The sequence below is a fragment of the Coleofasciculus sp. B1-GNL1-01 genome (genome assembly GCF_040220235.1).
Taxonomy (GTDB): domain Bacteria; phylum Cyanobacteriota; class Cyanobacteriia; order Cyanobacteriales; family Coleofasciculaceae; genus Coleofasciculus.
The window spans coordinates 1-57,671 of record NZ_JAVJTO010000077.1; the positions used below are offsets into that span (position 1 = coordinate 1).

Genomic DNA, 57,671 nt, shown 5'->3' on the forward strand with positions numbered 1-57,671 from the left:
CATCTTGCTCGCTACATTAAGCATCTTGCTCGCTACATTAAGCATCTTGCTCGCTACATTAAGCATCTTGCTCGCTACATTAAGCATCTTGCTCGCTACATTAAGCATCTTGCTCGCTACATTAAGCATCTTGCTCACTACATTAAGCATCTTGCTCGCTACAGTTGAGTCTTGACAACTGCTATCAGGGAAAATGTATCATTGCTTCCCCTACTCCCCCAGCTTCCCCAGCTCCCCCTGCTCCCTACCTCCCCACAAGACTGATTCAACCCTAAGTATTAGCGACTCAACGAAGGAAGAAAACTGACTAACTCCGGAAACACGATAATTAAGACAACAATTAGCGCCTGAAGCAAAATAAATGGAATTGCACCCCAATAAATCTCTGTCGTCTTCACCTCCGGTGGGGCGACACCCCGTAAGTAAAACAGGGCAAAGCCAAAGGGCGGTGTGAGAAAGGACGTTTGTAGATTCGCCCCCAAAATAACCCCATACCAGATAAGATTCACATCGAGAGATTCCGCCACAGGAGTAAATAAAGGAACGATAATAAAGGCGATTTCAAAAAAGTCAATAAAAAAGCCTAAAATAAAAACAGTTACCATACTCACTGCCAGAAAGCCAATCTGACCTCCAGGTAAATTGGCGAGAATATCAAACATAAACTGATCGCCATTTAACCCGCGAAAGACTAAACTAAACGCCGTAGAACCCAGTAAGATAAAAATCACCATGCTGGTAATTCGTAGCGTGGCATCACAGGCTTGGCGTAACGATAACCAGCTTAACTGACGATTAGCCGCCGCAAGTACCATCGCACCCACACACCCCACCGCCCCGGCTTCTGTTGGTGTAGCAAAGCCAAAAAAGATACTGCCTAAGACTAACAGAATTAATAATAACGGTGGAACCATGGCAAATAGAACTCGACGTCCTAAAGCTTTCCCGCCAATGTCACGAACCTCGGCGGGTAAAGCAGGTGCAGCACTGGGTTTTAACCATGCCACAATCAGTACATGTACCGCAAAAGCTGTGGTCATTAATAAGCCGGGAATCAGAGAACCAATAAATAAGTCGCCAACCGAAATTCCTAATTGATCCGCTAATACAACTAAAACCACACTCGGCGGGATAATCTGTCCCAATGTCCCCGATGCCGCAATTACCCCCGTTGCCAACCGTTTATCATAGCCGTAGCGCAGCATAATCGGTAAAGAAATCAGTCCCATTGCCACCACCGTTGCAGCGACAACCCCAGTAGTTGCAGCTAATAGCGCCCCCACCAAAACCACAGCTAAGGCAAGTCCCCCCCGTAATCGCCCAAACAGAATCCCCATGGTTTCTAACAAGCGTTCAGCAATGCCAGATTTTTCCAGCATGGAACCCAAGAAAATAAAATAAGGGATTGCTAACAGGGTATAATTCGCCATGATCCCAAAAATGCGCTGGGGCATGGCAGTCAGGAAGATAGGGTCAAAGACACCCAAACTCACACCAATAATCGCAAACGCGATCGCAACGCCTCCCAGAGAGAATGCCACAGGATAACCCAGGGACAGAAATACCAGCGCCCCGACAAACATCAAAGGACCTAACCATTCATAGTCGAGCATCATGATGTTCCTCCTGGGGTGTAAGATAGCCTGTGAAAATTGCCCAGTTTTTTATCGCTTGGGAAATCCCTTGCAGAATCAAGAGGACAAAGCTGACAATAATCATGGATTTGATCGGATAGCGGGGTAATCCCCCCGGATCAGGAGACATTTCCCGAATTGCCCAGGAATTGAGAATGGTTCCCCAGGAGAAATAAATCACCATTAAACAAAAGGGAATCAAGAATAACAGCGTACCGATTAAATCAGCTAAGGCTTTCCATTTCGGTGACCAACCTTTATGGAACACATCCACCCGCACATGTTCATCATGGCGCAGGGCGTAGGCGGCACCCAAGAGGAATACCAAGTCAAATAAATACCATTGACCTTCGATAAAGGCATTGGAACTGAGGTTTTGACCGACGAAATAGCCAATATAGCGTCCGGCAACATTCCAGGTACCGATCGCGATCATTAATAATACTAGCCAGTAGGTTAGGCGACCAACCCATTCGTTGAAGGCATCGATGAGTCGGGAAATCTGTAATAATTGCTGCAAGGCTTACGGCGTCTCCTGAAGCTACACCAGATGTGTATTTTACCCCCACTGTTGCTAGGAATATAGCACCAAGCCAGGAACTTTTGCCTTTTTCCGAGGAATGGGGGAGATGAGGGAGATAGGGGAGATGAGGGAGATGAGGGAGATGGGGGAGATGAGGGAGATGGGGAAGATTGTGTAGGGGCGGGTTTCACGACTATCTTTTCGGTTGCACCCAGATGTAAATAAACCCGCCCCGACTAAATGACCAATGACCAATGACCAATGACCAATGACAAATCAATGCTCGGTGTAATTCGGAAAGTTAGTAAAATTAGACGCTGGTTGCCCATAAATGAAAAGTGGTGGGTCAAATTTGACCTACTGCGGACATTAGTGCGTCGAGATTTGGAGGCACGCTATAAGGGTTCGGTATTGGGGAATTTGTGGCCCCTGCTCAATCAACTGTCTCAGTTGCTGATTTATACCTACGTGTTTTCCATTGTCCTAAAGGTGAAACTTAGTCTTAAGGGATTACCTGCGGATAACAATATTGCCTTTGGTTTATGGTTATTTGCTGGGTTATTACCATGGATTGCTTTTACTGGCGGGTTAACCCAATCGGCAGGTTCGGTAGTCGGACAACCCAATTTGGTGAAAAAGGTGGTGTTTCCCTTGGCACTGTTGCCACTGGTCCCCGTCTTATCCACATTTATTGAAAGTGCCTTGGGGTTAGCCGCATTGATTGTGTTAGTGGCGATATCCTCAGGAACATTACATCCCACGTTAGCGTTATTGCCTTTAGTGTGGTTAACCCAGTTGTTATTAACCGCCGGATTAGGGTATTTAGCAGCCGGGTTAACCGTATTTTTGCGAGATATTCCCCAGACATTAGGGGTGATTTTAAATCTTTGGTTTTATATGACACCGATTGTCTATCCCGCTTCAGTGATTCCAGAACGCTTCCGAGATTGGGTGTTTTGGTTGAATCCCCTGGCGGTGATTGCTCAAGTTTATCGGGATTTGGTATTGGTTGGGTCAGTGGAACATGGGTTAGAATGGGCAGTCGCGTTTGCTGTTTCTGGGGTAGTGTTTGGTGTAGGGCTTTGGTGTTATCAGAAATTGCGTCCCGCGTTTGCAGATGTATTATAGAGCGTTCAATCTGGCAAGTCGCCCCTACCGTATTTTGGGGTAGGCAATTATTCTTGAGCAATTTGTAAAATTCGTTGGTAAAGATTATTAGTCATCCAAAAACCCGCTTCATTGATTAAAGCATCTAAAAAAGGACGCACGACTGGAATCAATCCTTGGTTTTTTGCCCGAAGTAGCACACCTAAAATACCTTGTACCTGTAAGCCATAACGCCTAGCAACCTGTACTCCCCGACGTTCATCTAACATGATTAAAGTCGCTTGTTGTTCGACAGCAAGTGCAATAGCTGCCGCTTCACCCGGATCGAGTTCCGATTGTAATTGAACGACAAATTCCTGATTGACTACCGTAACCGTTTCTATCCAATTAAGCGTTTGAACTTCTACAGTTCCTGGTACATTAAACCTTGTCAGTTCTGCGTAAACAGCTTGTGAAATCAGAATTGTGCCGTAGAGTTGGTAGAGTAGATCAAGCTGTGCGATCGCGGCTAAATTGGTAATCGGTGAGGTATTACTAACAATAGTCAAAGATAACCCATCTCCCGCATCATTGCCACCTCAGCATCCAATTCCGGCACATCATAATGCACAGGAATCTGACGACTTGCGAGCAGCTTTTGAAAGTGCAAACGGGGCAAATTTGCCAATCGACTGGCTTGCGCTAATGTCAAGCGTTCCTGCTGAAACAACAGAATGGCAATTTCTTGTAACATCTCTACATCCGAGAGTTGGGCAATGTTCAGAACTTCATCGGGAATAACAACAGCCATCGCGTAAACTTTAGATTCATTCAATCCTATTGTAAAGACAAGGGGTTTGGAAACCAAATCCCTACGGTTTGGGTTTGTCTGTCAATTTTGATAGAATCAGCGCGATCGCATTCCTCCTAAACCACGACAAAATCGGCGATACTGACTTGATTGGCTTGTACGCCGATTAACAGGGCTAAGACTTCCCCACTCTGCTGCATCTGAATTACAGCAGTTTTCAAGTTAGTAGACTACAGACAATCATTGCGCTGAAAAGCAAGCCGATACAATTTTGTATTCCATAAACGTGAAAAGCGCTGTAAGGTGGTACTTCCCATACCCATCAGATTAAGCTGATTGAAACTTAACCCTCCGGCTAACCCTAAGACATCTTCCCCAGGGTTAAAGTCAAACAGGGTATCGCTTCCCTCACCGACTCGTAAAATAAACTGATCCGCCCCGTTATTTCCATAGAGTTTATCCGCGCCAGCGCCGCCATCGAGGGTATCATCGCCGTCTCCGCCAACCAGGATATCGGCGTCACCTTCTCCGAGGAGAAAATCATTTCCCGTATCACCAAATAAGCGATCGCGATCGCCTCCGCCATAGAGGATATCATTATCCTCGTCACCGCGTATGATATCTTCCCCGCTATTGCCGAAGAGGATATCATCACCGGAATTGCCGAATAGTTGGTCATTACCGTCGCCGCCTTCTACCGTATCATGTCCGACTCCCCCTTCCATGCGATCGCGTCCAGCTAAAAGAAATTGCAGTATCTTCGTTACCAATTTTATTAATAGTGCTGAGAATCGGCGCATCATTCACCCCAGTAATCGTTACGGTGACAGTGGCGGTATCAGTTCCCTGGTGTAGGGGCTGTAGGGGCGAGTCGCTACATTAATGTTCGGTGTGAGAATTAACCTATACCGACTCGCCCCTGTACCAATGTTGTGTTAGTTTTTACCAATACCCGGCGGCGGGCGACCCGATTAAATTAAAGGTTAGGTGATGTTAATTGAATCCGGCGGGTCGCCCCTACGAGAATACCAACGGTTTCGGGGTTTACTGCGTGATTGTCAGGATGATTGGGATTATTGGAATTGGCGGAATTATTGCGGTTGTCGGGGGTAAAGGGTAGGGGCTGTAGGGGCGAGTCGCTGCATCAATGTTGGGTGTAAGAATTAACCTATATCGACTCGCCCTTTTCTCAATTCGGTGTCACATCGATACCGGGCGGCGGGCGACCCGATATCATTAAAGGTTGGGTGATGTTGATTGAATCCGGCGGGTCGCCCCTACAATTGTTTTTATGTACGCGATGCACAATTAAACAATTTCTCAACTGGCACAATAATAAACGAATAGTTGATACGATTTTCCGACTCTTTGGGTCATACAATACCTGTGCAATTCCACAAACTGTCCCGTTGTCCCTAAATTATCAGCGAAGCGATTCCTATTCTTGAATAAATTGAATTCACCGATTCTTGATGAAGAAAGGAACTATGGAATCACCGTTTAACAATCAAATCCACAGTAACGCTTGGGTATTTCAAACCTGGGCTTCTTTTATTATTTCCGTCTCGGCTATGAGTATCGGGATTTTATATCTACCTGTCGATAGTTGGACAAAAGGTTTTATGGGAATGGGGTTAGCCTTCTCCGTTGGTTCAACCATTAGCCTTGCCAAAACCACCCGTGATATTCACGAATCGAAACGCATTATCTCCAGAGTAGATGAAGCGAGAATCGAAAAATTACTCAACGAAAATCATCCGCTGAAATAAGGAGGAGATGTAGATTATTCCCAGTTCCAAATTGCCCCGTATCGTTTGTAGGGGCGCAAGGCTTGCGCCCTTCAATCTGTGCGCCTTGTGAACTACGTACTATACCGAATCCGTCATACATAACCCTTTTATGTCCAGATTGTTCCAGACGTTGTATGCAACGTCTCTACAGGGTTTTGGCGATTTCATCTAAAATTATTGCCGATGGGCGCACGCCGTGCGCCCCTACAAACATAATAAAAAACCTCAATGGCAATAACCATCGAGGATTTATCGACTAAAGACTGTAATAAACACCCTATTGTTTTGGGCTTGACTTTGACTTATATTGCTTAATCGCTTTCTTGCGCCGCATTTTGGTCGCCACGACAGCCGACTCAATCGGAAATCCCGCCACGGGAATAACCTGAAACTGTCGCTCGTCTTCTAGCTGCTTAAGTTCGGTGTAGTCTACCCAGTGGATACAATTGACTGGACAGGTGTCAATCGCTTCTTGGATTAAGTCTTCTGGGTCACCATCTTGGCGAAAGGCACGCGCTCGCCCATGATCTGGCTCGATGTAAAATGTATTGTGAGCTGTATGGGCACAATGCTTACAGCCAATACAGGTAATTTCATCGACATAAACACCTTTCTGCCGCAGCTCACCACCGAGTTCAGGTTCTAAACCTGACCGTTCCGGTGCATCTCGGAAGACGCCGCCGAGTTCGGGTTCTAACCCTGAACGCTCTGGTGTCGGGGAGAAATCAGACATTACGCACTCCAGCGTTGGACAACTAAACGGATAGAACCGTCTTGATTATTTTCCTGTTGAGCAACTTGAAACCCTTGCTTGGCAGTTTCACTCATTACGGTATGAAACGCATACCGCTGGGTGATGCGGTTGAGGAAACCCTCTACGGATAACGGCTGTTGCCAGTATTGGAGGTCAGCAACTAGCTCGTATTCTTTACCATTCCAAGCAAAACCAACATCGTAGTTATTGTCTTGTTCGATAACCACTTCGGCGGTTCTGGTTTGACCCTGATACCCACGCACTTGACTCGGACCAGCTTTCCAATCGACGCCAAGGTCTGTTAATGCTGATTGTAAAGAGGTCAGATTGCGGATTTGAGTTTTTATGTTGCTGAAATGTGACATTTTGGTTAAATTCGCTAATTGAACAAAAAAACTTACCAAGCGCTATAGGTCGCTTGAGCGGTTGCTGTTGCCGACTGCTGAGTCGGTTGGGTAAAGTATTCTGATGTTTGCTCCATCGAGACGACTTGCCCCAACTGAGCTTCAATGGCAGCAGTCACTTCTGCACAAGAGGCACCAACGATACCCGTGACTTTCTCTTGCACTCGACCATCTGGATAAATGACAAATTCTAAGGTTTCCATCTGTTTGTTAACGGTTGGGTCAGTCCTCCAGTTCTGGGCTGTAACACCAATTAAGCGACAGCCTCTGAGACTACACGACAAGCTATCTCGCCAGTTGAGCAGTCTCTCGTTATTATTCGCATCATAGCGAATTAAACCTTAACAGAAATTAATACTTGATTAGTATTTTACACTAATCTTTTGTTAAGTTTCGCGTATCTTGCTCTCCCAGTCAAGCGGCAGGATTGCCCAAATCGCGTTCTTAACAAAAATATACATGGGGATGAGGCACAGGGAAGATGGGGGAGATGGGGAAGCAGAGGAAGCTGGGGAAGCAGAGGAAGCTGGGGGAGCGGGGGAAGCGGTGAGAGATAATAAAGGTTTGTGTGATTCAAGGTGTATCGCTATGAGTGAGACGCATAAGGCGAATTTGATGGATTCTACGGAAAACAAACCTGTTCGAGTCGGTATTTTAGGCTTTGGCGGATTAGGACAAGCGGCGGCTAGAGTGCTGGCTGGTAAACAGGAAATGATTTGGGTTGCTGCTGCTGATAAACAAGGCTGGGCTTATGATGCAACTGGGCTAGATCCCGATCGCGCGATCGCCACCTATCATAATCAAGGGTCACTGGGGTATCTCGAACCCTCCGGCACTCTCAGCAATAACACGATTGCCGACTTAATCGAAAATGCGGCAGTGGATGGATATTTCCTTGCCCTACCTAATTTGCCGAATACATTTATGGCATCGGTTGCCCGCCAGTTTATCCAATCAGGATGGCGGGGGGTACTGGTAGACGCCCTCAAGCGTACCAGCGCCGTAGAACAGTTACTCGCCATGAAAGACGAACTCCAAGAAGCGGGAATCACCTACATGGCGGGATGTGGTGCCACACCCGGACTGTTAACGGCGGCGGCAGCGATCGCGGCTCAAAGCTATGCTGAAATACACAGCGTTAAAATTACCTTTGGTGTCGGTATTGCCAATTGGGAAGCCTATCGTGCCACGATTCGAGAAGATATTGCCCATCTTCCCGGCTACGATGTGGAACAGGCACGTCAGATGAGTGATGCGGATGTAGAAGCGCTCTTGGATCAAACCAACGGCATCCTCACCTTAGAGAATATGGAACATGCCGATGATATCATGTTGGAATTAGCCGGGATATGTTCACGCGATCGCGTCACCGTCGGCGGTGTTGTTGATACTCGCAATCCTAAAAAACCCTTAAGTACCAATGTCCAGATAACCGGACGTACCTTTGAGGGCAAAATCTCCACCCATACCTTTACCCTCGGTGACGAAACCAGTATGGCGGCTAATGTCTGTGGTCCAGCCTTTGGCTACCTGAAGACCGGGATATCATTACATCAACGAGGTCTTGACGGTTTATTTACAGCGGCTGAAGTGATGCCCCACTTTGTTCGATAGTCATTGGTCATTGGTCATTTGTCCTTTGTCATTCGTTGATTGAGAAATTCCTCCCCCATCTCCCCCATTTCCCCAATCTCCCCTGTACTAAGCAGGTGGACGTTCAGTCGAGAAGCTTTCTGATTTTTCCTCTTCCATCACATAATCTGGACTCTGCATGACAAAAGGTAAATTAGCCCCCAGTAAACCCCGTTGAATCCGTTGGGGTGTTTCCGGGAAGATTACAAACAACGGATAAATCCGGTCAACACCTTCACTAAGAATATGTTGATGGCGGGGGGGCATCAACCATTCATAATCTTTGTCTAGCAACACTTGTGTCTGACGCCAGCGACTCAATAAATGAGAAAAATCCTCATGGGGGCGATGAATGAAAATGAGAATTTCCACCCCCATTTTTATTTTCCATTCCGGGTCACACATCAACATGGCAACATCACAAGGTAAGCCAACCGTTCCATTCAAGCTGTTTAGATTAGCATGTCCTGTTGATGATTGGAGATGGCGCAGGCGCACAATAGGTAGAGGAATCGTGATCACACTTTCTGAGGGGCGGCGCATACTCGGAATCATTTCCAAGTAAGGTCGATGTTGCTTCAGAAGCGCCAACGCCCCCTCATGGTGGCTATATTCGGCTAAACTTGTTTCGTAATTAGATGGCTTAACTGGCATTTGTAAATAAGTAGCGATTTACTAACGTCTTATGGACTCGTTTAAATACTCTTCACGAACCGTAGTGGAGGATCAGTAGAGGTTGCTCAGGTTGCTAGTACCGTTCCCTGGGAATTCACGCATTCAAAATGCTTTCCTTATCGGCGTTTCAGTAATGCGTGAAGGATAAGTTTTTTTTCGTCATGCTGTACGAGTAGCTGAATCAACACGGCAAATCCTCTACCATCAAAAGGTTGTAGGAATGGACACCCCATATCCTGGAAATGCTGCCCAATTTAACCCAACGTTTCAAACACTTTAAACATGGGCAGATACATAGAAACCAGAATTGTACCCACCATTCCCCCGATGACAATAATCATCACAGGCTCTAAGATACTGGTCAAAGCTTTTACCGTTTGCTCAACTTCATCTTCATAGAAATCGGCAACCTTCATCAGCATTGAATCCAATTCCCCAGTTTCTTCACCAACACTAATCATCTGAATAGCTAGACCGGGGAAAACTTGCTCATTTTGCATGGCAACACTGATCAAACCCCCTTGCTGAATTTCCTGCTTGGTCGCTTCCACAGCGTTAGCAATTACTTGGTTTCCTGAGGTATCCCGAACAATATCTAACGCATTAAGAATGGGAACTCCGGAACGAGTCAACGTACCGAAGACGCGGCAAAACCGGGCGACTGATGATTTTTCATTCAGTTCACCCAACAGGGGTAGTTTCAATAGGAGTGCATCAATTTGCAAGCGACCGGGTGGGGTTTTGTAGTACTGCTTGATGACAACTGTAGTAATGATGATCACCGCAACTGGAATCAGAGCGTACCAGCTTCTGAGAACACCACTCAACCAGAGCATAAAAGCAGTCAGGGCTGGTAATGTTCCGCCGATTTCTTCAAAAATCCCGGCAAAGATGGGGATGAGAAAAATGGTCATTCCCAAAAACACCAGTACAGCAAAGCCACCAACCACCAGAGGATAAGTCATTGCCGACTTAATCTGGTTTTGCAGCCGCGCCATATCTTCCAGCAGCTTGGCTAATCGGTTGAGAACTTCATCGAGGACACCCCCAACCTCTCCTGCTTGCACCATACTGACATAGAGTTGGTCGAAACAGGCGGGATGTTCACGCATGGCATCTGAGAGACTGGTTCCCTGCTGAACTTCACTACTGATTACTGTCAGTGATTTTTTCAGCTTAGGATTGTCACATTGATCCGATAAGATACCCAGACAACGCACAATGGCGACCCCAGCATTAACCATTACCGCAAATTGCCGGGAAAAAACGGCTCGGTCTTTAACGGTAACACTCGTCATTTTTTCCTGGAGTGCGTCTAAATTTAGGTCTTCCAGGCTAAACGCTTTCTGAATACTGCCGACAATGGGATATTGATTTTTCAAGTGGGCGCGGGCTTGATCCGTAGAAAGAGCTTGAACTTTCTCTTTTTTGGCATTTCCTTTGGAATCCCGAACCTCAGCAATGAAGGTAGGCATAGCTTGCGTCTGAATGAAGAAAGGATTGAAGGAAAGGGTTAGTTGTCCGGTGATATTTTTTCCAGTTCACGAGAGAACTAACCCCGATGACTTAGCGAGTCTTAGCACCAACTTTTCCGCCTTTAGCGCCAGCACCAGCCATTCCAGCAGCACCGCCGAGAATACGCTGTAACTCGTCAGGCTTGGAACTCTTGGATATAGCTGCCTCAAAGGAAATCGTTCCTTGTTTGACTAAATTTGCCAAGGTCTGTTCCATGGTGATCATGCCCATTTTCATTCCGGTTTGAATAGCGGAATACATTTGGGACACTTTCCCTTCACGAATTAGGTTAGAGATAGCCGGGGTGACAATCATAATTTCCTGTGCCATTGCCCGACCAAACTCACCAGGTTTCGGGTTTTTCTTAGGTACCAAAGTTTGACTGAAGACGGCGACCAAGGAGTTCGAGAGTTGAGCTTGGACTTGAGCTTGTTGTTCAGGAGGAAACACGTCCAGCATCCGGTTCACGGTTTGAGAGGCGGAACTGGTGTGCAAGGTTCCCATGACCAAGTGACCCGTTTCTGCGGCTGAAATCGCCAGTGAAATGGTTTCCAAGTCCCGCATCTCGCCGACCAGAATCACATCCGGGTCTTCCCGTAAGGCGGCTTTGAGCGCATTGGCAAAGCTTTTGGTATCTTCACCTTTTTGACGTTGGTGAACTAAGCTTTTAATGTTGGGAAAAACGTATTCAACCGGGTCTTCGACGGTGAGAATATGTTCGGGTCGGGTCCGATTAATTAAATCAATCATTGCCGCCAGTGTGGTGGTCTTTCCTGAACCTGTTGGTCCGGTCACCAGTACTAATCCCCGAGGACGTTCGCTCATTTCCCGGACAATATCAGGCAGACCTAATTGATCAAAGTTGGGAATCTTGGAGGACAACGCTCGCAAGCAAGCGGCGTAGTAGCCGCGCTCCTTATATACATTGACCCGGAAGCGAGCCAGTCCCTTCACCCCATAAGAGCAATCCAATTCCCAGTTCTGCTCCAATTCTTTACGCTGACTATTATTGAGCATACTGAAAATCAGCTTCTGACATTCTTGGGGATTTAGGGGATCTTCCCCAAAGGGTTGGAGTTTACCACTAATGCGGAAATAGACCGGTGCCCCGGCTTGAATATGCATATCTGAGCCACCCATTTCAATGAGTTGCTCCATCAAGTCTTCAATCATTAAATCCATTGGCATGGCATTGTCTCCCAATCAGAATCAGTTGTTGCTTTTTAGTGTTTTTGGCGTAATCAATTGTTGTTGGGGGTTGAAGCCAACAACAATTCAGGAATACCGCAGCAGTTAGTCACGGAAACGTGGGGTCATACAGTACGGACAATCTAACCACTCCTGTTCTAACCCAGCGCCGCAAGTGCTACAGGAGAGGGATTGTTTACGTTTGGCTTTCAGTTCTGCCTCCAGACCGGAATCGGTAAACGTGACCCGTTCAACTTCTTCCAATGTGGTATGACCCTCCTGCACCAGGTTTAAACTGTAGGATAATAGGGTTTTCATCCCTTCTTCAACCGCTGCTTCTTTGATCCGTTCGGTAGGCGCTCCTTCATTGATTAGGAGTTGCAGTCGTTCGGTGTTCCGCATGACTTCATAAACGCCCACTCGTCCTTTGTACCCAACCCCATTACATTTTGGGCAGAGTGTTCCTTTGGAGCGAGCGTCGGTAATTTCTTCGGGTTGTAGAGTATTGGCTTTATAGAACGTGATTTCCCCTTCGCTGGAAGCGGTTAAACCAAATCGAGCCAGTTCAGCAGCAGTAGGCTGGTAAGGTGTACGACACTCCGTACAAACCCGCCGCATCAGGCGCTGGGCTAAAACTCCCAGAAGCGCACCCGACACCATGAATGGTTCAACCCCCATTTCATCCAAGCGAGGGATAGCGCCAGCCGCGTCGTTGGTATGGAGAGTCGTTAAAACTAAGTGTCCTGTGAGGGCGGCTTCAATTGCTGTTTTCGCGGTTTCCTTATCTCGCGTCTCACCCACCAGAATCACATCTGGGTCTTGCCGTAGAAATGAGCGTAGAATCGAGGCGAAGTCCATGCCTTTTTCCCGCAGTACCTGTACCTGGGTAATACCGGGTAAGGAATATTCAATTGGATCTTCTGCGGTACTGATATTGACACCTGGGTCATTGCGCTCAGCCAGCATAGAATAGAGGGTTGTGGATTTCCCGGAACCCGTCGGACCCGTGACCAAGATCAGCCCAAAGGGTCGTGCTGTCATTTCCCTGACCATTTCTAAGCTTTCTGGGTCAGTGATCAAAATATCCAAACCGAGTTGGGTGCTAGAGTTATCCAAAATCCGCAGGACAATCTTCTCACCATAGCGGCTGGGTAGGGTACTGACTCGGAAGTCAACCTTGCGCCCTTGGAACATGCGCCGAATTCTGCCATCTTGGGGCAATCGGCGTTCAGCGATGTCCAAATCTGCCATAATTTTGAAGCGAGCAGCAACGGCATTTTTGATTGTTTTAGGTAAGGGATCGAAGGCTTGCCGCAGTACGCCGTCTTTGCGGAAGCGAACCCGCAAGTATTCTTCTTGGGGTTCGATGTGAATGTCAGAAACGTCTTCTTGTAGGGCTTTGGCGAGGATTTTATTCACCAAGTTAATTACCGGGGCACCACCGGCTTCACCCGCGACTTTCGATATGTCTTCTTCCGTCGTTTCTTCTGGTGCATCAGACAGGGTTAAATTATCAATATCCTGAGTGATGTTTGTCTGCTTGGCAGCTTCCTGTTCCTTCTCCTGTGCCAGTTTTTGATCCCGATATTGATTAATCAGATGCTGATAATCTTCTTGGGTAATCACCATCCGCCGTAACCCGATCCCTTGAGGGCGCAGAATCCGGTTTAGATCATCTTGGGCGTCGAGATTATCCGGGTCAACCATTGCCACCAGAACCGATGGGGGTTGACCATCATTTTTGGATAACGGCACCAAGCGATAGCGACTACAGATGTCAATGGGAATTAGGCTTTCGATGAGTTCCTTGACTTGGTGACCGGAAATTTCACTAAGTTCCGGATCAAGAGATTCAACACCGTAAAGTATTTTGAGTTCAAACAGTTGCTGTTTCTTGTACTGACGGATTAAGTCAGGTGGCAACTGACGCCCGGTAATTGATTCAACGACATCGGTCAGAGGTCGTCCTGACTTCCGGCTTTCCGCCAATGCCTGCCGCATTTGACCGTCATCAACGTAACCCGATTGAACGAGTTTATTTCCAAAGGGCGAAAAATCGTTTTTGACAACAAGGGCACGTCTTGCTGATGATGATGGGGATTGAGTCATAGTGGGTGAGACTATCTCCTTGATTACAGAATTTCTAAAAGTTTTAGCGTTTGTCGTACTGGAGGAAGCGACAACGGTAACCCCATTGCCTTGCCGCCAATTTGAATAAAAGGGCTTGACGGATCTCAGAATGGCTCCTTTCTCACTGGGTTTAGATCAGAGTACCCATGCTGGGAAACACGTTGAGGCGTGAATAGGGTTGGATGCCAACATGCTGGAGTTACCAATATCCTGGCAAGGGTGAAATGCAAGTCTTCAGATAATCTAAATGTGATAGAATTCTGACTGAATTCAAAATTAGTCCTCTATAACCCTGATAGAATAATCTATTCCTTATTATAGATGGGGATACCGCCTCAAGTTTTATCTTAACCGTTACCTAGTGCAGCGCGGCAAAAATACTTGAGCAGCTTCGTAGATACGATGAGCAGAGGGAGCTGGGAGAGCAGAGGGAGCTGGGAGAGCAGGGGAAGCTGGGAGAGCAGAGGGAGCAGAGGGAGCAGAGGGAGATGAGATGTTATCAACCGCTACAATTTCCTCGGAATTCTAGAGTGCCTCCGCCACCAAATCCTCGACGGAACAGGCTATGTCTCTACGGCGAGAACTTCTGTTTAGCGGTGATTGAATCAATAGACACATTAACAACAGACAATTTTCCCCAGTATGTACTAGGATTTGAGGAGGTAGCAATCCGGACTTGATGCCTTGGGCTTTAGCCTACCCCAAATCTTGCCGTTAATCTGGGCAAGGTAAATGTTGCCATCCCTTGAAGGAGCAGGAGATTGATTGAGTTTTTAGTACGAGTGAATTATGAGTGACGAAGACAAACAACCAAATACTACGTTGCAACAAACAGATGAGCAGAAGGCAGTGAATTCAGATAACCCCGATTTAAATGAGGCAACTTCCGAGGAGGAGGTTGGCGCACAACCCGATGTCGAGTCACCATCAACGACAGAAGCGGCAACCGCTGAAGTGACAATGGAAGCGGCAGAAACTTCGACAGGGCAAGGTGTGGAGAGTGAGTCTGCGGAATCGGACTCTGCCGGATTGCCCGGTCAGCAGGAGGATGTCGCGGTTATCGAAACCTTGCAGCAGGAAAATGAACTCCTCAAAGCTCAACTGGAGGAAGTTAATCAGCAATTTGAAGCCTTTAAGACCCAATCCATGCGGATGGCTGCCGATTTTGATAACTTCCGCAAGCGGACGGCTAAAGAAAAAGAAGATTTAGAACATCAAGTAAAGCGTAATACTCTGGGCGAGTTATTATCCGTGGTTGATAACTTTGAGCGGGCGCGATCGCAAATCAAACCTCAAAATGATGGGGAGATGGCGGTGCATAAGAGTTATCAGGGGATCTACAAACAACTGGTGGAATCCTTCAAACGCCTTGGGGTTTCGCCGATGCGTCCAGAAGGAACAGAGTTTGATCCCAATTTCCATGAAGCAGTGATGCGACAGCCGAGTGAGGAACATGACGAAGGAATCGTCATCGAACAACTGATGCGTGGCTATTTCTTAGGCGATCGCGTATTGCGCCATGCGATGGTTAAAGTTGCTGCGGCTCCAGAGCCCGTGGTAACCTCAGAGGAAGAAACCTCGACAGAACCAGAAAGTTAAGCGGCACGGGGATACTCCCCCTTGGGTGTCTGTCTTAAAACAATCAACCCCAAACAACGGTTGAGCGCACGTCAGGTGAGTTCTGTAGCCACAGATTACCACCTTAAAAAGAAAACCTTACCGATCAGATAGGCCGAAGCGCTATGGGAAAAGTCATTGGCATCGACCTGGGCACAACAAATAGTTGCGTGGCTGTCCTCGAAGGAGGTCAGCCCCTCGTCATTTCCAATACGGAAGGCGGACGAACCACACCGAGTATTGTGGGATTTGGTAAATCGAATGAGCGCTTGGTTGGTCAACTAGCGAAGCGTCAGGCAGTTCCCAATGCTGAAAATACTGTCCATAGTATTAAACGGTTTATTGGTCGCCGATGGGATGACACGGTAGAGGAGCGATCGCGGGTTCCCTACAATTGTGTTAAGGGTCGCGACGATACAGTCGATGTCCAGATCCGCTCCCATCAATATACCCCGCAGGAAATCTCTGCCATGATCCTGCAAAAGCTGAAAGCCGATGCCGAAAACTTTCTCGGTGAACCCGTAGAACAAGCGGTGATTACAGTACCTGCCTATTTTACCGATGCTCAACGGCAAGCGACCAAAGATTCCGGAACCATCGCAGGTTTAGAAGTGTTGCGGATCATCAACGAACCAACCGCCGCAGCATTGGCGTATGGGCTGGACAAGCAAGACGAAGAACACCAAGTTCTCGTCTTTGACTTAGGCGGCGGTACGTTTGATGTCTCGGTGATGCAATTGGGCGACGGCGTATTTGAAGTCAAAGCCACGTCTGGCAACAACCATTTAGGGGGAGATGACTTCGATAACGTGATCGTGCGCTGGATGATCCAGGAGTTCAAGGAACAAGAAGGCATCGACATCGGCGCAGATAAAATGGCGCTACAGCGTTTGCGAGAAGCCGCAGAAAAGGCAAAAATTGAACTCTCTAGCATGTTGAACACCTCGATCAACCTGCCGTTTATTACCGCAGATGAAACGGGTCCTAAACATCTAGAGATGGAATTGTCGCGAGCGAAGTTTGAAGAACTGGCGAGTGACTTGATCAAAGGCACAGTTGAACCCGTAAAACAGGCACTTAAAGATTGCGAACTTAAGCCCGATGATATTGACCGGATTCTGCTGGTTGGGGGTTCGACTCGCATCCCCGCCGTCCAGAAAGCGATTAGTAAGTTTTTCGGCGGTCGCCAGCCCGATAAATCGGTCAACCCCGATGAAGCGGTTGCCCTAGGCGCAGCCATTCAAGGGGGCGTCTTGGGCGGTGAAGTTGAAGACTTGTTGCTGCTCGACGTAACTCCATTGTCACTGGGGATTGAAACCTTAGGCGAAGTGTTCACCAAAATTATCGAGCGTAACACCACGATCCCCACCAGTAAATCGCAAATCTTTTCCACGGCGACGGACGGACAAACCTCTGTGGAAATTCATGTCCTCCAGGGTGAACGAGCGATGGCTCGTGATAACAAGAGCCTGGGTAAGTTTCTACTGACAGGCATTCCTCCGGCTCCCAGGGGTGTGCCTCAAATTGAGGTATCCTTTGATATTGATGTTAATGGAATTCTTAACGTCTCAGCGGCGGATAAAGGCACAGGACGAGAGCAAAGCATCCGGATTACCAACACTGGTGGATTAAATAGTGGTGAAGTGGAACGGATGCGCCAAGAAGCCGAGCAATTTGCCGAAGAAGACCGCCGTCGGATGCAACTGGTGGAACTGAAAAATCAAGCCGAAAGCCTCTTCTACAGTTACGAATCGACCCTAAAAGACAATGCCGATTTGGTACGCGAGGACTTGAAGGCGCAGGGAGAGAAGAAAAAGCAACAGCTACAAGCTGCACTCAAAGACCCCTCGATTGCAGTGGAGGACGTTAAACAGCAACTAGAAGATTTCCAACAAACCCTGTTTACCATTGGTGCAGCCGTCTACCAAGAGAGTGCGCCCGATTTGGAACCCGATGAGATTAGCGAAAGCGAGGAGGAACTTGCCTCACCTGTAGAAGTTAGCGAACCCTCGGAATCGGAACCCGAAGAAGAAGAGTTAATTCTGAACTTTGATGATGAAACGGTAAATAATACTGACTATGAAACAGTTGACTAAGGCAATGCCTACCTAAATGATAAGTAGCAATTCGCTGGTTTTTTATCCAAAATGGATAAGACGTGCAGGTGATCCGGATATCAGCCCTCGGTGGCGATAAAGCTGATTCTCTGTACAAACTATCCCGATTAACCCACCTCCATAACGTAATCCAACCCTCCCGCATTGCTCTATGCCTGACTACTATGACACTCTCGGCGTCTCTCGCGACGCTGACAAAGAAGAAATAAAGCGGGCTTACCGTCGCCTTGCCCGAAAGTACCATCCCGACGTTAACAAGGAACAAGGAGCGGAAGAGCGATTTAAAGAAATTAATCGAGCTTACGAAATCCTTTCCGAACCCGAAATGAAGGCACGATACGACCGCTTTGGTGAGGCGGGTGTATCCTCAGGTGCTGCTGGAGCCGGCTATCCCGATTTTGGGGATATGGGTTTTGCTGATATTTTTGAAAGCTTCTTCAGCGGTTTTGCTGGGGGTATGGGTCAGCAAACGGGACGTCGGCGTGGTGGACCGACGCGAGGGGATGACCTGCGCCTAGACTTGAAGCTAGAATTTCGGGAAGCTGTATTCGGTGGGGAAAAGGAAATTCGCATTCCTCACCTAGAAAACTGTAATACCTGTAACGGTACGGGAGCTAAACCGGGAACGCGACCGCGTACCTGTTCGACCTGTAGCGGCTCAGGACAAGTGCGTCGCGCGACTCGTACCCCCTTTGGCAGTTTCACTCAAGTGTCAGTCTGTCCAACCTGTAACGGCGAAGGACAGGTGATTGAGGATAAGTGTGAAACCTGTGGGGGAGCAGGTCGCAAACAAGAAACCAAAAAGCTAAAAATTACGATTCCGCCCGGTGTGGATAATGGAACCCGGCTACGGGTTTCTAAGGAAGGGGATGCTGGATTACGCAGTGGTCCTCCAGGAGATTTATATGTCTACCTATTTGTTGAGGAAGATGCGGAATTTCAGCGAGATGGAATTAATGTTCTGTCGGATCTGAAAATTAGCTATTTACAAGCGATTTTAGGTTGTCGTCTCCAGGTTAATACCGTTGATGGTCCGGTGGAGTTGAAGATTCCCCCAGGAACCCAACCGAATACGGTGTTGACATTAGAAAATCATGGTGTGCCAAAATTAGGGAATCCGGTGAGTCGGGGCGATCATTTGATTACAACTCAAATCGACATTCCCACCCGAATCACAGCGGAGGAACGGGAGTTGCTGGAGAAGCTGGCAAAAATTAAAGGCGATCGCACGGGTCAAGGGGGTATAGAAGGATTTTTGGGAGGACTGTTTCGCGGATGAGTAAGCCCACGGGATCGACAATTAATCAGACACCTGATGCTCAACTGGATTTGCGAGGAACACCTTGCCCAATTAACTTTGTGCGGACTAAGCTACGTCTAGAACAAATGACGCCCGGATCTTTACTAGAAGTGTGGCTTGATCCGGGGGAACCGATTGAACAGGTTCCCGATAGTCTGACGATGGAAGGGTATCCGATTGAGGCACTCGACGATCGCAAAGACTACTTTGCCCTAAGAGTGCGGCGTCCGCAAGCTTCTGCATGAGCGAGGGAGTCGATAGTCCAGCGTCTGAGTTATCTGCCCCCTTATTGGGGACAGTTCTGGCAGTTCAGGCGAATTTCTACCAGGTTCGATTAGAGTCAAAACTCAGCCAGGACGGGTTTGGTACAAACGTTACCATCAATAACCAGCAGCAAATCCCTAAACCCGCCCCTACAAATCAGGTTCCCGATCACCCTAGCTTTGGGTCAACACTCAACACTCAACACTCAACACTCAAAACTTTACTGTGTACCCGTCGTTCCCGATTGAAAAAAATTGGTCAACGGGTCATGGTTGGCGATCGCGTGGTCATTGAGGAACCAGACTGGACGGGTAACCGAGGTGCGATCGCAGAAGTTCTCCCCCGGAAAACTCAACTGGATCGTCCTCCTGTGGCTAATGCTGAGCAAATTCTGTTGGTTTTTGCGTTAGCAGAACCTACCCTGGATGCGTATCAACTGAGTCGCTTTTTAGTCAAGGCAGAATCGACAGGTTTCCAGGTGTGTTTGTGTCTCAATAAAAGTGATTTAGTCACACCAGAAGAACAACAGCAGTGGCAGCAGCGCTTGAACGCCTGGGGATACCAACCCCTATTTATCAGCGTTTACAATAATATCGGTTTAGCCGAACTCCGCGATCGCTTAAACCAGAAAATTACCGTCTTAGCTGGATTGTCTGGAGTGGGAAAATCCAGTTTAATTAACCAACTTGCCCCCGAAGCCAACCTGCGCGTGGGAGAAGTAACTGGAAAATTAGGACGGGGACGCCACACTACCCGCCATGTAGAATTGTTTGAATTACCCCAAGGGGGTTTATTGGCAGATACGCCGGGATTTAATCAGCCTGACTTGGATTGCACGCCAGCCGATTTAATCCATCATTTTCCCGAAGCGCGACAACGGTTAACGGTAGCCAGTTGTCAATTTAGTGATTGCTTACATCGAGATGAACCTAACTGTGTGGTACAGGGAGACTGGGAACGCTACGATCATTATCTGGGTTTCTTAGAGGAAGCGATCGCGCGTCAGGAACGCTTAAACCAACAAGCTGAGCCAGAGTCCACCCTTAAGGAGAAAATAAAAGGCAAGGGACAAACCCAATACGAACCCAAGTTAAACACTAAGAAATATCGGCGGCGTTCTCGGCGGACTCAACAGCAGGATTTAGAGGAACTCTATCAGGAAATGGAAGATTTATAACTGAGTATTTGCCTCTGACTCATTCTCGACTGATGGTTGACCGAGAAGAGGAATTTGATTGGATGGTGTATTGCCGTATTAATTTTGAGCCAAAAATTGCCGAACCTGTACCATTAAGTTAGTATTATGCTGAGGATATTCTTGGTAGTTAGGTGAAGGACTAGAATAAGAACCCAGGAATATTAATGCTGGGAAAATCATGAAAAGACTTGTATAAGCAACTCCCATAGGGCTAAGTAATTTTTTAAGGTGATTCAAATTATTTTTTAGCATATCAGTTATCTTTATTGTTGATAAAAGTCACTTTTTTGGGCTATATGCTCTGCCTAGTCTCCATATATTAACCCTAATTCTCTATTCATAGCGTCTACCCCAAGTTTCAAGTTTAAATTAAATATTTATATCTATAGACAGATGGAATATTTCTTTAACTCTGAATGGATTAAATGACATTACAGCGGTTTTCAATTTAGTTGATGACAGAACCTGATTTAGAAAGCAATGGGATAAAAATTTTTATTCTCTAAACGCGAAAAGTGCTGTAAAGTGATGAAAAAACTGTTCCTGTTCTCTGTTTCCCTTTCCTTAAGCTGTTCGGCATTTAAACCTTAATATCAATAACGGCGAAAGCCTTGTAGTGCGAGCATCTTGCTCGCTACTAATACCCAATTTAAATGCATGACAGCTTACTTCACTTATAGCGCTACGCGCTAGGCAATGGGCAATAGTGAAGAAAAACACTGACTCATCAAGGGATTGAGCGATTTAAATTTTTCTTCTTTTGTCCTAACCTGTGTGCGTAGTGCTATATATCATGTCCTGATGATTGCCCATAATTGCAATGCTTTAAAAATAAGGGTTTCAGGCATTTTTATTCAGGGGGGTTTGACCGGACATGATATTATTCAGCAGTCCCTAACTTAGTCCCACAAATTTTGCAAAACTGAGCATCAGAATCATGAAAAGGTAAACCACACCCGCCACAGACTTTTTCCACTTGGTTAGCCGTTTTAAGTAAGTGCTTGACTAAATCGCCCAATTGCCAAGGAATCAAAGCAATGCCTGTCAAAATCATCAGCACTGTTAGTAATCGACCCCCTTCTGAAATTGGCGTGAGGTCACCAAATCCAACGGTGGTCATCGTTACTACAGCGAAATAGAAGGCATCTAAAAATGTCTTGAATTTTTGAGGATTTATTCCATGTTCAACTTGATAAATTAATCCTGAGTAAACAAATATTATGGTAAACAATGTAAATAATATTCGAGCTAAGATAATGGCATCTTGATTGCTAAGCCTAAAAACATAAATTTTTAGAGTAAGGAAGCGAATTAACCGTAAGATACGAAACCAACGGAAAATTAAAATAAATCGGATATCCGTCACGCCAATAAAGAAAGGCACGATCGCGATTAGATCGATAAGCGAAACCGGGCTAAAAAAGAAATTAACTTTAGAGTCAGCAACCCAAAAGCGTAGTAAATACTCGGCAACAAAAATAATTAAGATAATTCGATCAATAATATCCAGACTTAGGCGAAGCAGCGACGGTATGGGATAAGTCTCGCACACGAAAATTGCTGAAGATAAGAGGATTAACCCCATAATCAGCAAATTAATCCGCCTACCCACAGGCGATTCAATATCTTCTACGTAAAGAGCAATAGTTTGTCGCAAATTATCGGGCATTAATCTGGCACTAGCAAAGGAAAGTTAAAGACGAATGGCACTGACTTATAGGCTGGTGGGCAATGCCCACCCTACGGTAGATCAAGGGTTTTGGTGTTCCAAAAATGCTTATTTCAGTGCTATTTAACTTAAAGACTGGAGTTGAGGTATTTACCAAGATGCCCTCAATCAAACCCAACCGATTCAGCACTAACTTAAATTGTAAGATAGACCACTATCTGTATGAGGCTCGAATTGCGTCCGCCCGACAATCTCGCAACCAGAGCTGCACAGCTCGACCCATAATACCATTGCTACTCTCTCGCGGCGGCGTTGGTGGGCGTTCTGGTGAAGGTGAACCTAGGCGCGTAAACATCAGAGCCAAACGCCATCCACTATCGGTATTGGTTAAAAATAGCCAGTGAAAACTCTCTCGTTCGATCGCACCTCCCTCGACATATTGGCGTTCGAGAGTGGTAAAAAACACTTGCTGTGGGGGTTCTACGTTTGCAGTCGTCACAGAATTATAGGAACCGGGACCCAGAGTCAGGGGTTGAAATTCCGCTCGCCCTGCCACAATGATATATAGATCGATGTCAATGTCCTCATTTACAGGTCGCGATCGCTGAATCACCCGATTCGCGTAGTCAGGTAAATCCCGCAGCATTAGAGACGTTAAAGTTTCTACATCTGAGGGACAAGTTGCCGATTGAGCTAGAAGTGTGGGTTTAGGAAGACAGGAGTGCAGGAGTGCAGGCGTACAGGGGAGGACTCTGAGCTTTGTTGGTTTCGTCTGCAGCGTTTGTGAGCCGAGGGTAAAATTGGGGTTAAATGCCCCACTATCCATCTGAAATCCCAGCCAACAGGCAACTGTTAAGCATTGGAGCAACTTAAGATTCATAAGGAGTGACAAGAGACTTTGACAAGAAACTATTTCAACCCAAAAAATAGAATAGTGCGATCGCTAAACTATCAGGAAATTTACTAATAATTAAGCTACCCTAGGAGGATAAAAACAATGAAAATTGACACAGACGGTAAAATTACTATTCCTCCAAACATTCAAAGCCAGCTTGGGTTTCGACCAGGAACAGAAGTTCAACTTGAAGTAGTAGGAAATACCTTACGCATTCGCAAGCCTCAAGGTTTCAGCCGAGGAAGACAAATGATTGCTGCCATTCGTGGTAAAGCAACGAACCGCCTGACAACTAACGACATTATCCAACTAACTCGCGGAGACCGATGAGCGAAATTCTGGTAGATAGCAATGTCGTCTTGGATATTCTCACCGAAGATCCTCAATGGTTTGACTGGTCATCGCAAATGCTAACTGACTACGCCAATCAGGGAGATTTGGTGATTAACCCGATCATTTACGCCGAAATATCGATTGGGTTTAATCAACCCGAAGAAGTAGAAGACGCTTTACCAGAAGATTTTTTTCGTCGAGACCCCTTACCCTATTCAGCCGCTTTCCTAGCAGGACAAAGCTTTTTGGCATATCGCCGACATGGAGGTGAACGGCGATCGCCACTTCCTGACTTTTATATCGGCGCTCATGCTGTCATAGCAAATATGCCTCTGCTTACCCGTGATGTCAATCGTTATCTTACATATTTTCCATCCGTTCAACTCATTACACCATAGGTATCTAGCTGATGATTATAACTATATCAGCGCTAAGCGCTATAACTCCTCACAAATTCTTTCCCACGCTGCAACGGGGTCAGGCGCAGCCGTGATCGGGCGTCCAATTACCAGGTAATCAGCCCCCGCTTTCAGAGCATCTGCTGGCGTCATCGATCGCCGTTGATCGCCCTGTTCCGACCAACTGGGACGGACGCCGGGACAAACCAAGAGAAAGTCATCGCCACACACTTGTCGAATCTGGGACACTTCTTGGGGCGAACAAACTGCGCCATTTAATCCAGCTTCCTGCGCTAAAAGTGCCATCTGTAGGGCGTATTCGGGTAACTCAATCGGAACTTTTAAATCAAAGGCTAAATCTCGTGAGTTCAAACTGGTGAGTAGGGAAATAGCAATTAACTTCGGGGGTGAACAAGCGGCGGCTTCTGCTCCTTCCTTCGCTGCTGCTACCGCTCCTTTGAGTGCCATGCGACCTGCTACGGCATGAATTGTCAATAAATCTACCCCGTATCGAGCAGCTGCCCGTGTTGCCCCAGCTACCGTATTGGGAATATCGTGAAACTTGAGATCTAAAAATATCCGTCTTTGCCGATCTTTGAGAACCTGAAGAATCGCGGGTCCACTACTGACAAATAGCTCCAGTCCGACTTTCCAGAACCTCACCTGCGGTAATTGTTCCACGAGGGCGATCGCTTGGGCTTCGGTTGGTACATCTAAGGGGACGATAATCCGCTCTGCTACTGACATGGAAAATGCTTGTTGATAAGTAGCCACAGATTATCCCATTTTTCTTTAACCGCGCAACTTATGCAATCCCAGAAGGCGTTCTGATACTCAATTTGGGTTGACCTCGCCCCTACACTTGAATAAGGGCGGGTTTAGTCAAGTTATTGGTTTTTGTCAAAGGTTATCTGTAAAACCCGCCCCTACAATTTACATTTCTCAAACCTATAGAAAGTTTAAGGGGAAAGAAATTTCTTTCCCCTTTTTTGGTAGTTATATGCGTGAAGTGTCTCTCCCTAATAGGGAAAAGACTTCTCCCGACCCACAGGCATATAGCCTGTTTTGTACGAAACTATTGAGGAACGATACTCAGTTCCGAGGCACCGCTTTACAGGAATCCGACTCCCTCGGACGTTCGTTCTTTTCTCAGTATAGCAAAGCTAGTTGTATCTATGCTTTTTGCTGTTCTTTCTATGTTTTTTAGCGCTAAGTAATGGCTCTGCCTTCTGCATAGATGCTAGATAAAAAAGCCATTCCTAGAAAAACCCATAGCAGTATTAGCGGCAATAATGGTGACATGAGCGAACCTCCTCTGGAACACACAGTCTGATTATCTTTATAATACCACTTGCCCCACGGATTTCATTGACAAATTTGTCAATTTGCGCTAATTCCCAGCTTCTCCTGATCCCCCTGCTTGCACGCCCGGTAGTCAAAAACTTTTGCTGACATGCACTAGCTGCTTAGGATGTCAACCGTACAGATTTCTTTTTCCCCACCTGTAACACCTTACCCGCTAAAGCTTCTGGGGAATCAAAAGTGCAGTCTACATCTGTAATGCGATCGCCCTCTAGTTTCACACCGCCACCTTTAATCTGTCGCCGCCCTTCGCCACTACTACTACACAACCCACTGGCATTAAGGATATAAAACAACTTGGCGGGAAACTCGACTTGGGAGAGGGAAAATTCCGGGATAGCCCCCCCACCTTTTGCCTCATCTGCTTCCTTTTGACCGTGATATTGGGTGACAATTGTCCAAGCCAGGAGTTGTTGGCGATCGCGAGGATTGATTGGCAGTTCCTCTAAGGGTAAGTCGGTGAGTAGCTCAAAATAGTCCTCTAACAGATTATCTTTCGTCCCTTCCAGCTTCTGATACATGGGTTGAGCCGCTTCCCGCAATCCCACATAATTGTTCAGGGACTTCGACATTTTCAGCACGCCATCTGTACCAATTAAAATCGGCAGAAGCAGTCCAAACTGGGGGGGTTGACCAAAATGCCGCTGTAAGTCTCGCCCCACCGCAATATTAAATTTTTGATCCGTTCCGCCTAACTCCACATCTGCCTGAACTGCCACCGAATCATACCCTTGCATCAAGGGATAGAGAAACTCATGCAGGTAAATGGGGTTTTCCTGTTTAAATCGTTCCGCAAACCCCTCCTTCGCTAGCATCTGCCCCACCGTCATCGTGGCTAACAAATCGAGAATCTCTGCCAAATCCAACTTACTTAGCCATTCCGAGTTATAGCGAATTTCCAGGCGTCCGGGTGTTTCAAAATCTAAAATCGGACGCACCTGATCCAAGTAGGTGTGGGCATTTTGCTGCACCTGTTCGTCAGAAAGATGCTTCCGTACTTCCGATTTACCACTTGGATCACCGATTCTTGCGGTAAAATCGCCAATAATTAGGACAGCCGTATGACCCGCATTCTGAAACGCCCGTAATTTCCGTACAGGAATACTATGACCCAAGTGGATATCTGTCCCCGTCGGGTCAATTCCCAACTTGATCCGCAAGGGACGTTCAGTTTGGAGAATCCGTTGCTCTAGGTTCTCACTCGGGTCTTGAGAATCCGGTTGGTTGGGAAAAATGTCACTAACACCTCGGTATAACCAAGATAATGACTGAGACATTGTGTTTAAAGAATTTGACATTCGTCTGGGAAATCTTTCAAGATTAACGTGCAGGAGAATGGCAGATGTTTAACTGCTGAGGGGTTTGGGGAGCGATAAGTCCCACGATTAGCGTTGGGATGCTTCGACAAGCTCAGCAACACCATGGATTCCCCAAGTCAATTGAGTGGGATTCAATATCCCCGAAATTGACATTTACCACTTCAATGATAATGTGGTAGAACCTACCTATGATTCTAAACCACACCTACCGCCTATATCCTGATAACCAACAAGCCCAACTTCTAGATGAGTGGTTGGAAACATTGCGGGTGTCCTACAACTATGCGTTGCGGGAAATCAAAGACTGGATTGCTTCTCGCAAGTGTCCAATGGATAGGTGTAGTTTGGAGTTTGAGTATATCATGAGTGCCGATTATCCCTTTCCTAGCTACCACCAACAACAAAACAATCTACCTAAAGCTAAGAAGGAATTTCCACGACTCAAATCTGTTCCCTCCCAAGTCTTGCAGACTAACATTAGAAGGTTACATGATGCTTGGGACTTCTTTAGGGAGAGGGGTTATGGATTCCCCCGCTTCAAGAAAGTGGGACAAATGAAGTCGATGTTATTCCCACAATTCAAGACCAACCCAGTTACAGGTTGGCACATCCAACTGCCCAAATTAGGGAAAGTGGAAATCAACTTGCATCGACCTATCCCTGACGGATTTGTGGTTAGGCAAGTACGGGTAGTCAAAAAGGCAATGGGATGGTTTGCAGTAATTACTCTGTACTCAGATCTGGAAATTCCAGATCCTTCACCTCATGGTCACGCCATTGGGGTAGATGTGGGTTTGCTTTCCTATCTGGCGACCAGTGATGGATTTGTCGAACCTGGACGTAAATTCTTCAAAACCGAACAAAGGCGGCTGAAAGTGCTACAGCGTCGGTTAGCGAAGAAAAAAAAGCGTTCCAAGAATTACGAGAAAGCCAGGAAGAAGGTAGAGAAGCAGCACAATCACATCGCACTCCAGCGGAAGGATTACCAGTATAAACTTGCCCATAAGCTTTGTGACATGGCGGATACTATATTTGTTGAAGACATAGATTTCCGAATCATGGCAAAGGGTTTTCTGGGTAAGCAGACGATTGATGCTGGTTTTGGGCAGTTTCGCTCTATCCTTAAGTGGGTCGGTAAGAAGCGAGGAGTATTTGTGGGCGAAGTAGATTGCCGAGGTACTTCCCAGACTTGCCCGAATTGCCGAATCACGGTCAGGAAAGAACTCTCTGAGAGAATACATTCTTGTCCTGAATGCAAATACGAGGTAGATCGGGACATTGCTTCAGCTCAAGAAATCTGTAATCGAGGTATAGAAACGTATCCAGGGACTCTGGAAAAGCAAGAAATTGGCTCTCAAGTTGAGGTGTCGGGGGCTATGTGCCTAGATAACTGGCGTAGGGGAGCAATGCCCAATCGTGAGGTTGGGAAGCCCACAGCCTAATCTCCGATTTGGTGTGGGAGGATGTCACGATTTACCGTTTTTTATGCCAATCCAGAACGGCAATGTTACCATTTTTGCAGCCAAAAGCCAAAATATTTCGGTTTGTTATCATGAACGATTATCTCAGGCTTAATATTAAGATCTAAGGGAGAACCCGTCCACTGATTCAACGCTGGGAGCAACGTCTACAGGGGTCAAGAATCGCCCAAACCGAATTGATCGCTAATCCTGACTTTGCCATAAATTTCTGTAATCATCTATAGAAGGTATAGAACGTATCCCCCCTAAGGTTGCCTCCCACACAGCCATTCAGTATTTTTTTCTTGAGTGAGGAAGTGAAATCACAGTGTCGTCTAGTACCATCCAACAAAAACAACAAAGAGATAGTAAAAACGGATTGCCACCCGCTTTCCGATTCGTGCAAGGAGTCGCTCAGGTAACAGGCGGAACCATTCTCGGCATTACAATGCTAACTAGCTCGGTTGTGGCTGGTGGGCTGGTGGGCTTGGCGACAAGCTTCCGCAATCTTCCCGATGTGAGAGTCCTCAGGGGCTATGTTCCCACCGAAACGACCTACGTCTACGATGTCAAGGGGAAGCACCTGGCTAGCCTGCATGGTGAAGCCAACCGAGAGGTGGTTAAGTTAGAAAACATTAACCCCAATCTCAAGCGAGCAGTGATTGCCATGGAAGATAGCCACTTCTATATCCACCATGGCGTTAACCCCAACAGTGTGGGTCGAGCCTTTTTAGCCAACTGGGAGAAGGGGGCTGTGGTTGAAGGCGGTTCTACCTTGACTATGCAGCTGGTGAAAAACTTGTTTCTGTCGCGGGAGAAAAAGTTCTCGCGTAAAATTGCCGAGGCAGTCATGGCAATTCGGCTGGAGCAAATCTTCACCAAAGATCAGATATTGGAAATGTATCTGAATCAGATCTATTGGGGTCATAACAATTATGGCATTCAAACAGCCTCGGAGAGCTACTTTGCCAAGCCCGCCACCGACTTAACCTTGGCAGAATCAGCCATGCTGGCTGGATTGATTCAGTCTCCCGAAGAATATAGCCCTTTTGTCAACTATCCCTTAGCCAAACAGCGGCAAGCAATTGTCCTGGAACGGATGCGGGAACTGGGATGGATTACAACTCAAGAGAAAAAAGAGGCATTAGCTCAACCATTGGGCGTGGGTAAGCCCACTTCCTGGCAAACCAGCCAGCTTCCCTACATCACAGAAGCCGTTGTCGCGGAGTTGAATGAGCGATTTGGTCGCGATGCGGTTCTCAAAGGCGGGATGCGCGTCCAAACCACGGTGGATTACAATTTCCAGCGCATGGCGGAAAACACCATCGCTCGCGCTCACCGGAACTTGCGCCGTCGAGGGCTATATGCTGACCAAGTCGCACTAGCAGCGGTTGATCCGCGCACCCATTATGTCAAAGCTTTGGTGGGGGGTATCGGTTACGAAAAGAGCCAGTTCAACCGAGCGATTCAATCCCGACGCCAACCTGGTTCAGCGTTTAAACCCTTTGTTTACTACACAGCTTTTGCCAGTGGTAAATATACGCCTTATTCTACGGTTATGGATACCCCAGTCAGTTACCGGGATGGGAGTGGTTGGTATTCGCCGAGAAACTATGGCGGCGGTTTCGGTGGGGCGATGAGTATTCGTAGTGCGTTGGTGCAGTCACGAAATGTGCCAGCGGTTAAGCTGGGCAGAGCCGTTGGTTTAGATAAAGTGATTGAAGTATGCCGCACCCTAGGGATAAAAAGCCCCATGGAACCCGTCACCTCCTTACCCCTGGGTGCGATTGGGGTGACACCGTTGGAAATGGCGGGGGCTTATGCCACGTTTGCTAATACAGGTTGGCATTCTGATCCGACGATCATTGTCCGGGTAACCGATAGTATGGGCAATGTGTTATTAGACAATACCCCGAAACCCCGTCTCGTGCTTGATCCCTGGGCAACGGCTTCACTGAATGCGGTTCTCCAAGGGGTGATTCAAGGTGGAACCGGAACCTCTGCTCAAATTGGACGCCCAGCGGCTGGAAAGACAGGAACAACCAGTTCAGAACGGGATGTCTGGTTCGTCGGATATGTGCCACAATTAGCGGCGGCGGTGTGGATTGGTAATGATAACTACAGACCGTTAGGCGGTGGGGCGACAGGGGGCGGATTTGCAGCACCGATTTGGCGAGACTTTATGAGTCAGGCGTTGAAGGGTGAGCAAGTGCGCTACTTTGAACCTGCGTCTAAGTATCCGCGTCCTTAGTCATTTGTCATTGGTCATTTGTCCTTTGTCATCTGCCCTTAGAATTATTGGACTCCGTTGGGGCGGGTTTAGTAACATCTGGGTGAACATTAAATGTTAATGGTAAAACCCGCCCCTACAACAGACATTCCACCGGAACGTCTCTACAACCCCATCTCCCTTGTAGGATCAAGGAAATCTCAGTAACAAATGTCCCATGACGCTAACACAGGTTTGGGGTGCTTTACTCATTTTTGTCCTCTGTCCCCTACTGGGTGGACTTCCCCTGATTTCCTGGATTACCTACCTATTCACTAAACGCCAACTCTCTCAAGTCGGTACAGGTAACGTATCTGTCTCCGCCGCGTTCTACCACGGTGGACGTTGGGTGGGTATCTTAGCCGTATTATCAGAAGCTTTGAAGGGAATGGCGGCTGTCTTGCTGGCGCGTTATTTCTTCCCCACAGAACCCGCCTGGGAAATCATTGCTCTGATTATGCTGGTAATGGGGCGCTACTGGATGGGTAAAGGTGCTGGAACCACAAATGTGGTTTGGGGATTTGTGGTACATGACTGGCACGTCGCGTTGTTGGTCTTTTTAATTGGGGGGATTGGCTTTACGATTATCCGCGATCGCACGACGGGACGCTATGGTGTTTTAGTCCTATTTCCCCTAATTCTGGCGCTGTTACATCCCCATGACTTCGCTAGAATTATCAGTGCGATCGCATTGGGTCTGATTATCGGTTGGATTTATCAGAAAATTCCCGATGACTTAGACCTTTCCCCAGACCAAGCTAAATCAGAATCTCAATCCGTGTTTCGTTTTTTCCGAGGCGATAAAGCTATTATTCCGTTGGAACGTGAACTTGATCCCCAACAGGTTGGCTCAAAAGCCGCTACCTTGTCCCAGCTTAAACGCTGGGGTTATGCTGTACCTCAAGGATGGGTCTTACCCCCAGGGGATGATATGGACCCTTTGGTTAAATATCTTCCGGTTTCCGAATCAGAACCCCTGGTTGTCCGTTCCTCGGCGATTGGAGAAGATGCGGAACTCTCGTCGGCGGCTGGACAATATCAAACGGTTTTACAGGTAACCAATCGTCCGGCTTTAAAAGACGCCATTACCCAAGTCCTCGCCTCCTATCATAATCCCGTCGCCACACAGTATCGCCGTAACCGAGATTTACCCGACACGGCGATGGCGGTCTTAATTCAAAAACAAATCCCAGGCGTCTTTTCCGGTGTCGCCTTTAGTCGTGATCCGATGCAGCAGCAACAAGACACCGTAGTCATCGAAGGATTACCCGGAGATGCCTCCAAAATTGTATCCGGTCAAGTCACCCCAGAACAGTATCGGGTATTTTTCCAGGAATCTAAGCCTGTAGGGGAGGGTTTGACCGATAACGTTCCCGAACAAACCGATAACTCGACGAGACCCGCCCCACTTGAGCAACAGGAGACTGGAGATAATCGTTCCCCATCGGTTGAAATTGAAGGAGAGGGAGATTTACCCCCAGCGTTAATCCAGGAGGTGGCTGTTTTAGCGCGAGACTTGGAAGACCGCTATCATGGGATTCCCCAAGATATTGAATGGACTTATGACGGTCAGCAGTTATGGTTACTGCAAACACGACCCATTACCAATCTACAACCCATCTGGACGCGCAAGATTGCCGCAGAGGTGATTCCCGGACTGATTCGACCCCTCACTTGGTCTATTAATCGTCCCCTCACCTGTGGCGTTTGGGGAGAAATTTTTACCATCGTGTTAAAAGAACGATCGCAGGGATTGGATTTTAATCAAACTGCTACACTGCATTATGCTCGCGCCTATTTTAATGCCACATTGTTAGGTGATATTTTCCGGCGCATGGGTTTACCGCCAGAAAGTTTGGAGTTTCTGACAAGGGGAGCGAAATTTTCTAAACCGCCCCTGAAATCCACGCTGCGGAACCTCCCCGGATTATTGCGTCTGTTAGGTCGGGAATGGAATTTAGATAAGGATTTTGAGCAAGATTATCAACACCATTTTGCTCCGGCTTTACGTCAACTGCAAGAGCAATCGGTTTCAGAATTATCAGATGCCGAAATTCTGGAACGAGTGAACCAGATATTATCGGAATTACAACGAGCCACGTATTATAGTATTCTCGCTCCTTTAAGCCTCTCCCTGCGACAAGCGTTGCTCAAGGTAAAGGATGAAGAATTAGATAGTAGCCAAACTCCAGAAATTGCCAGCTTGCGATCACTCGCCCAATTAGCCGACGATACGCGCCATTTATTAAGTCCAAAACAAATTAATTGTGATAATCACGCTTCTGTCTTTACCACCTTGTCAGAAATTCCCGATGCTCAAAGTGTTTTAGAACAATTCGACCAATTTCTGGCACAATATGGTTATCTCAGCGATGTCGCCACAGATATTGCCGTTCCCAGATGGAAAGAAGATCCGCGACCGATACGACAACTCTTTGCCCAGTTTTTATGTGATCCTCCCCCAGCACCTAAACCGCCCAAGCGTCAGCGCTGGAAAGCGGAAGTGGTACAAGCGCGTTTGAATTTAAAAGGGCGAGTAACTGAAGTTTATTCCCAATTTTTAGCCGACTTGCGTTGGAGTTTTGTCGCTCTAGAAAAACGGTGGTTAGAATCCGGTTTACTCTCTGAAGCTGGGGATATTTTCTTCTTAGAATTTGCGGAGATTGAGCGTCTAATAGCGGAAACCGATCAAGTTTTGCGAGAGGAACTTCCCAGATTGATTCATTATCGCCGATCGCAGTTAGATGAACATCGTCAATTAGCTAGTGTCCCTCCCCTCGTCTATGGCAATCCTCCCGCCGTTTCCTTGCTGATGCAAACCCAATCCGAACCCGCTCAACAGCGTCTTGTGGGAATTGGCGCAAGTGCTGGACAAGTGGAAGGTTGGGTTAGGGTTTTAAGTAACCTACAATCGGTTCCAGACATTGACCGTCAAACGATACTGGTTGTCCCCTACACGGATTCCGGTTGGGCACCCTTATTAGCGCGTGCAGGCGGCTTAATTGCTGAGGTTGGCGGGCGGCTATCCCACGGCGCGATCGTGGCGCGGGAATATGGGATTCCAGCGGTGATGGATATTCATAATGCGACTCAGATGTTCCGCAATGGTCAACGGGTAAGAATTGATGGGCGATCCGGAATTGTGGAGGTTTTGGAGTGAGTAAAATTATCAATTAGATTGCATGAAGATCAGGTGTTAATTGAGTGTTGTCTTGTGCTATGAACGAAGAACGCCGCCAAATTTATATGGATTTGCTGTTGCAATTCAAAACCCCACGGATAACCTACCGTACACCGACTTAGAAGTTGAAATGAGCCGCACATTCTTTTCCTCTACCCAAGTCTTAGCAAAAGAGGAAGCAACTGAATCTGCTCTTAAACTTAATCAAGAGTTACCATTAGCCCACTGTATTCACTTTTCTTGTCATGGCAAGTTTAACCTCCATTCACCCCTAGAATCATCCTTAATCTTAGCTAAAGATGAACAACCAGAAGATGGACGACTCACGCTAGCAGAAATCTTTGGACTAACACTCAATCAATGCCGCCTTGTCACCCTCTCTGCTTGTGAAACAGGTTTGACAGGACTCAATGATATAAGCGATGAATATATTAGTTTACCCAGTGGATTTCTCTACGCAGGTAGTCCTAGCGTTGTCAGTAGCCTTTGGAAAGTTCAAGACTTTTCTACTGCCTTCTTGATGATCAAGTTCTATGAAAATTTAAGTAAATTGCCCAAATTAGAAGAAGGGACAATTGCCATTGCTCTGAACCAAGCTCAAAAATGGCTAAGAACTCTAACTAGCAATGAATTTGAAAAACTCTTAGATAAATACCATTCTCAAATTGAGCAAATCTTTGCCCAACTTCCCAAAAGCAAGTCTCGCATTTTCAAAGCATCCCTGAAGCAAGCGCGTAAGCGCCAACCCTACCCGTTTGCTAATCCCTATTATTGGGCTGCTTTTACGGCTATAGGCATCTAGAGTTCCACTAGGAGACATTACAGAATTTTCTAATTCCAATCTTAAAAGCATAAATGACAACTGGAGTAGCTAACCCTGAGGGAATTAACGTCGTAGCAAGTAAAGCTTCCACCGAACCCGCTAGCAATCCTGCCATTATCTCATCTCTAAAATCTTCTTGACAAAGAATGGGACGGCATCGTTCAGATATTCCCTCTAACCACTCTCTAGCACCCCGTTCAGGTTCTTGTCCTGCTTCTATGGCTAGCACCACAGCAGCATCTTCTAAATGTCCTTCACACGCCTCGATTTCGTCAAGTGCTGCGATTGCTTCTGGATAATCTCTCAATTGCTTACGAAAATTTTCAATTTCTTCTTGGGTAACGACAGTCATATCATTCTTCCCCGAATTAACTCTTTCTTGCTCTTTTTGTCTTTGTTTTTCGTGATCGCGTTCAGATCGTTTCCGAATGGCTTCCTCAGCTATCTGGATATTCTCTTCAATGGGTAAACCATCAGGAGTACACATTGGTCCATACCATGTCGCTTCTGAGTCGGGGGGATTACGACGACTAAACAGAGTACGAATTGCTTCATCATCATCTCGATGAGACAGAACGTATATTTTTAATTCGGCTGTACTCATCGCTTCAAAGTTCGGCTTCATTCAAAAACCTCCATAATCCATTACGAGACACGATAATTTGTAGTTCTTCACCTGCGAAAATATAGACTTCTCCGGTTTGAGCATTAAAGCGGAATAGCTGAATGTCCCGATAATAGTTAGACAGCATCTGGCAGACACGCAAACAGGTTTGAGCTTGTTCGTTGGTTGGATTAATACTCTATTCCTCAATTGTGGCACGGATACTACAATACAGGTCTTGTGTATCTGAGCAAATATATTGGAGAGACACGGAAAAATCGTAGGTGCATGTCAACGAGAGTAGGTTGGGTTGAGGAACGTAGGCGGAGCCTTCTCGTACTCCGGAGGAGAACCCGAAGGGTAGAGTAACCCAACAAGCGCAGGTTAGCATGAACATTACGTCAAACCTGACATGCTCCCAAAACCATCGGCTTTTGATGCTCCCGAAGCTGGAGGGGTGATATCAAATCCTGTTGATTGCACACCAATGCAATCACGTCAGAATGAGGGTTTCAGCCATTTTTAGTGAGGTTATTTAACCGGATTTGATATGATTTGACTGTTCGATGAAACCGATGGTCTGGTAAGCGCACTCAAGCACAGCCGGGAAATAAATTTCCGGCTGAAAGCTAAAGTAAGCTAAAGCTTACAGGATTAAAGGCAAAAACCTGTTTAAAGGGATTTTAACTTTTAGCCCATTCGCGTGACACGAGGCTACTGACATGCCAAATATCGCTATTACGCCATCCTGAGACGAGAACTGACCGCGATGCTATACTAACGCCAAGGTCAAATCTATTGGCGATCGCTAAATATCCTGCTCTGTTCCGGTAGTCGAACATTTACGCAAGGCTGTTTAGCGATGATATGTCTTTAATCCTGAGAATAACTCGAATTCTGCTTTCCACGACTTCCTCTATGGGAAAGCGAGAGGATCAATATATGGAATTTCCTGAAGCTCTGAGTATGATGGGGTAAATGTAGATGCACCCCAGATATATACACTAACCCAACTCGTCTAGGATGGGATGAGGGGTAATACCCCCACCCCCCTACAGAAAAATTCAGGTTCGTAATAAGCTGACAACTACCAGACTGCTATGGCTCGCAAAAAAAAATCCGGCCGCAAAAAAAACAATATCGAATCTTTGACGTCGAATCTTCCTGAAACGTCAGAGACATCTGAATCCACGAAAACAGTTGAGGAATCAACCCAAGACAGCACTGAGGTTAATCCTCCTCAAACTGAGGAGTCAACCCAGAGTTCTACTCCCCCCAATCCTCCAGCAACAGAAGAAAAAGCCGAGTCAACTCAGAGTTCTACTCCCCCCAATCCTCCAACGGCTGAAAAGAAACCCTATCTAGCCATTAAACCCAAACCCATCCCTGCCAAATCCGTTGAAAAGAAACCGCCACCCCCTCCAGTTACAGAAACGACAAATGAAGCTGGCGAACTGTTTCACAAAGGCGACTCGATTACAGTAAAAGCGCCTTGGGGAGGTAAGGCGACAGCAGAAATTGTAGACTTTTATCAAACCCACAGCGGCAAGATTTGGGCGCAATACAATCCCTTAGATTCTCAACCAAACTGGACTTGGTATAGCGGATGTATTCGTACCAATCTTTTGGAGAAAGCAACACAAACCGCTCAAGAATGATGAAAGACGACTGAAAGATTGTTCGCAGGCATCGGGTAGATTTGATCCAAGGCTAGATGCTGATCTTGGGCGATTGCCACAATATCCTCAAGGTCACGCACACCCCAGTCTGGATTGGACGCCTTCAACGAGGCATCAAAGGCAGCATTACTGGCAGCAGTATGCTGTCCATTGCGCTTGAATGGACCATATAAATAGAGAACGCCTCCTGGAGGAAGCAGACGACTTGCCCCGGCTATCAGTCCCAAGCACGCTGACCAGGGGGCAATGTGAATCAAATTAATGCTGACGATCGCCTTCAACGGTGAGGTTTCCCAATCAACAGGTGACTCCTTCTCTACAGACCAACTCGGTGTCTGCACATCAATATCTAAGGGTGGGTAAAGATTATCAGCAGGTTCGTAAGCAGACCAGTCTGCAATACTGGCACGCATGAGAGGATTGGCATCAGAAGGTAACCATTGACGTGGCTTTAGACGTGGGGCAAAGAAAACAGCATGTTCCCCTGTGCCACTAGCAACTTCTAAAACTGTACCTTTTGCAGGCAGTACGCGACGTAGAATCTCAAGAATCGGTTCGCGGTTGCGTTGAGTCGCAGGTGCATATTGCCGTGCATCGTCCGTTGTACTCATAATTTCTGCTTATCGATTAGACTTACCTAATTTCTATTACTTGCCCCGTTCCTCATTTCTTTCATGAGCAGTGGAGGAGTACGCATGAGTAAGGCTGAACAGGGATCATTGTAGGTGAGGTTTGCTGTGATCAGCCAAAGGTTGCCGGAGAAATTGGCTGGGGGTGCATCGCGAATGTAGTCTTTATAATAGTTAGTTTATAAGCATCTGGGTCTTTGGCGGCTAGAAATTTATTGTTTTATCAGTTAAAATAATATATGACTAAGAATAGCTAAGGGTAAACGCAGCAAGAGTCAATCTACCAAACGCTGACCGATACAAACGGTACAACGTCAGCTTGAGGGATAAACTTCAAGCCTAGCTAAAAAGAGCTTGTTAATCACTTGCTCAACCATAGAACCCCTTGCTCAAAACACTATACCTGCTCTTCTGTGACCCCTTATACTCTAGCAGCTTACCCTGTTTAAAGTTGTAGGAACGCCAATTTTATGTCAAGCCGAGTGACTAGACTGACAAACTATAAGGATTGAGTTAAGCCAAGAGAACAATGTTTGACTTGATTCTGTAGATGTTGCCATTGGGTAGCGTCCAATCAAACAACATATTTCTTTGTTCCCGTTAAAAATTTTATAGCAATCGATTTTAAAATGCTGCAACCGGAATAAGCGGCTAGATTCCGGACTAACTCGGTATTGGGGTGCTGTGATCTACCGATTGGTACGCTATCCGAACTCAAGCCCCCTTATCTAAGATTTGTGATGAAAACGATTAAACCCACTAACTCGGAAACATCAACCTTTCAAAACAACGCCATCCAACCCCGTCTAATTCTTCAAGCCATTGCCTTTACTCTGATTTTGTCCTTTAGTGCGGGTCATCTATCACCCAAGAATAAAGGGATGACGAATCAGTCTCCTCAGGCGAATCCTCAGCTATCTACGGCAATTGGTCATATTGTTTTGCAACATGCCTCCGAGCATACACGAGTGCCTTCCTCGAAACTCGACCTAGTTGATGTGCAACCCCATACCTGGTCTGATAATTGTCTAGAATTGGCTGAAGCAGAAGCCTCTTGTCAGCAGATACCTGTATCTGGATGGCAAGTGGCTGTTGCCAAGGGGCAACACCGCTGGATCTATCGCACAGATGCTTCTGGTTCCGTGGTTAAATTAGAAAGCAGTAACGTTGATTCTAGTAAGTAGGTTAGCACGATTGTGGGATCGTCAGCGTATACAAAGGATGAATGACGTAGCTTGCTTCTTGCTATCGCGAGTATGACGAATGACGATCCCCACCGTTAACTTTAATTGTCCCCACCTACTTAAAGCCCTTTCTAATCCGAGACGTCCCAATCCGCTGAAATTTCCGGCGATCGCGCAGGTAGGGGAAAGAGTGCCTGAAACGCTGCCTGACGCTGGGGTGAGGATTCGGGCGCGTTGTCCCACAGGGTTTCGTAGAAAAAGAATGACACCCCAGCAAATCCTCGCTGACGCACAGCTTCGACTTGCTTTTGAATTTGTGATAACGAAATCGGCTTATTTTTTAATCCGGCTAAAATCCCGATCCCCACAGGGATATGACGCCGCGCCGCCTGGACTTCCGGCTGTTCGAGTTCTGCAATAAACCGATCAAAGTCATTCCGATAAATCTGGACGATCAACTCTTCAACCAAACCACGACGTTCCCAGGTATACCAATCGGCGAGATAGAATTCATAGGAAAAATCTTGAGGATTGGGAGACAGGGAGATAATCACATCCGACTTTTGCGCTTTAATCGCTCGGAAAAGTTGGGTTAAGTAGTCGGTAATTTTGTTCGCCCGCCATCGTACCCACTCTGGGTTTTTGGGATCACGAGGAGGAGATTGACCTTGATGCTCTTGTTGATAGAGCTTAACGGTCAAGGGATCATAACCAAACTCAAAGGGCAAGCCGAAATGATCGTCGAATTGAATCCCATCAACATCATAGTTGTTGACTAACTCAACCACTAAATCCTGGATAAACTGCTGCACTTCCGGGTTAAAGGGATTCAGCCAAACGCGATCGTGACTTCCTTCTTGTTTAATCTTCCCACCTTGGCGATTTTGCGTCAGCCAATCGGGGTGACGTTGGGCTAACTCCGAGTCAGCGGGTGCCATAAATCCAAATTCAAACCAGGGAATCACCCTCATATCCTTTTGATGGGCTTGTTGGATGATTTCCTTGAGCATATCTCGTCCTTGGGTTCCCTGATTGGGATCAAGGGATTCATCTAACGGAGTCACTAGCCTTACCGCCCGCCCAATTTCCCGTTCAGCCACTTGACTAGGGTAGAGGGTATAGCCCCAATTCCAAACGGTGGGATAGACGGTGTTGAAGTTGAGTTGATCCAGGCGTTGAATGGCGTTGGTAATGCCTTGAGTGGAAAATAAGACTTGGCTATCAATATTCGTCAGCCACACCCCACGTAACTCAGCTTGAGCCGAATTAGGAACTTGAGTCTCGACTTTAGCAATGTACTGGGAGGGGATCAACTCAGCGGTTTGAGTCGCTTGGCACAAAAAAGCGGCAATTTCAGCCCGACTCGCATTTTGGTTCGGGTTAAAGGTTTGCACACTGGGATAATTAACTACAAGCTGGTTTTCTACAGCGGTTGCGATCGCGCCTTGGGAATAATTGGGAATCGTGCTAGCATCTTCAAATGCTGATGTCAAGGTTTCAACAGCAGGTTGCTGGGGAACATACTTCAACCCACTGGCTAAAGAGACTAAGGCTTGCACACGGGGGATCGGTTGATTGGGTTGGAATAGTCCACCCGGATAACCCGCTAAAAATCCGGTTTGATAGGCTTGGTGAATCGCTTGACTTGCCCAGTGTCGAGTTGGCACATCGGCAAATTTTCCGCCCGTGCGTATCTCTGGCGCATCCGGAAAGGCTTTACCTAGCATGGCGGCAAATTCAGCCCTAGTTACAGGGGCATTGGGTTGAAAACGATTATCTGGATAACCACGAATAATCTGCTGCTGGGCTAACTGTTCAATGCACGATTGCGCCCAATTTCCTTGGATATCACTCAGCCGCGTTTGAGCGTAAGCTAGGGTTGGCAGCCATAAGGCTAAGCACAAACCCAACATAAACAGAAACATTAACCAAGCCTGATGCCCACAAGCACGGCTAAAAGCAACTAGCCCATCGGCAAAGGCTGTAAATAAGGTTTTGACCAACTGTTTCATAAAAGGAGCAAATCTAGAGATATCACTATTGACGGGCTACACACCTTCCTGATCAGGAATGACTGGCTGAGTTAGGCAAAGGTTGCCAAAGCGACTTATTGCCATTGGCTGTCGGATCAAGACTGGGGGAGTCGTTTTGAGTTTTGTGGCTCTGACTGATTTGGAACGTTGCTCCGAGACTTTTTGTATTTTTGGCTACAAACATTTCTGTATTGTCGGTCAATGACATGGCGAATTGGCATAATATTTAAAGTTTTTCAACATTTTCCGGCTGGGGTACTCCCAAGACTTACCCAAAAATTTCACATTTAAGGTGTATTTTGTGAGTAATACTGTCTTTATGTCAGGAATCTTAGCCGATCTCCCCCATTTCCTCATGATTGCCCCAGCAGGTTTTGGGATAAATAACCTTAAACGGCTGAACTCATCTCCATCGGCTAGGTTAACAAAACTTGGCGTTAAATGAGTGGAAAGGTTCAGGATGACAAGACGGGGAAACAAGAGGGAGCAGGAGGGTTCCAGGTGCGGGAGAACTGGGGAGATTAGCTGGTCAGCTATTTAGAGCCATGCTGCACTAGAACCGTCCGCCCTAGCTCAGAAAATCTGAACTGGATAAAAATGTTAAGTTTTATTACAATGGAACGAATTGGGAGACCGACACATTGTTGTCCTATATCGGTTCATACGCACTCATCCCCTAAGATTTATTAGAAATTAGGAAGTTGGATTAATTTTTTATTTAAAAATACAAATAATTACGAGGGAAAACTTAGATAGAATCCAAGCATTCAAATTAGGAAAAACTGTCAGCATCTTCCTATGACTAATATAGAAGCACAAGCTTTCAACGCAAATAACGAACAATCCCTGAGAAAGCTTGCCAGAGCAATCATTATGTCCCAAGGTCATTTTGCCCTGATTTTGGTGTGCAGCAAGTTTTCACCCCAACCCCTATCCGTATTAAACCAGTTACAAGAATTCTCTGCACTTCCTATCCAGGGTGTGATGCTGCCTCCCTCCGTGGATACTCTGTTTACGGCAATACGCACAGCCGTGGATGAACCACCACCTCCGGCTGTCGTTGTCTTTGGTCTTGATTCGGTGGTTGCTGTTGATCAAGTTTTGAGTGCAACTAATCTGGTGCGTGAAGAGTTTCGCAAACAGTTTCCTTTTCCACTTGTTTTGTGGATCGACGATACAATCTTGCAAAAGATGATTCGACTAGCCCCTGATTTTAAAAGTTGGGCAGCGAATCCCCTGCGGTTGGAATGTTGTTGTCACCATAGGGCTTTTCAGCAAACTTACAAGATGGCTTGCGTTCATGGAAGATAACAAATAAACACAGAATGTGATAGAGTTATAGGTGGCTGACTAACTATCAAGATTATTCTGAAAATCTGGTTCATTATTTAAAATTCCACGCTGCGATCGCTAAACATCCCCATCCCAGGATCAAGGCGACTCCCCCCAGTGGAGTAATAGCACCCAGCCATTTAATACCGCTTAAACTCAGGGCGTATAGACTGCCGGAAAAGATAGCGATGCCCACAATAAAAGCGATTCCAGCGGCGATGAGGGGAGATGAGGGAGTTTCAGCGCGAGAAAGCAGCAATGCCACAATGAGCAACGCTAGGGAATGATAAATTTGATAACGACTACCCGTTTCAAAAATGTCTAAAGCCCGTTCACTTAGTTTTTCTCTCAACCCATGAGAAGCAAAAGCTCCAGCGGCGACAGATAAACCGCCGAACAGGGCAGCAACACCTAAAAAAATCCGAGTTATCGTTAATTTCATATTAGGATTTTTATTAATTTCTTAGAGACGTTCCGCCGGAACGTCTCTACTGCTTTTGACGGCTAGGGTTACAAAGGGACGCTAATCGTGCAGCGTGGTGGAAATAACTCACCCATTAACCAGAGACTCAATAAAAGCAGATAAGCTGTCATGCATTTAAATTGGGTATTAGTAGCGAGCAAGATGCTCGCACTACAAGGATTGCGCCATTATTGATATTAAGGTTTAAATGCCGAACAGCTTACCTAAACAAGTGCAGTCATCTGCCTTCTTGTACGAGTCTCTAAGCGCCTTCTACCGCAAGTTGCTTGGGTAAATAACCCAATTCTTCCAATTTTTGTAGCACTTTTGTGACACTCTCCGATAACTCTTCCTGATCAGTGCGGCATTCCACTTCGGGGTTGAGTGGTGGTTCGTAAGGATCATCAATTCCGGTAAACCCAAGAATTTCTCCAGCGCGGGCGCGTTTATATAATCCCTTGACATCTCGTTCTTCACAGGTTGCCAGGGGAGCATTAACATAAACTTCTAGAAAATCACCAACTTTTTGGCGTACCTCTTCTCGAATTGCCCGGTAGGGCGAGATAGCCGATACCAAAACGATTACACCATTGCGGGTCAGTAGGTGAGACACAAAACCAATGCGACGGATATTTTCGTCGCGGTCTTCTTTGCTAAAGCCCAAGCCTTTGGTGAGATTCTGACGAACAATGTCGCCGTCTAAGACTTCTAGCTTACACTCCTTCTCTTGCAAGGTTTTGGCTAATGCTTGGGTAATGGTGGTTTTACCCGCACCACTTAGACCCGTGAACCATATCGTTACACCGCGCTGATTCATGATTATTTCTGTCGCTATCCTAAAGCCTACTGTAAGTACAATTTATCCTGTTTTCTCAGGTGAAACACTCATCGTCAAACGTCTGTTTTCTGGAATAACAGCTTGTTTGATGATCAGACCTAGATTTTAACCTGAGTCAAGGAATTGACAATAGTTTAACTCTATTGTTCCAAGAACCCAACCTAAAAAGGTGACATGCTCCCCAACCGAAAACGTTTTGAGTAACTTACAATCGAGAGGCGCATATTGCTGCACCAATTAGCCCAACCTGGGGATTCATCACAATATGAACTGGAACGTTTTCCAGCAGGGGACTGACCCGACCTTTTTCCGTAAAGGTTCGCAAGAAACTACCATCCTGCATCAAGGGCAAAATCTTAGCCGCAATCCCGCCAGCAATATATAGCCCACCGTAGGGTAAGAGTTTGAGTGCTAGATTCCCCGCTTCTGCACCGTAAGCTTCCACAAACATTTTCAAGGTCTGTTCACTGAGATGGTCGCTCTTTTGCAACGCTGCTTTAGAAATCTCCGCCGCCGGATCAACGCTTTTTTCACTGCGTCCCATTTCCCGTTCCCAGGTTCTAACGACTTGGGCAATATCTGGAGATTCGTGGGCAAATTGCCGATCGCGCAAAAACTGGTAAACGGCGACAATTCCTTGACCGGAAACGACTCGTTCAGCGGAAATGCGCTGAATATCGTACTTCTCGCGTAAATATTGTAAAAGTTGGAACTCCAGTTCAGTGCGGGGGGCAAAATCCGCATGTCCGCCTTCGGACGCGAAAACCTGATACCTGTCCTGGTTCTGAATCAGAAATCCTTGTCCTAACCCTGTACCCGCACCGAGTACCGCAATTGGCGCATCAGATTGGGGTGTAACCTGTTGCAGCGTACATAAATCATCCGCCTCTAAACCGAGAATCCCGTAGCCAACCGCCGCAAAATCATTGAGCAAAGTGATTTTCGCGATCGCGAGTTCTTCCTCTAAGCGTCTAGCGTCCAACACCCACGCCAAATTGGTCAAGTTAGAGGTATCGTTAACCACAGGACCTGCGATCGCAAAACAGGCTTTTTCAATGGTCAGTTTCTGCTGAAGCTTCTGTCCGGCTTCTGATAGAAACGTTTGGACGATCGGTACTAAATCTGGGAAATCCCGGCTAGGATAACGGGCTTCATGGAGAACCGATAACGATTCCGAGTCTGAATCCTCCACCAGTCGCAAAATCGTTTTAGTCCCGCCGATATCTCCTGCCAGTATTAATGTCATAGAATCTTATACTTTAATGAAATCGAATCACGTCTTCAGTTTGACTGAGGTGGGAAGTATCCCCGTTGAGTTCCATCACCCATTTTTCCTCATGACGCATGAGTTTAACTAAACAGCATAAAGCGGCGTTCACTTCGGGTTGACCCGGAATTAATCCCCAGGTCGCACCGACGACTGAAGCACCATGACCTACTAATAAGATATCGTCTCCGAATTCTGTGGTCAGCAGGCGAGCTGTTTGAGCGGTGCGTTCTAGCACTTTCTCATTTGTTTCTGGATACTGAGGGATGACGCGGGAGGTATACCCCGAATCAATACAGGGAAAACGCTGTTGTAATTCCTCAACAGACAGTCGTTCTGGCTCTGTTCTCATCCATTCCGGATTCAGCCATTCACTCAAACCCGCCTCCATCTTAATGGGTAAGTCCAAAATCTGAGCAACTTGGTTCGCTGTTTGTACCGTTCGCAAAAACGGTGAGGCGAAAATATGCTTAATCGTCTCCCCCTTTAACCGTTCACCTAACTCCCGCGCTTGACCAACGCCATCGTCCGATAACGGGGGATCATAAGGACGTTCTGCTGTGTTAAACCAGTCAGGGTTAACAAAGTCGAGGCGATTTCCGTGTCGGGCAATCCAGAGGGTTTGAGTCATTCGTTTATGTCCTTCGTCATTTGTCTTATGTCAGGGAACAGAGAACAGGGAACCGGGTAAGGTATAGTTTTGAGTTAACTCCCAACTTCCCCTGCTCCCCCTGCTCCCCCTGCTCCCCCTGCTCTATATGGACGGCTTTTGATTAAGATATGTTACAATATTTAACGAAGTGTTAGCTAGTGTTAGATATAACGTATGCAATAAGCAGAGGCAAAAACAAATCAGATAGATAGTCAATTCTAAATCTGGGTTAGAGATGGGGGCTTTAACTCACCCAGTCATACACATTTCGAGTTTTCTAATCAATCCATTTTCCCCTATTGAAATAAAACTTAACATTTCTCTCATAGAGAATCGTTCACCCCAGCTTAAGGTGAACCCTCCTGAAAAGGAGCTTAGTTGCTTGAACTCCACTCATAATATAGATATAGCGATCGCTATGAAAACTGCTCAGACCTCTACAGACCTTGTCCGCACTTACCTCCAAGAAATTGGTCGTGTACCCCTGTTGACCCACGAGCAAGAGATATTATACGGAAAACAAGTCCAGCGTTTAAATGCCTTAGAGCAAACCAAAGAGTCGCTGTTTGAACAATTGGGTTACGAACCAACGCTGTGTGAGTGGGCAAAAGCCTCGTCCCTATCGGAAGCCGAGTTACAATCGTGCATCAGGGCGGGTCAAGTCGCTAAGCGCAAAATGGTAGAAGCCAATTTACGTCTGGTGGTTTCCGTCGCCAAGAAATATATCAAGCGTAATGTAGACTTGCTGGACTTGATTCAGGAAGGTACGATTGGCATGCAACGGGGCGTAGAAAAATTTGACCCGACCAAAGGGTATCGTTTCTCTACCTACGCCTACTGGTGGATTCGTCAAGCGATTACCCGTGCGATCGCGGAAAAAGGACGAACGATTCGCTTACCGATCCACATCACAGAAAAGCTGAACAAAATCAAAAAAGCCCAGCGCCAACTCTCCCAGAAGCTAGGGCGTGCTGCTACCATATCGGAATTGGCGACGGAATTAGACCTGACACCCAAGCAAGTCCGGGAGTACCTGGAGAAAGCACGTCAACCTCTATCGTTAGATCTGCGGGTCGGCGATAATCAAGATACGGAATTAGGAGAACTGCTCGAAGATAGCGGACCTTCGCCAGAAGATTTTGCTACCTATTCAGCCATGCAAATCGATCTGGAGAAGTTAATGGCGGATTTAACCGAGCAGCAACGTGAAGTGCTAATGCTACGCTTTGGTCTAGTCGATGGTCAACCCATGACACTTGCCAAGATTGGCGATCAACTCAAAATCAGCCGGGAACGAGTCCGCCAAATTGAACGGGAAGCGCTGTCTAAGCTTCGCAAGCGCCAAGCCGACATGCGTGAATATATTGCAGTCAGTTAGTTGGTCTTATGAGACAACCTGATATTATGGGTTCGGTTCCGCCTACCTGATTATCAATTATCCCTTGTTAAGTTAGATGGAAGATATAGAGCTATTGCTCGGAGGTAAACGGTGAACAACCAATCTGATCGTGTCCCAGAATTTTTTGAAGGCAATGGAGACAATAATCTTTTGTGGGAGTACGTACAATCGTTGAGTCCAGAAACCGTTTCCCATTTATCCAAACCCACCTCGGCTGATGTGTTTCAGGTCATTGAACGTAATGTGATGGGATTGTTGGGTAATATTCCTTCAGACCATTTTGATGTCACTATTAATACTAGCCGCGAGAATCTAGGACATTTGTTAGCCTCAGCAATGGTCAGTGGTTATTTCCTACGCAAAGCAGAACAACGCATGACATTTGAGAAATCGTTGCAAAAGACCGATTCCTCCGGCGCAGATGCTGGCTAGTGCAGCGGGCATAAAAATACTTGAGCAGCTTCGTAGATACGATGAAGCTGGGGAAGCTGGGGAAGCTGGGGGAGATATTAGCTGTTCAGCTATTTCTGCCTTCTTGCACTAGAGTAAGAAGGCAGAAGAAAAGAAAGTCATCTACAGGACATAGGATAATTGGGACGAAATCGAAAATCGGCAGACTCATTCGCTAGGCTGCCGATTTCATCTGTAGAAAACCAGCGACAAACTCTCTTAACCTGGTATGCCAACGCCTGTCGAGACTTGCCTTGGCGAGGTAGCACCGATCCATATCCAATCTGGATTTCGGAAATTATGTTGCAGCAAACCCAGGTGAAAACGGTTATCCCTTATTATCACCGTTGGTTGGCTGAATTTCCCACTATTGAAGCGCTAGCGACAGCAGATTTACAACAGGTGCTTCTGGTTTGGCAGGGATTAGGATATTACAGTAGAGCCAGAAATCTCCACAAAGCCGCTCAAAAAATAATCCAGGACTACGGGGGAATTTTTCCAGATCAACTGAGTGATGTTTTAGCATTACCAGGAATTGGTCGAACCACTGCTGGCGGAATTCTCAGCGCCGCTTTTAATCAACCTGTGCCAATTCTGGATGGGAATGTGAAGCGAATTCTGGCACGATTGGTAGCTTTATCGATACCACCTGCTAAAGCAACAAAACAGCTTTGGCAACTTTCGGAAACGTTGCTTGATCCAGAACATCCTGGCACGTTTAATCAGGCGTTAATGGATTTAGGGGCGACTATCTGTACTCCTAAACACCCCGATTGTTGCCATTGTCCTTGGCAGAGTCACTGTCAGGCGTACAATCTAGGTGTTGCATCTAAGTTACCCATGCGTGAAGCCTCTACCCCCTTACCTCACAAAATCATTGGTGTTGCTGTAATTTGGAATGACCAAGGACAAATTTTAATTGACCGCCGCCCTGCTCAAGGGTTACTGGGTGGATTATGGGAGTTTCCTGGCGGCAAAATTGAACCGGATGAAACCGTGGCAGACTGTATTAAGCGGGAAATTCGGGAAGAATTGGGAATTGAGATTGAAGTAGGCGATCGCGTAATCACGGTTGATCATGCCTATAGCCATTTTCGCGTGACGTTGATTGTCCATCACTGTCGTCATCTCTCAGGTGTGCCTCAAGCCCTGGAATGTGATGAAATCCGTTGGGTAACCCTAGAGGAAATTGACCAGTTTCCGTTTCCCAAGGCTAATACTCAGATTATTGGGGCATTGCGTCAAGAGGCTGAAAGGATGTAGAGATAGAGTAGATGGGGTGAGAGGGTGAGGGGGTGAGAGGGTGAGGGGGTGAGAGGGTGAGGGGGTGAGAGGGTGAGGGGGTGAGGGGGTGAGGGGGAGAAAAAAGAAAGTTCTACATTGATTACAAAACTTCATAGAGTGCCGTTTTCTTTTGTCCGAATACTTATTCCCTGGGCGATCGCGGTTGGCAATAAAAAAGCCCGCTCTGAAGCAATTATTAATCCAATTCTGTTGGAAGTATAGCACTACGCAGACACGTTAGGACATCAGTTAATCCTAGTAATGACCTGATAACAGGCAAAAGGGAAATGTAAGAATGTCCGTAAGGATTCAGGTCGGTGTTTAGCTTGTTAATCAGCCTGGGGGCGCTCGCCGTGATCAAATAACTTTGAAAGGGACTCAAGTCATATCGGCGAGTGCGCCCAGGCTACTTTTCCCACTCCTCACATCGCGACAAAAGGATTGACCTTGGCAGTAGAGCCAAGTAATTCATCAACCTGTAATTGACTATGTAAGTCATTCAAGGAATTGGTTCGGGTAAAAGGGAACAAGTCGATTGAACTAACTCGACCTCAGCCCTTAAGGCTTGTTGGAAAAACGTAAGAACCGAGCGTCCCTGTCGTCTACAAGTCTGTATGACGGTGAGTAAGTCAGCCGTTTGTTGAAATCGTGCCATCGAACGTGACCCGCCACTGACTTTACGCTTGGTCACGGCTAAACGTAAAGAACGTTCAGCCAGGTTATTGTCCGGTGGGATCTGAGGATGCTCAAGAAAATACCACCATTGCTGTGCTTTGTCTCGCAGAGAACGTAGCAATTTCCCCGCCTCATAGCCCGCCTGTCTTATCCACTGCTGTATACTTAGCTCTACTCGTAGCTTAAACCCAGCCGCCCAAGTGCGATAGGCACTATCATCTTTTGTTTGTCGCCATTTTTTGTGTTGGGCAAAAGCTTCTTCAATCAACTCAATGAATGCTTCTCCCAAAGCCGGGTTGTTACCGTGATTCAACTTGACAACTTGTTTAAAGTGACGCAACAGATGGGCTAGACATTTTTGCTGAGCTTGAGCGCTGTAGCCGTTATAAACGCTGTAATCATCCGTGCTGAGTACACCTTCAAAGCTTTCTCCTAGCTGAGTTACTAATTCGGCCCGTGAGCGAGTGTCACCCGGATGAAACACGCAGAACGACTGACCCGTTGTTACCCACAGCCATTCTTTAAGTCCAAGTACGGGCCAGGGGGATTCATCTACATGTACGGCGGGTTGTTTCTTGACCCATTCCCGTAATTGTTCAACGCTGTTCTTGATAGCATCCGCCATTCTCGCGTTGGTCGCCACCAGAGTTCCAACTCCAATCTCCACTCCACCCAGTTCCTTGAGCAGTTCTTGCTGCTTTTCATATGAAAGATGACCATAATTTCCTAACCACACCAAAAAGGCTTGTAGTCTCACACTCAAGTCAAGACCTGGTACAATATCTTCTGGCCAGCAAGCCGTTTGGGTTTGACCACACCTGGCACAAGTACAACTGTGTCGCTGGTATTCTACTACCTCTATTGGACGCTCTACCAATTGGGCTACTTGTTGCCTCTGTATAGCTACTGGGGTTTCGATAAATTCTACACTGCCACAATCAATACATTTTTGAGGCTTAAGGATTTCATATCGGTCTACTCGTTTAAAGCCTTTACGGGTCTTTCCCTGATGACCCGGTTGCCCTCCTGGTTTCCTTTTGGGTTGGGACTTGTCTTTGGCATCGCTTTTCGGTTTTTCCGGTTTTTTGAGCAGGTCAGTTGAGGGGGGCTTTGAGGAGGTTGTACTGTCTTTTTGAAGGCTGGCTTTGAGGCGAACGACTTCTTGCTTTAACTGCTCTATTACTAGTTGCTGCTGCACGACTATCTTCACCAGTTCTGAGCTGGGCAATTGTGGCAGACGCTCTAAATCTATTTCTCTTTCTGGTTTCATGGCAGCAGCACAACTGTTGACTTAATTACAGCACATTTTTGGGTGCTTTGATTCACTGATTTTGATCACTCCACCCTTAGGGCGGGTAGTGAGCCGAAAGTCGGGGTGGAGCCTCCCGTCAACGAGAGCTAACACTCTTTGGGCTGTATTGGGTAAGACTCTGGCTCCACCCCTAATCATCAAGGCAGCCATTTCACCCACAAGGGCCGACCTGAATCCTTACTACGTAGTTCTTTACCTAAATAAAAAATGACAAATCCTGATATCGGTTATATACCCCCTGATTATCTAGATCGCTACCCCGAAACGTTAGCAAGAGAGGCAATTTTATCAGTACGCCAAGAGCGACAATCTAAATTATTTACTCCCCAAATGAGTCAGTACCGGGAAGCAGTGCAGGCGGTTCAGGATATCCACAGTGATTGGTATGACTTCTCTGATGTTGTAGTAAAAGTGGGTCGTCCTGAGGAACTCACAGCCGCACAACAGCAGCGATTTTATCAGTCGTTGCAAGCCTTTTGCCCCTGGAAAAAAGGACTATTTGAACTATTTGGGATTTCCATTGATGCAGAATGGCGTTCAGACTGGAAATGGGCGCGAATTTTGCCCCATATTCAATCTCTGAACAATCGCCGGGTGGCAGATATTGGCTGTCACAATGGCTATTTTATGTTTCGCATGGCGGATCAGGAACCGGAGTGTGTGATTGGGTTTGAGCCAGTTCCTAAGCATTTCTGGAACTTCCAGCTTATCCAAAACATTGTTCAGCAACCGATGCTGACGTTTGAGTTATTGGGGGTTGAGCATATTGATTTTTATCCCAATTTCTTTGATACAATTTTTTGTCTAGGGATTCTTTACCATCATCGAGATCCGATTAATTTATTGGGTAAATTACGGCAAGCTCTAGCACCGAAGGGAGAAATTCTTATTGATTGCCAGGGAATTCCGGGCGAACTTCCTGTGGCTTTAACTCCTCGTAAGCGCTATGCTCAAGCACGCGGTATTTGGTTTTTGCCCACTCAATCTTGTTTAGAGAATTGGCTAGTACGGGCTGGTTTTACTCAGATTCACTGTTTCTTTGCTGAACCTTTGTCCGTGCAGGAACAACGCCGCACACCTTGGGCAAATATCAATAGTTTACGCGAATTTCTGAATCCTGATGATTTATCTGTAACGATAGAAGGGTATCCCGCACCCTGGCGCTATTATGTAATTGCTCATAAAAATTAAATCATATTTTATGGGTTTTCATGAGCGTTAAACCTAACAATTTAGCACGCCAACTACGGAATAACCCATTTATAGCACTACGCACTAAGGTTAGGACATATCCAGAAAAATTTAAATCGCTTGACCCTGAGCGAAGTCGAAGTGTTGCCTATTGCCTATTGCCTATTGCCTAGCGCGTAGCGCTATATCTCAGGTTGGCAAAAGCAAATCAACGTCCAACAAAAAGATAGTTTTTGCTCCAGAATCTTGAGGAATCACTGCCACATGACGGGCAATATTCACCGTATCAGAACGACGATAAGATTCTGGTAAAAGCCGAATTGCTGAAAGTGGTACATCTATTAAAATAGGCGCGTCAGCGACAGGAATGCCATAGAGTTCACCCGTTTTATTTTGCATCGTTACTAGATATCCTCCCCCATTAGCAGCTTCCGGTAAACTCTCTTTGAAAAAGCGCTGATATAAATCGATGACCGTAATTTCTTCTTCACCAGAGTGGGTGACTCCCACCTGATTCATCCCACTCCCATGAACAGGGGCGCGATTCAAGATTTTGTAGACGGATTCAATTGGTAATGCTAGATGCAAGTTTCCCAAGGTAAAAAGAATTAACTTTAATACTTGTTTCGTTTCTCGTGTCGTTTTTTCTGAAAGTACGGATTGATTTTCTTGGGATTGAGTATTCATGACATTATTGTTCATAACAAAAATCTTCCTTTAGACAACAAAAATTACAGTTGGTGGAGAGGGCGCAGGTCGGTCAATGGTGTTCTTACTTTTCACGGGATCTGGAAAACCTCTCTCCGAACCTCTCCCTAGCCCTCTCCTACAAGGAGAGGGAAGCGGAATATATTTTTTTATTTGGAGAGGCTTTGAATTCTCCCCCATAGAACAAAAAGCGAAGCAACATCTGGTCTCCCCCGTGCAACAGAAGCGAAGCATCCGCTGGCTTCCCCCTTTTGAAGGGGGACGGGAGGGGGATCTAAAAGGGGGACGGAAGGGGGATCTAAAGGGGGGACGGGAGGCGGATCGATAAGGGGGACGGGAGGGAACCGATCAAGGTATTGCAGAGTTTTAAGCTTAAGATGACACAAATGCGCGTCGGGGCTACCCTACATTTTTTCACCTAATGACAAAGGACAAATGACAAAGGACTAATGACTAATAACTAACAAGACTATTTTCGCGGATAATATCCTTCAACGACCCCACAAACTCTTGTTCCAAATAAGGCTTCGTGAAATACCCACTCGCCCCCAACTGCATCGCTAACCAGCGATGTTTTTGACTGCTGCGAGAGGTTAACATGGCAACGGGAACGCTGGACAATTGCGGATCTTGACGCCGTTGACTGAGAAACTCAAACCCATTCATATTCGGCATCTCAATATCACAAACCACTAACTGCACCGATGCACTTTGCTGCAATTGCTCGATCGCCTCTCGACCATCCCGCGCTTGTAACACCCGAAAACCTGCCCGTTCCAGGGTTAGCGCTAGGGTTTGTCGCAACGCCACCGCATCATCGACAATCAAAATTGTCGGTACTTGCATCATTTTGTTAAGAGTAGTTGTATCCCCTGAACCCATCGCCGTTTCGTCTGAAGCCGCTTTCGGTACAGGCGTCGCCGTTGGCGTCATTGCTCCATGGGCAAATTCCAACAGCGCAATCCCATCAATCACCGGAATCACACTCCCATCCCCCAAAATCGTACAGCCGTAGGTATAACTAGGGGGAGAAATCGCCGCCCCAAAAGGTTTAATCACCAATTCTTGTTCTGTAACCAGACGCTCCACTTCCAGAGCAAATATCTGCTGATCCTGACGCAGTACCAACAGGGGTAATTGCCATGTCTCTGGTGCAGCAACTGAACTTAAGGCTTGACTGGTAAGGCTTTCCGGTAAGGGGCGCTGATACTCCAACAGCTCCCCTAATCGATACGTCGGGACTAATTCTCCCCGCCAATGGAGAAACCGTTGCGCCCCGGATTTTTTCACTTGGTTGGCTTTGGGAATGATAATTTCTTCAATACTGTCCGAGGGTAACGCTAACACGGTTGTCCCGATGAAACAGACCAATAATTTGGCGATGGTAAGGGTTAACGGTAGACGTAATGTAAACGTCGTCCCGCCTCCTGGTGTCGAGGTTACCGAAATTTTACCTTTGAGCGATCGCAACTGAGTCCGCACCACATCTAACCCCACCCCTCGTCCCGATAACTCGCTGACTTGCTGGGCGGTGGAAAATCCTGGCTCAAAGATAAATCCCCACAAACGCGCCTCTGAGATTGTCGCTAATTGGTCACGGGAGACTAATCCCACCTCGACCGCCCGACGCCCAATTCGCTCGGCATTTAACCCTTGACCATCATCCCGGACTTCAATAATTGTTTGACTTCCCTTGTGATACGCGCGAATCTCCATTTGTCCCGATTCCGGTTTTCCCCGTTGATGCCGAATCTCAGCAGACTCAATTCCATGGTCAAAGGCATTTCGGAGTAAATGGAGTAACGGATCATAGAGTTTTTCTAACACCGCTTTATCCACCAAAACCCCTGTTCCGGTTAGTTTCAAATTCACCCGTTTGTGATACGTGTTAGACAGTTCTCGTAATATCCGGGGAAACCGATTCAAGACTTCCCCAATCGGTAACATCCGCGCCCACATCAGCTCATCCCGCAAGTGGTTGAGCATTTGACGCTGCTGTTCCGTGGTTTGATCGGATTTCTTGGCAAATAGGGCGATATCATCAACCGCTTCTTCAAGCTGCACCATCTCTTCCAGAATCCCTTGGATTTGGGAATAGAGAGCGCCGTAGCTATCCATTTCCAAGGAGTCAAAATCCGCTAATGTTTTCAGCGTTCCATCTGGAGCGCGATCCGAGTTTTGAAATCCCAGCGATCGCCCATTACCGCTTGGGGAAATTTGACGAGCCTCCGCACCCGCCATCATCCCATAGCTGTACCGTTCTGGTGCAACCAGCATCTTATCCGATAAATTTTGCAATTTATTCACAATCTGCCCAAATCGCCCAAATCGATCCAGCAAGGCTCGCACAGAACCCTGTAATTGCTGATTCTGGAGGGATAACCCATTGCGGTTAATTGCTAATTCCCCCACCAAGTTATTCATTCGTTCCAGTCGATCTAAATCCACCCGCACGGATAGAGTCGGCGTAGGGGCGGGTGAACGAGGAGGAGTCGATGCAACGGGATTGTTGCTGGTTAGCTGATCAGTTAAAGACGCCGTGAGATTACGCTGATCCAATGGATTGGAAACCAACGAATTCCCTTGAAACAGAGTTAATTGCGACGCCTCTTCCAGGGCGGGAAGTTGATCAAAAACTTGCTCAATCGATTGAATCGCAACATCCAGGTTGATCGGTTCAGTCGGAACTAATGCAGAGGGTTCAGGTACGACATCCGCTTCGATGTCGGTGACGGTTTCGGGAGTAACCTGGAGGTATTCCTCCGTTTGGGCGAATATAGAACTCTCCTCGTTAACCTCTTGTGTCTCTAAAATCTCCTCACCTTCAGACGTACCAAAAATATCGTCTAACGAGGGAATGGATGAGGGTGATTCTGCTGTGGCTGGCAGGTTATACGGTTCAGTCTCTTGAGAAAACAAATCGGCGAGTAAAGGAAGCGTTTCTGGTGACGCCGCGATCGCATCTTCCTCTGTATAGGCTTCAATTGGTTGTCCTGCGGACTCTTCCTCGTCTATCGAAACCTCAGTTAATGGCAATCCCCATTGCCAATCACTCGTTTCCCACTCCTGAGAAACCCTTCGACTTCGCTCAGGGTTAACCGTTGCTGGGGTGGGAGACTCAGCCAGGGAAACTAAAGCCTCAGACGGATTTCCTCCCGTTGTTGGTTCACCAGAGAGAACCGCTTGACGGCTGAGTTCAAAATCAGCTAGAGCTAATTGCGTAACCTCTATAGCCCTGTCAGGGTGAACCTCCAGCGCCTGTTGTGCCGTTTGGGCGATCGCGCCAAATCCGGGCAAGTTTAAGAACTCAGCAAATCCGGCAAACACTTCAATTTGGGCGCGTAATTCTCCCGCCACTTCATAAGCCTGAGGATTCGCTACCACGGTAGCAAGACGTTCCAACCCTTCAGCGACATCGACTTCAAAAATCGACACCGCCATATTGATCCCCAATTCAGCGGAACTGGGCATATAACTATCTGCCTGAGTCAGAGCATCTCCCAATCGTGCCTCAATTTGGTCAAAAATGGGAGTCCCCGTGGATATAGCCGCATCCGCATCAAAGGAACCGGTGGTAATTTGCGATTTCAGCGGCACACTCAGACAGTCATAAGCTTGTAGCAGTTTATTTTCTAGCTCAATGTCAATATCAACGGTATCACTATACAGTGCCTTAAAGATATTTTCCAAGCGGTGAGCTAGAGTCGCGATCGCCTCTAATTCAACACTGGCTGCGCCCCCTTTTAACGAGTGAGCCGCTCGCATTAATTCGTGAACTTTGGCAGTGCTGCGCTCATCTCTGAGATTTAATAACCCTGTTTCTAAGGTCTGTAAAAGTTCTGGTGCCTCGGCAATAAAAAACTGATAGGCTTGGTCACGAATATCGGGATTAATTGCCATATTTTCGTCCTTTGTCCTTGGTCATTAGTCCTTGGTCATTAGTCTTTGGTCATTCGTCCTTTGTGCTTGGTCACAGTTTCTTGATTGAGTGGAAACTGCTATCCTTAGCTAAGCTGTTCGGCATTTAAACCATAATGTCAAGAATTGCGAAATCCTTGCCGTAGTAGTGCGAGCATCTTGCTCGCTACATTGAGCATCTTGCTCGCTACCCATTCCCAATTTAAATGCGTGACAGCTTAGAGCATAGTTTTATTAGCGAGGGTGTAAAGATGTCCAGTAAGAGATTCCAAGATTTACAGGTTTACCAGTTGGCAGAACGATTAGCTAATGAAATCTGGACAATTGTGAACGACTGGAATGGTTTTACTAGAGATACCGTAGGTAAACAGATTGTTCGTTCAGCGGATAGCATTGGTGCCAACATAGCAGAGGGAGTAGGGCGAGGAAGTTTTCAAGACAATCGGCGATTTATTCGGATCGCTAGAGGCTCTTTGAATGAAACTCAACACTGGCTAAGACAAGCGTACATTCGCCATCTATTAACTGATGAACAAGTAGATACACTTAAATCAATCATTGATGAACTCGCCCCAAAACTCAATGCCTACCTAAAATCAATTGGTGATCACCCTAGTTCCAATCAACAAATGACAAATGACAAATGACGAATGACGAATGACGAATGACGAATGACGAATGACGAATGACTAATTCAATTTAAACTGACCCACTTCTGCCTGTAACGCTTGCGCCACTTGTCGGAGTTGTTCAAATGAGTACGATACGTCACTAGCTCCTGTGGATGTTTGAGCCGCAATATTTGCCACTTTTGTCATTGTTTCCGTCACCGATTCAGAGGCTCGTGTCTGAATTAATGTGGCTTCGGTAATCGCTTCAACCAGGTCACTAATCTTGTTGGATACAGAGGTAATCTTGTTCAGAGAAGCACGAGTTTCATCCACGAGTTTTGTACCCATAACCACCTGTTCTGTCCCAGCTTCCATTGCGGTTACCACCTCGTTGGTTTCGGCTTGAATTGCCGCCACCAGCTTTTCAATTTCGCTAGTCGCATCAGCAGACTGTTGAGCCAGCGATCGCACTTCGTCAGCAACCACCGCAAACCCTCGTCCTTCTTCCCCGGCGCGGGCTGCCTCAATGGAGGCGTTGAGCGCCAGCAAGTTGGTTTGGGCGGCAAAGGTGCTAATCAGGTTAACAACCGTGGAAATCTTTTGTGACGATTCACCCAAGTGTTTGACTTTTTTCGCCGTTTCTGCTACCGTTTCGCGAATGGCGAGAATCCCGTCTACAGTACGGTTCATCGCCTGGTCTCCTTCTTGTACCATCTGACCCGCTTCTTGCACCGCCGTTAACGCTTGTTCGGCGTTTGCGGCAACCATTCGCACCGACTGAGCCATTTCCTGGGCGCGGTCAAGGGCGACGGAAATTTCTTCGGCTTGGTGCAGCGCTTCTTCGGCTAGGGATTGTACCGCCACTTCATTACTGCTCGTGGTATCCGCCACTTGACCCGCCGCTGCTTGCACCTGAGTAACAATTTTCCGCAGGTTAGCAACTGTGGCATTATAAGAGTCTGCCACTGTACCGATTTCATCTTCGGTGACTCGTGCGCGAATGGTTAGGTCACCTTTACTAATCGGGTCTACCTCCTTCAGCAGTTCTAAAGCTCGCTGTTGCAACCCTTCTTTCAGTAGCCGCTGTTCTTCCGC

52 protein-coding genes (1 of these 52 running past the window's edge) are annotated in these 57,671 nt (G+C 46.7%); 23 read left to right on the plus strand and 29 right to left on the minus strand.

Annotation, left to right across the window (positions count from 1 at the left end; all coding sequences use genetic code 11):
* Positions 1-278: 278 nt before the first annotated feature.
* Both RID53_RS18830 and RID53_RS18835 read right to left on the minus strand, forming a co-directional pair.
* On the minus strand, positions 279-1,616 hold the full coding sequence (locus RID53_RS18830; protein ID WP_446389545.1) for a TRAP transporter large permease: 1,338 nt from the start codon (positions 1,614-1,616) through the stop codon (positions 279-281).
* Positions 1,600-2,154 carry a TRAP transporter small permease subunit gene (locus RID53_RS18835; RefSeq protein WP_446389546.1) on the minus strand — a complete coding sequence of 185 codons (555 nt, stop codon included), beginning with the start codon at positions 2,152-2,154 and terminating at the stop codon, positions 1,600-1,602. Before RID53_RS18835 ends, RID53_RS18830 begins: the two co-directional genes overlap by 17 nt.
* 282 nt (positions 2,155-2,436) lie before the next feature.
* Here RID53_RS18835 and RID53_RS18840 point away from each other — a divergent pair, with 282 nt between their 5' ends.
* Positions 2,437-3,285 (plus strand): ABC transporter permease, encoded by an 849-nt coding sequence (locus tag RID53_RS18840; protein ID WP_446389603.1) that lies wholly within the window; start codon positions 2,437-2,439, stop codon positions 3,283-3,285.
* A 47-nt stretch (positions 3,286-3,332) separates the two neighbouring features.
* On the opposite strand, the gene RID53_RS18845 is transcribed toward RID53_RS18840, so the two are convergent.
* From RID53_RS18845 to RID53_RS18855, 3 genes are all read right to left on the minus strand, one after another.
* A complete protein-coding gene (locus RID53_RS18845; protein WP_446389547.1) occupies positions 3,333-3,812 on the minus strand; it encodes a DUF3368 domain-containing protein in 480 nt (159 codons plus the stop codon).
* On the minus strand, positions 3,809-4,054 hold the full coding sequence (locus RID53_RS18850) for a UPF0175 family protein (protein WP_446389548.1): 246 nt from the start codon (positions 4,052-4,054) through the stop codon (positions 3,809-3,811). The genes RID53_RS18845 and RID53_RS18850 overlap by 4 nt, the downstream gene beginning before the upstream one ends.
* A 230-nt stretch (positions 4,055-4,284) precedes the next feature.
* Positions 4,285-4,824: a calcium-binding protein gene (locus RID53_RS18855; RefSeq protein ID WP_446389549.1), complete on the minus strand. Its 540-nt coding sequence runs from the start codon at positions 4,822-4,824 to the stop codon at positions 4,285-4,287.
* A 717-nt stretch (positions 4,825-5,541) separates the two neighbouring features.
* On the opposite strand from RID53_RS18855, the gene RID53_RS18860 reads away from it, so the two are divergent.
* Positions 5,542-5,823, plus strand: coding sequence for a YiaA/YiaB family inner membrane protein (locus tag RID53_RS18860; protein ID WP_446389550.1), 282 nt, complete (start codon positions 5,542-5,544; stop codon positions 5,821-5,823).
* A gap of 298 nt (positions 5,824-6,121) precedes the next feature.
* Here the strand turns inward: RID53_RS18860 and RID53_RS18865 are convergent, their stop codons facing one another.
* From RID53_RS18865 to RID53_RS18875, 3 genes are read right to left on the minus strand one after another with little or no spacing between them, the layout of a single operon-like run.
* Positions 6,122-6,577, minus strand: a complete 456-nt coding sequence (locus RID53_RS18865) for a ferredoxin (protein ID WP_446389551.1) — start codon at positions 6,575-6,577, stop codon at positions 6,122-6,124.
* Complete coding sequence (locus RID53_RS18870) at positions 6,577-6,963, minus strand: DUF1257 domain-containing protein (RefSeq protein WP_446389552.1); 387 nt, start codon at positions 6,961-6,963, stop codon at positions 6,577-6,579. Before RID53_RS18870 ends, RID53_RS18865 begins: the two co-directional genes overlap by 1 nt.
* A gap of 32 nt (positions 6,964-6,995) precedes the next feature.
* Entirely contained in the window at positions 6,996-7,205 is a 210-nt protein-coding gene (locus RID53_RS18875; protein WP_446368251.1) for a DUF2997 domain-containing protein, read from the minus strand.
* Positions 7,206-7,590: 385 nt separating this feature from the next.
* Between RID53_RS18875 and bioU the strand changes: the two genes are divergently transcribed.
* Complete coding sequence (gene bioU / locus RID53_RS18880) at positions 7,591-8,616, plus strand: (S)-8-amino-7-oxononanoate synthase BioU (RefSeq protein WP_446389604.1); 1,026 nt, start codon at positions 7,591-7,593, stop codon at positions 8,614-8,616.
* An 87-nt stretch (positions 8,617-8,703) separates the two neighbouring features.
* Here the strand turns inward: bioU and RID53_RS18885 are convergent, their stop codons facing one another.
* From RID53_RS18885 to RID53_RS18900, 4 genes are all read right to left on the minus strand, one after another.
* Positions 8,704-9,288 carry a hypothetical protein gene (locus tag RID53_RS18885; protein ID WP_446389553.1) on the minus strand — a complete coding sequence of 195 codons (585 nt, stop codon included), beginning with the start codon at positions 9,286-9,288 and terminating at the stop codon, positions 8,704-8,706.
* A 275-nt stretch (positions 9,289-9,563) separates the two neighbouring features.
* Positions 9,564-10,784 (minus strand): type II secretion system F family protein, encoded by a 1,221-nt coding sequence (locus tag RID53_RS18890; protein WP_446389554.1) that lies wholly within the window; start codon positions 10,782-10,784, stop codon positions 9,564-9,566.
* 91 nt (positions 10,785-10,875) lie between these two features.
* Positions 10,876-12,006 carry a type IV pilus twitching motility protein PilT gene (locus RID53_RS18895; RefSeq protein ID WP_446389605.1) on the minus strand — a complete coding sequence of 377 codons (1,131 nt, stop codon included), beginning with the start codon at positions 12,004-12,006 and terminating at the stop codon, positions 10,876-10,878.
* Between the two features lie 111 nt (positions 12,007-12,117).
* On the minus strand, positions 12,118-14,121 hold the full coding sequence (locus RID53_RS18900) for a GspE/PulE family protein (protein WP_446389555.1): 2,004 nt from the start codon (positions 14,119-14,121) through the stop codon (positions 12,118-12,120).
* Positions 14,122-14,931: 810 nt separating this feature from the next.
* On the opposite strand from RID53_RS18900, the gene grpE reads away from it, so the two are divergent.
* The 5 genes from grpE (at position 14,932) to rsgA (ending at position 20,617) form a co-directional block, all read left to right on the plus strand.
* Positions 14,932-15,741, plus strand: coding sequence for a nucleotide exchange factor GrpE (gene grpE, locus RID53_RS18905; RefSeq protein WP_446389556.1), 810 nt, complete (start codon positions 14,932-14,934; stop codon positions 15,739-15,741).
* A 143-nt stretch (positions 15,742-15,884) separates the two neighbouring features.
* On the plus strand, positions 15,885-17,855 hold the full coding sequence (gene dnaK / locus RID53_RS18910) for a molecular chaperone DnaK (RefSeq protein WP_446389557.1): 1,971 nt from the start codon (positions 15,885-15,887) through the stop codon (positions 17,853-17,855).
* Between the two features lie 172 nt (positions 17,856-18,027).
* Positions 18,028-19,155 (plus strand): molecular chaperone DnaJ, encoded by a 1,128-nt coding sequence (dnaJ, locus tag RID53_RS18915; RefSeq protein WP_446389558.1) that lies wholly within the window; start codon positions 18,028-18,030, stop codon positions 19,153-19,155.
* Positions 19,152-19,421, plus strand: a complete 270-nt coding sequence (locus RID53_RS18920) for a sulfurtransferase TusA family protein (protein ID WP_446389559.1) — start codon at positions 19,152-19,154, stop codon at positions 19,419-19,421. The genes dnaJ and RID53_RS18920 overlap by 4 nt, the downstream gene beginning before the upstream one ends.
* Entirely contained in the window at positions 19,418-20,617 is a 1,200-nt protein-coding gene (gene rsgA, locus RID53_RS18925) for a small ribosomal subunit biogenesis GTPase RsgA (protein ID WP_446389560.1), read from the plus strand. Before RID53_RS18920 ends, rsgA begins: the two co-directional genes overlap by 4 nt.
* 901 nt (positions 20,618-21,518) lie before the next feature.
* Here rsgA and RID53_RS18930 read toward each other — a convergent pair.
* Positions 21,519-22,307 carry an ion transporter gene (locus tag RID53_RS18930; protein WP_446389561.1) on the minus strand — a complete coding sequence of 263 codons (789 nt, stop codon included), beginning with the start codon at positions 22,305-22,307 and terminating at the stop codon, positions 21,519-21,521.
* Between the two features lie 214 nt (positions 22,308-22,521).
* Entirely contained in the window at positions 22,522-23,187 is a 666-nt protein-coding gene (locus tag RID53_RS18935) for a hypothetical protein (RefSeq protein ID WP_446389562.1), read from the minus strand.
* A 117-nt stretch (positions 23,188-23,304) separates the two neighbouring features.
* On the opposite strand from RID53_RS18935, the gene RID53_RS18940 reads away from it, so the two are divergent.
* Both RID53_RS18940 and RID53_RS18945 read left to right on the plus strand, forming a co-directional pair.
* Positions 23,305-23,532 (plus strand): AbrB/MazE/SpoVT family DNA-binding domain-containing protein, encoded by a 228-nt coding sequence (locus RID53_RS18940; protein ID WP_006102837.1) that lies wholly within the window; start codon positions 23,305-23,307, stop codon positions 23,530-23,532.
* Positions 23,529-23,933, plus strand: a complete 405-nt coding sequence (locus RID53_RS18945; protein ID WP_446389563.1) for a type II toxin-antitoxin system VapC family toxin — start codon at positions 23,529-23,531, stop codon at positions 23,931-23,933. Before RID53_RS18940 ends, RID53_RS18945 begins: the two co-directional genes overlap by 4 nt.
* Before the next feature lie 39 nt (positions 23,934-23,972).
* On the opposite strand, the gene pyrF is transcribed toward RID53_RS18945, so the two are convergent.
* Positions 23,973-24,680, minus strand: coding sequence for an orotidine-5'-phosphate decarboxylase (gene pyrF / locus RID53_RS18950; RefSeq protein ID WP_446389606.1), 708 nt, complete (start codon positions 24,678-24,680; stop codon positions 23,973-23,975).
* Positions 24,681-25,399: 719 nt separating this feature from the next.
* Positions 25,400-26,572: a tyrosine--tRNA ligase gene (gene tyrS, locus RID53_RS18955; RefSeq protein WP_446389564.1), complete on the minus strand. Its 1,173-nt coding sequence runs from the start codon at positions 26,570-26,572 to the stop codon at positions 25,400-25,402.
* Between the two features lie 230 nt (positions 26,573-26,802).
* Between tyrS and RID53_RS18960 the strand changes: the two genes are divergently transcribed.
* The 4 genes from RID53_RS18960 to RID53_RS18975 all read left to right on the plus strand — a co-directional run bounded on the left by RID53_RS18960 (position 26,803) and on the right by RID53_RS18975 (position 34,326).
* On the plus strand, positions 26,803-28,056 hold the full coding sequence (locus RID53_RS18960) for an RNA-guided endonuclease InsQ/TnpB family protein (protein WP_446389565.1): 1,254 nt from the start codon (positions 26,803-26,805) through the stop codon (positions 28,054-28,056).
* 346 nt (positions 28,057-28,402) lie between these two features.
* Positions 28,403-30,325, plus strand: a complete 1,923-nt coding sequence (locus tag RID53_RS18965; RefSeq protein WP_446389566.1) for a transglycosylase domain-containing protein — start codon at positions 28,403-28,405, stop codon at positions 30,323-30,325.
* 196 nt (positions 30,326-30,521) lie between these two features.
* Entirely contained in the window at positions 30,522-33,503 is a 2,982-nt protein-coding gene (locus RID53_RS18970) for a glycerol-3-phosphate acyltransferase (RefSeq protein ID WP_446389567.1), read from the plus strand.
* Between the two features lie 52 nt (positions 33,504-33,555).
* Positions 33,556-34,326 (plus strand): CHAT domain-containing protein, encoded by a 771-nt coding sequence (locus tag RID53_RS18975; RefSeq protein WP_446389568.1) that lies wholly within the window; start codon positions 33,556-33,558, stop codon positions 34,324-34,326.
* 7 nt (positions 34,327-34,333) lie between these two features.
* On the opposite strand, the gene RID53_RS18980 is transcribed toward RID53_RS18975, so the two are convergent.
* Positions 34,334-34,972: a DUF6887 family protein gene (locus tag RID53_RS18980; RefSeq protein ID WP_446389569.1), complete on the minus strand. Its 639-nt coding sequence runs from the start codon at positions 34,970-34,972 to the stop codon at positions 34,334-34,336.
* On the minus strand, positions 34,956-35,147 hold the full coding sequence (locus RID53_RS18985) for a DUF6888 family protein (RefSeq protein ID WP_446389607.1): 192 nt from the start codon (positions 35,145-35,147) through the stop codon (positions 34,956-34,958). Before RID53_RS18985 ends, RID53_RS18980 begins: the two co-directional genes overlap by 17 nt.
* Positions 35,148-36,051: 904 nt before the next feature.
* Between RID53_RS18985 and RID53_RS18990 the strand changes: the two genes are divergently transcribed.
* A complete protein-coding gene (locus tag RID53_RS18990; protein WP_446389570.1) occupies positions 36,052-36,609 on the plus strand; it encodes a hypothetical protein in 558 nt (185 codons plus the stop codon).
* Here the strand turns inward: RID53_RS18990 and RID53_RS18995 are convergent.
* Positions 36,600-37,241, minus strand: a complete 642-nt coding sequence (locus tag RID53_RS18995) for a DUF938 domain-containing protein (protein ID WP_446389571.1) — start codon at positions 37,239-37,241, stop codon at positions 36,600-36,602. The genes RID53_RS18990 and RID53_RS18995 overlap by 10 nt on opposite strands.
* Before the next feature lie 758 nt (positions 37,242-37,999).
* Between RID53_RS18995 and RID53_RS19000 the strand changes: the two genes are divergently transcribed.
* On the plus strand, positions 38,000-38,443 hold the full coding sequence (locus RID53_RS19000) for a hypothetical protein (RefSeq protein ID WP_446351767.1): 444 nt from the start codon (positions 38,000-38,002) through the stop codon (positions 38,441-38,443).
* A 131-nt stretch (positions 38,444-38,574) separates the two neighbouring features.
* On the opposite strand, the gene RID53_RS19005 is transcribed toward RID53_RS19000, so the two are convergent.
* Together RID53_RS19005 and RID53_RS19010 are read right to left on the minus strand one after the other, a co-directional pair.
* Positions 38,575-40,455 carry a glycoside hydrolase family 10 protein gene (locus tag RID53_RS19005; protein ID WP_446389572.1) on the minus strand — a complete coding sequence of 627 codons (1,881 nt, stop codon included), beginning with the start codon at positions 40,453-40,455 and terminating at the stop codon, positions 38,575-38,577.
* Between the two features lie 52 nt (positions 40,456-40,507).
* Complete coding sequence (locus RID53_RS19010) at positions 40,508-40,684, minus strand: hypothetical protein (RefSeq protein WP_446389573.1); 177 nt, start codon at positions 40,682-40,684, stop codon at positions 40,508-40,510.
* Between the two features lie 590 nt (positions 40,685-41,274).
* Here RID53_RS19010 and RID53_RS19015 point away from each other — a divergent pair.
* Positions 41,275-41,787, plus strand: a complete 513-nt coding sequence (locus tag RID53_RS19015) for a hypothetical protein (protein ID WP_446389574.1) — start codon at positions 41,275-41,277, stop codon at positions 41,785-41,787.
* 73 nt (positions 41,788-41,860) lie between these two features.
* On the opposite strand, the gene RID53_RS19020 is transcribed toward RID53_RS19015, so the two are convergent.
* The 4 genes from RID53_RS19020 to RID53_RS19035 all read right to left on the minus strand — a co-directional run bounded on the left by RID53_RS19020 (position 41,861) and on the right by RID53_RS19035 (position 45,007).
* Positions 41,861-42,238, minus strand: coding sequence for a DUF423 domain-containing protein (locus tag RID53_RS19020; RefSeq protein ID WP_446389608.1), 378 nt, complete (start codon positions 42,236-42,238; stop codon positions 41,861-41,863).
* 295 nt (positions 42,239-42,533) lie between these two features.
* Positions 42,534-43,088, minus strand: coding sequence for an adenylyl-sulfate kinase (gene cysC / locus RID53_RS19025; RefSeq protein ID WP_006101892.1), 555 nt, complete (start codon positions 43,086-43,088; stop codon positions 42,534-42,536).
* A gap of 226 nt (positions 43,089-43,314) precedes the next feature.
* Positions 43,315-44,355 (minus strand): glucokinase, encoded by a 1,041-nt coding sequence (locus tag RID53_RS19030; protein ID WP_446389575.1) that lies wholly within the window; start codon positions 44,353-44,355, stop codon positions 43,315-43,317.
* Between the two features lie 13 nt (positions 44,356-44,368).
* Positions 44,369-45,007: a histidine phosphatase family protein gene (locus tag RID53_RS19035; protein WP_446389576.1), complete on the minus strand. Its 639-nt coding sequence runs from the start codon at positions 45,005-45,007 to the stop codon at positions 44,369-44,371.
* A 439-nt stretch (positions 45,008-45,446) separates the two neighbouring features.
* Here RID53_RS19035 and RID53_RS19040 point away from each other — a divergent pair, with 439 nt between their 5' ends.
* The 4 genes from RID53_RS19040 to mutY all read left to right on the plus strand — a co-directional run bounded on the left by RID53_RS19040 (position 45,447) and on the right by mutY (position 48,140).
* Complete coding sequence (locus RID53_RS19040; RefSeq protein ID WP_446389577.1) at positions 45,447-46,406, plus strand: RNA polymerase sigma factor, RpoD/SigA family; 960 nt, start codon at positions 45,447-45,449, stop codon at positions 46,404-46,406.
* A 111-nt stretch (positions 46,407-46,517) separates the two neighbouring features.
* Positions 46,518-46,859: a DUF760 domain-containing protein gene (locus RID53_RS19045; RefSeq protein WP_446389578.1), complete on the plus strand. Its 342-nt coding sequence runs from the start codon at positions 46,518-46,520 to the stop codon at positions 46,857-46,859.
* A complete protein-coding gene (locus RID53_RS19050; RefSeq protein ID WP_446389579.1) occupies positions 46,849-46,971 on the plus strand; it encodes a hypothetical protein in 123 nt (40 codons plus the stop codon). The genes RID53_RS19045 and RID53_RS19050 overlap by 11 nt, the downstream gene beginning before the upstream one ends.
* 47 nt (positions 46,972-47,018) lie before the next feature.
* Positions 47,019-48,140, plus strand: coding sequence for an A/G-specific adenine glycosylase (gene mutY / locus RID53_RS19055; protein ID WP_446389580.1), 1,122 nt, complete (start codon positions 47,019-47,021; stop codon positions 48,138-48,140).
* Positions 48,141-48,660: 520 nt separating this feature from the next.
* On the opposite strand, the gene tnpC is transcribed toward mutY, so the two are convergent.
* Positions 48,661-50,106 (minus strand): IS66 family transposase, encoded by a 1,446-nt coding sequence (gene tnpC / locus RID53_RS19060; protein WP_446389581.1) that lies wholly within the window; start codon positions 50,104-50,106, stop codon positions 48,661-48,663.
* Between the two features lie 249 nt (positions 50,107-50,355).
* Between tnpC and cmoB the strand changes: the two genes are divergently transcribed.
* Positions 50,356-51,339 (plus strand): tRNA 5-methoxyuridine(34)/uridine 5-oxyacetic acid(34) synthase CmoB, encoded by a 984-nt coding sequence (gene cmoB / locus RID53_RS19065; RefSeq protein ID WP_446389582.1) that lies wholly within the window; start codon positions 50,356-50,358, stop codon positions 51,337-51,339.
* Between the two features lie 189 nt (positions 51,340-51,528).
* Here cmoB and RID53_RS19070 read toward each other — a convergent pair whose 3' ends face one another.
* Together RID53_RS19070 and RID53_RS19075 are read right to left on the minus strand one after the other, a co-directional pair.
* Positions 51,529-52,041: a chemotaxis protein CheW gene (locus RID53_RS19070; protein ID WP_446389583.1), complete on the minus strand. Its 513-nt coding sequence runs from the start codon at positions 52,039-52,041 to the stop codon at positions 51,529-51,531.
* Between the two features lie 459 nt (positions 52,042-52,500).
* Positions 52,501-55,947 (minus strand): response regulator, encoded by a 3,447-nt coding sequence (locus RID53_RS19075; RefSeq protein WP_446389584.1) that lies wholly within the window; start codon positions 55,945-55,947, stop codon positions 52,501-52,503.
* 269 nt (positions 55,948-56,216) lie between these two features.
* On the opposite strand from RID53_RS19075, the gene RID53_RS19080 reads away from it, so the two are divergent.
* Entirely contained in the window at positions 56,217-56,612 is a 396-nt protein-coding gene (locus RID53_RS19080; protein ID WP_446389585.1) for a four helix bundle protein, read from the plus strand.
* A gap of 42 nt (positions 56,613-56,654) precedes the next feature.
* Here the strand turns inward: RID53_RS19080 and RID53_RS19085 are convergent, their stop codons facing one another.
* Positions 56,655-57,671, minus strand: partial view of a methyl-accepting chemotaxis protein gene (locus RID53_RS19085; RefSeq protein ID WP_446389586.1) — the final stretch only. 1,851 nt of this gene lie beyond the right edge of the window; only the last 1,017 of its 2,868 coding nucleotides appear in the window; its start codon lies off the right edge, out of view — the gene reads right to left on this strand; the stop codon is at positions 56,655-56,657.

What these genes read in the sequence shown, in the direction of transcription:
- cysC (WP_006101892.1), bottom strand. Translation starts at nt 43,088, where the DNA reads ATGAATCAGCGCGGTGTAACGATATGGTTCACGGGTCTAAGTGGTGCG.
- RID53_RS18970 (WP_446389567.1), top strand. Translation starts at nt 30,522, where the DNA reads ATGACGCTAACACAGGTTTGGGGTGCTTTACTCATTTTTGTCCTCTGT.
- RID53_RS19005 (WP_446389572.1), bottom strand. Translation starts at nt 40,455, where the DNA reads ATGAAACAGTTGGTCAAAACCTTATTTACAGCCTTTGCCGATGGGCTA.
- pyrF (WP_446389606.1), bottom strand. Translation starts at nt 24,680, where the DNA reads ATGTCAGTAGCAGAGCGGATTATCGTCCCCTTAGATGTACCAACCGAA.
- RID53_RS19040 (WP_446389577.1), top strand. Translation starts at nt 45,447, where the DNA reads ATGAAAACTGCTCAGACCTCTACAGACCTTGTCCGCACTTACCTCCAA.
- RID53_RS18920 (WP_446389559.1), top strand. Translation starts at nt 19,152, where the DNA reads ATGAGTAAGCCCACGGGATCGACAATTAATCAGACACCTGATGCTCAA.
- rsgA (WP_446389560.1), top strand. Translation starts at nt 19,418, where the DNA reads ATGAGCGAGGGAGTCGATAGTCCAGCGTCTGAGTTATCTGCCCCCTTA.
- RID53_RS18995 (WP_446389571.1), bottom strand. Translation starts at nt 37,241, where the DNA reads ATGAGTACAACGGACGATGCACGGCAATATGCACCTGCGACTCAACGC.
- RID53_RS19070 (WP_446389583.1), bottom strand. Translation starts at nt 52,041, where the DNA reads ATGAACAATAATGTCATGAATACTCAATCCCAAGAAAATCAATCCGTA.
- dnaJ (WP_446389558.1), top strand. Translation starts at nt 18,028, where the DNA reads ATGCCTGACTACTATGACACTCTCGGCGTCTCTCGCGACGCTGACAAA.
- grpE (WP_446389556.1), top strand. Translation starts at nt 14,932, where the DNA reads ATGAGTGACGAAGACAAACAACCAAATACTACGTTGCAACAAACAGAT.
- RID53_RS18875 (WP_446368251.1), bottom strand. Translation starts at nt 7,205, where the DNA reads ATGGAAACCTTAGAATTTGTCATTTATCCAGATGGTCGAGTGCAAGAG.
- RID53_RS19015 (WP_446389574.1), top strand. Translation starts at nt 41,275, where the DNA reads ATGACTAATATAGAAGCACAAGCTTTCAACGCAAATAACGAACAATCC.
- RID53_RS19035 (WP_446389576.1), bottom strand. Translation starts at nt 45,007, where the DNA reads ATGACTCAAACCCTCTGGATTGCCCGACACGGAAATCGCCTCGACTTT.
- bioU (WP_446389604.1), top strand. Translation starts at nt 7,591, where the DNA reads ATGAGTGAGACGCATAAGGCGAATTTGATGGATTCTACGGAAAACAAA.
- RID53_RS19000 (WP_446351767.1), top strand. Translation starts at nt 38,000, where the DNA reads ATGAAAACGATTAAACCCACTAACTCGGAAACATCAACCTTTCAAAAC.
- tnpC (WP_446389581.1), bottom strand. Translation starts at nt 50,106, where the DNA reads ATGAAACCAGAAAGAGAAATAGATTTAGAGCGTCTGCCACAATTGCCC.
- RID53_RS18840 (WP_446389603.1), top strand. Translation starts at nt 2,437, where the DNA reads ATGCTCGGTGTAATTCGGAAAGTTAGTAAAATTAGACGCTGGTTGCCC.
- RID53_RS18980 (WP_446389569.1), bottom strand. Translation starts at nt 34,972, where the DNA reads ATGAAGCCGAACTTTGAAGCGATGAGTACAGCCGAATTAAAAATATAC.
- dnaK (WP_446389557.1), top strand. Translation starts at nt 15,885, where the DNA reads ATGGGAAAAGTCATTGGCATCGACCTGGGCACAACAAATAGTTGCGTG.
- RID53_RS19010 (WP_446389573.1), bottom strand. Translation starts at nt 40,684, where the DNA reads ATGTCATTGACCGACAATACAGAAATGTTTGTAGCCAAAAATACAAAA.
- RID53_RS18865 (WP_446389551.1), bottom strand. Translation starts at nt 6,577, where the DNA reads ATGTCTGATTTCTCCCCGACACCAGAGCGTTCAGGGTTAGAACCCGAA.
- RID53_RS18885 (WP_446389553.1), bottom strand. Translation starts at nt 9,288, where the DNA reads ATGCCAGTTAAGCCATCTAATTACGAAACAAGTTTAGCCGAATATAGC.
- RID53_RS19075 (WP_446389584.1), bottom strand. Translation starts at nt 55,947, where the DNA reads ATGGCAATTAATCCCGATATTCGTGACCAAGCCTATCAGTTTTTTATT.
- RID53_RS18960 (WP_446389565.1), top strand. Translation starts at nt 26,803, where the DNA reads ATGATTCTAAACCACACCTACCGCCTATATCCTGATAACCAACAAGCC.
- RID53_RS18860 (WP_446389550.1), top strand. Translation starts at nt 5,542, where the DNA reads ATGGAATCACCGTTTAACAATCAAATCCACAGTAACGCTTGGGTATTT.
- RID53_RS18940 (WP_006102837.1), top strand. Translation starts at nt 23,305, where the DNA reads ATGAAAATTGACACAGACGGTAAAATTACTATTCCTCCAAACATTCAA.
- RID53_RS18900 (WP_446389555.1), bottom strand. Translation starts at nt 14,121, where the DNA reads ATGACTCAATCCCCATCATCATCAGCAAGACGTGCCCTTGTTGTCAAA.
- RID53_RS18935 (WP_446389562.1), bottom strand. Translation starts at nt 23,187, where the DNA reads ATGAATCTTAAGTTGCTCCAATGCTTAACAGTTGCCTGTTGGCTGGGA.
- cmoB (WP_446389582.1), top strand. Translation starts at nt 50,356, where the DNA reads ATGACAAATCCTGATATCGGTTATATACCCCCTGATTATCTAGATCGC.
- RID53_RS18945 (WP_446389563.1), top strand. Translation starts at nt 23,529, where the DNA reads ATGAGCGAAATTCTGGTAGATAGCAATGTCGTCTTGGATATTCTCACC.
- RID53_RS19030 (WP_446389575.1), bottom strand. Translation starts at nt 44,355, where the DNA reads ATGACATTAATACTGGCAGGAGATATCGGCGGGACTAAAACGATTTTG.
- RID53_RS19080 (WP_446389585.1), top strand. Translation starts at nt 56,217, where the DNA reads ATGTCCAGTAAGAGATTCCAAGATTTACAGGTTTACCAGTTGGCAGAA.
- RID53_RS18990 (WP_446389570.1), top strand. Translation starts at nt 36,052, where the DNA reads ATGGCTCGCAAAAAAAAATCCGGCCGCAAAAAAAACAATATCGAATCT.
- RID53_RS18850 (WP_446389548.1), bottom strand. Translation starts at nt 4,054, where the DNA reads ATGGCTGTTGTTATTCCCGATGAAGTTCTGAACATTGCCCAACTCTCG.
- RID53_RS18830 (WP_446389545.1), bottom strand. Translation starts at nt 1,616, where the DNA reads ATGATGCTCGACTATGAATGGTTAGGTCCTTTGATGTTTGTCGGGGCG.
- tyrS (WP_446389564.1), bottom strand. Translation starts at nt 26,572, where the DNA reads ATGTCTCAGTCATTATCTTGGTTATACCGAGGTGTTAGTGACATTTTT.
- RID53_RS18930 (WP_446389561.1), bottom strand. Translation starts at nt 22,307, where the DNA reads ATGCCCGATAATTTGCGACAAACTATTGCTCTTTACGTAGAAGATATT.
- RID53_RS18870 (WP_446389552.1), bottom strand. Translation starts at nt 6,963, where the DNA reads ATGTCACATTTCAGCAACATAAAAACTCAAATCCGCAATCTGACCTCT.
- RID53_RS18890 (WP_446389554.1), bottom strand. Translation starts at nt 10,784, where the DNA reads ATGCCTACCTTCATTGCTGAGGTTCGGGATTCCAAAGGAAATGCCAAA.
- RID53_RS18895 (WP_446389605.1), bottom strand. Translation starts at nt 12,006, where the DNA reads ATGGATTTAATGATTGAAGACTTGATGGAGCAACTCATTGAAATGGGT.
- RID53_RS19050 (WP_446389579.1), top strand. Translation starts at nt 46,849, where the DNA reads ATGCTGGCTAGTGCAGCGGGCATAAAAATACTTGAGCAGCTTCGTAGA.